We start from the raw sequence: 56,096 nt of genomic DNA on the forward strand, positions 1-56,096 counted from the left end.
TCTTGTCGCAGCCGCTCGCGCACGCGTCCTCCCAGTGCCTTCCGCCGCCGGCCAAGCGCGCCGGTAGTCTCGGTTCAGAGTAGGGCACGGGTCAAGGCACGGGAGGCGATCGGTGGGTGATTACGCAGGCGTGTTGCGCCGGGGTGAGGGCGTGCCGCCAGGCGCGACGTACCTGCCCGTCGCCCCGGGCACCACGATGTGGGGCCGGTTGCCGTGCCAGGCCGATGCGCCGGTCATGACGGTCGCACCCGGCACCACGGTGGTGGTCGACACGCTCTCTCACGAGGGGCTGCTGCCCGACCAGGGGAGCGACCCGGCCGCCTTCTTTGCTCGTCACGGAGTCAGCGCCGATGCGGTGCTCGCCGAGGGAGTCGAGTTTGCCGCCCGCGGGGGTCGGGACGCCGAGCACGACGGCCCGCACGTGGTCACCGGCCCCATCGCCGTCACGGGCGCACGTCCAGGAGACCTGCTCGCGATCGACATCCTCGACCTCACCCCGCGCGTGCCGTACGGAGTGATCTCCAATCGTCACGGCAGGGGAGCGCTGCCCGGTGAGTTGCCCGCAGGTGAGGGCAATGTCAGTGTCTTCACGCGCATCGGCCAGGATGCCGACGGCCAGTGGCGCGGCTGGCTGCCCGCTCGCGAGGGCGGCCCCGACGTCGCGGGCTTCCCGCTTGCGCCGTTCCTCGGCATCATGGGCGTCGCCACCGCGACCGACGAGCGCCTGCACTCGGTGCGCCCCGGCCCGCACGGCGGCAACCTCGATGTCAAGGAATTGGTCGCTGGCACGCGGGTGTACCTCCCGGTCCAGGTACCCGATGCGCTGGTCTACCTGGGAGATCCCCACTTCGCCCAGGGCGATGGGGAGGTCGCGCTGACCGCTCTCGAAGCCTCGCTCAGAGCCACGGTGCGCCTCGACGTGGTTCCCCAACGCGAGGCGCTACGGGCCTTCGGCGAGCTCGCCGGTCCGTTGGGGGAGTCGTCCGAGTTCCTGTTCCCCACGGGCATGCACGAGGACCTCGATGAGGCCATGCGCGCGTGCGTACGGCAGTCGCTGTCGATCCTGAACGCGAGGTACGGCATGGACGGCCACCTCGCGTATGCGTACCTGTCCGCCGCGACGGACTTTCGTATCTCACAGGTGGTGGACCTGGTTCAAGGCGTCCACGCCGCCATCCGCATCTCCGACTTTGAGGCGATCCCACGTGAGCGTTCCTGAGCACCCCGACATTGACGCACGCCGCGACCTCCAGGCCATGGTGCAGTTGCCCGAGGGCGTCGAGCCCCCGCCGCAACTGCTCGACGCCTTCTGGGCGTACGAGGCGGCCCTCATGGCCGACGATCTCGCGGCGCTCGACGCGTTCTTTGCTCGCGGCAAGGACGTCATGCGCGGCGATGCCGCTGGCCTGCTCGTGGGTCGCGACCGGATCGACCGGTTCCGCACGTCACGCGGCGGTGCCCCCGCGCGCACCGTCACCGAGATTCAGGTGCGCCCCCTCACCGAGACCCACGCGTGGGTCACCTCGATCAATGCCCCCGATCGCGGCGGGCGTGGCCTCGTCACGCAGTTGTGGGAACGCACTGGCGACAAGGACGCCACGCCCGGCGGGTGGATCATCTCCGCCGCACATGTGAGCGCGCCGGTCCCCGCGATGGACACGCGCATCTGGCGGGTCCTCGGCGCTCCGCTGCTTGCCCCGACCGGCGCGGGCGCGCTCGACGGCGTGAGCGTCGCGGTCAAGGACGTGTTCGCGATCGCGGGGCGGCGCATCGGCGCTGGGGTCCCGGCGTATGTCGCCGAATCTCCCGTCGAGCCCGTGACGGCCGATGCGGTGGCCGCTTTGCTCGCCGCAGGCGCCTCGGTGCGTGGCATCGCCCAGACCGACCAGTTCGCGTACTCGATCGCGGGACGCAACGCGGCATACGGCACCCCGCCCAACCCTGCCGCGGTGGGTGCGATCCCCGGCGGGTCAAGTTCGGGCCCCGCGAGCGCGGTCGCGAGCGGGCAGGCGGACCTTGGCCTGGGTACGGACACGGCCGGTTCGATCCGCATTCCGGCCTCGTACCAGGGGCTGTGGGGCCTGCGCCCCACGCACGGCGCGGCGTCGCTGACCGGGGTGTTGCCGCTCGCACCCGACTATGACACCCCCGGCTGGCTCGCCCGCGACGGCGTGACGGTGCTCGAGGCGGCGCGCGTCGCGCTCGTGACCGACGGCGACGGCGAGGTCGCGCAGCGTCGCGTCGAGTCGCGGCATGCGGTGGTGTGCGCAGCGCTGTTTGAGGCCGCGGAGCCCGAGGTGCGCATGGGCCTGGCAGGCGTCATTGACGCGCTCGCGGCCACGGGCGTGTTCGACTCTCTCGAGCCCATCGACCTGCCAGCCCCGCGCGACCTGTTCGAGATCTTCCGGGTCACGCAGTCGGCGCAGGCGGCGCGAGCCTGGGGTGCGTGGGTCGAGTCGCACCCGGACGCGCTGGGCGAGGACATTGCCGAGCGCTTCGCGTGGGCGGCCTCAGTGAACGAACAGGCGGAGCAGGCCGGGCTCGAGGCTCGGACGGCGGCACGCACGGCCATCGACGCGGCCCTGGGCGACAGGATCCTGCTGCTGCCCACCGCGAGTTCCGTGGCGCCCGCGCTCGACGCCGACGCCGACTCGCTTCAGCGCGTGCGTGAGGCGACCCTGTCGCTCACCGCCGTCGCGGGTATCACCGGCCGCCCGGCGCTGTCGGTGCCGCTACTCGAACTCGACGGCGGGCCTGCTGGCCTGTGCCTCGTGGGGCCGCGAGGCAGCGATCTCGCCTTGGTGGAGACAGCGCTGAGGTGGGTGGACACGCTCGCGTGACACGCGCATCGGCTCTATGAAATGCCTGCGTAACCCGTGCGGGGCATGATGTGAGCGTGAGCGTTCCCGCATCGATTCAGCCGCCGCACCGCCTGCTGATGGGGCCCGGCCCCATCACGGCCGACCCGCGAGTGTTGCGCGCCATGAGCGCGCAGCTCGTGGGGCAGTACGACCCCTGGATGACCGACACGATGAACGAGGTCATGGACCTCTACCGGGAGGTCTTCATCACCGAAAACCAGCAGACCATGCTGGTGGACGGCACCTCGCGCGCGGGCATCGAGGCGGCGCTCGTATCGTTGCTTGCCCCCGGCGACAGGGTGCTGGTGCCCATCTTCGGGAGGTTTGGCCATCTGCTCGCGGAGATCTGCCGCCGAGCCGGTGCGGAGGTGCACACCATTGAGACCGAGTGGGGGCAGGTGTTCACCGAGGAGGCCATCGAGGCCGCGCTCGTGGACGTGCAGCCCACGGTGTTGGCCGTGGTGCACGGAGACACGTCGACCACGGTCGCGCAGCCGCTCGAAGGACTCGGCGAGCTGTGCGAGCGCCACGGGGCGCTGCTGTACGTTGACGCGACTGCGACGCTCGGCGGCAACGAGTTCAGGGTCGACGAGTGGCGTATCGACGCTGCCACCGCAGGCCTGCAGAAATGCCTGGGCGGGCCGTCGGGCTCCGCGCCGGTGACCTTCTCCGATCGCGCGGCAGAGGTGATTCTCGCGCGCACCTCCGTCGAGGAGGGCATCCGGGCGCCCGGCGACCCGGTGGCCGTCGAGCCCATTCGCTCCAACTACCTCGACATGGGGCAGATCTTCCACTACTGGTCCGAGCGCAGGCTCAACCACCACACCGAGGCGACGACCATGCTCTACGGCGCGCGTGAATGCGCCCGGTTGCTGCTGCGCGAAGGCCTGGCCGACGCGTGGGAGCGCCACCGCCTCCACGGCTGCGCGATGACCGCGGGCGCCAAGGCGATGGGCCTGACGCCATTCGGTTCGCTCGCGTACCGGATGAACAACGTCGTGGGCGTGCAGATCCCCGACGGCGTGAACGGTGAGGCGGTGCGCGGTGCGCTCCTCGACGACTTTGGGATCGAGATCGGGACGTCCTTTGGGCCGCTGCACGGGCGCATCTGGCGGATCGGCACCATGGGATACAACGCCCGCCAGGACGCGGTGATGGTCACGCTCGCGGCCCTCGAGGCGGTATTGCGGCGCGCGGGGCATCGCATGGCCGCAGGCGCGGGAGTCGATGCCGCGTACGGCGTCTACGAGGACGCTTTGTGAGCGCGGCCACGGCGGATTCCGCGCAGCAGGTGCTCGAGCGCTGCGATGTGCTCGCCGGGATCTCTGCGGCCGCCGACGGCATCGAGCGCTCGTATCTGACCCCGGAGCATGCGCGCACCAACTGGACCGTGGGCGAGTGGATGGCGGCGGCGGGCCTCACGCCCTGGCAGGATGCCGCGGGCAACCTGCGCGGCACCCTCGCAGGACCCACGCAGGACGCGCCGATTCTGTTGCTCGGCTCGCACCTCGACACCGTGCCGGGCGCGGGCCGCTACGACGGGATCCTGGGCACGCTCATGGCGATCGCGGTCGTCGGACGGCTGCGGGAGCGGGGAGTGGTGCTGCCCTTCTGCCTGGAGGTGATCGGTTTCGCCGACGAGGAAGGCACGCGCTTTGGGCGCACGCTGTTGGGCTCGTGTGCCGTCGCGGGCACCTGGCAGGAGTCGTGGTGGTACCTGCGCGACGCGCACGGCGTGAGTCTGCACGACGCCTTCGTGGCCTTTGGGCTCGATCCCGCGCGAGTGGGGGAGGCCTCGCTGCGCGGGCGTGACGTGATCGGGTACTTGGAGGCGCACATCGAGCAGGGCCCGCTGTTGCAGGATGCGGACCGCGCGCTCGGGGTGGTCGAGGGCATCATGGGCGCCCGGCGCTTCGAGCTCGAGATGGTGGGAGAGGCCGGGCACGCGGGGGGCATGCCATACGGGCGCCGCCGCGACGCGCTGCTCGGCGCCTCGGAGGTAGTCAGCGCGGTCGAGACGCTCGCGCGAGACGCCGGGGCGATCGGCACGGTAGGCCGGCTGCACGCGTACCCCGGAGCGATGAACGTCATCCCCGGCCGTGTCGAGTTCTCTCTCGATCTGCGGGCGCAGACCGATGCCCTGCGCGACGAGGTGTGGGGGGAGATCGAGGAGGCCGCGCTCAAGGCTGCGGCAGCGCGCCACCTGAGCTTCGAGGTCAACGAGCTCCACGCGGCTCGCGCGACGGAGGTTGCTCCGTCGCTCGCGGCGGCCGTGGAGACCGGCATTCGCGCCACCGGAGACGCCGAGCCCCTGCGGTTGCTGTCCAAGGCCGGGCACGACGCCATGGCCATTGCGGACCTGTGCGACTACGCGATGCTGTTCATCCGCTGCAAGGACGGCATCTCCCACCATCGGGACGAGGACGTGAGAGCGGACGACGTGGCTCTCGCGCTCGACGCCTTCGAGGCCGCGGTGCTCGCCGTGGCGCACGCCCACGCCTGACGGCACTCCACCCCACCCCCACCCCCCGCCCCCTTCCCACCCCCCACCGAGGTTCGCGTAGACCTGGCCCACTTCTGGGACTTGAGTGCGCGCTGCGCGTAGACCAGGACCATGGCCCGCCGGTCTGGCACAGTGGTGCGATGGATGGCGAGACCGTGCAGGCAATCGCGGCCGAGCGTGCGCTCGAACTGCCGGGCAGCGTGCTGACTCATCCCTTTGGCGACGAGGCCGACGTCTACAAGGTCCACGGCAAGATGTTCGCGCTCCTCACGTATGTCCACGGCGAGCCGGTTGTGAACCTCAAAGCTCGCCCCGAGGACTCCTACGCCCTCCGAGAGGCCTACGCCGACATCACCCCTGGCTGGCACATGAACAAGAAGCACTGGATCTCGCTGCACGGGGGAGGGTCGCTCGACGAGGAGTTCGTGCGCGACCTCGTCACAGAGTCCTACTTGCTGGTGGTCGCGGGCCTGCCCAAGCGTGACAGGCCCGTCGACCCGGACACCTTCGGTCAGGGCTGACACGCGGGTGAGCCCCACCGGCGGGCCTCAGCGGCGCGCAGGGCGCACGCCGCGACTCAAAGTGGGCGAGGTCTACGCGAACCGGTGGCGGATGCGCCACTCGATCACGATGGACACGGTCCCGTGGACCAGCGCCACGTTGCCCGCCACAATGACCGCCGTCTGCCACCACCCGGACATCGCAACTGACCCGAGCCAGATCAGCGCCGCAGCGAACGCCAGCCACTTCACGCCTACGTACATGGTGACCTCCCCCGTCCGCACCAGTATGCGCCGATCATCACGCGTCGACATCTGCGCCGCCGCCCAGGTCCGTGCAGTCCACCTCGACTACCAGGTGGTCGCGCAGGTACTCCTTGGCGCCCGTGTCGCCGTGAAGCGTGGCCGCGAGGTCGCGCCAGTGGTCGCGGCCGATGAGCACGGGGTGGCCGGGCTCGCCGTCGAAGTGGGCGCGTGCAAGCAGGCCGCGCGGGTCGTCTGCTCCCGCCTCGAGCACGCGCTGCGCGGCCGCCGCCGACTGCTCGGGCAGGTCGACGAGGGTGACGAGCACCGCATCGGCCGACGAGGTTGCAGCCGCCGCGAGTCCCACCTTGAGGGACTCGGACTGCCCGAGCTCCCAGTCGGTCGCGATGACCGGCAGCGCGCCGCGAGGGACGAGAGCGGCCGCCTCATCTGCCGCAGCGCCCAGGACCGCGATGACCTCGCGGCACCCCGCGTCCCGCAGTGCGACGCAGGCCTGATGCAGCCACGGCGTTCCGTCCGTGTCCGTCCGCAGCGCTTTGGGGCCGCCCGCCCGCGATCCCGCACCCGCGGCCAACACCACCCCTGTGACATCCATGACCCTCACCCTACGATGGGCGCATGAGGTGTGAGCGAGACCAACTCTTGGAATGCCTGCGGGTCCCGCGGGTGGCCGATGCGCTGGCTGGCAGGGAATTTGACAGCGCCGATGCGCTGGTTGCCGCCGCATTGGACGTCGCCACCCCGCTGAGCGAGGCCGAGATCGACCAGGCGCTCGCGGCCCACCCGCGCATCGGCGAGCGCGCAGCAGGGGAGAGCGCGGAGGCGAAGTTCAGCCGCGCCGAGCAGGCCGCGAGCGACGACGCCGACGCCCAACTTGACGATGCATTGCGTGACGGCAACGAACGCTACGAGGCGCAGTTCGGCCGCGTGTTCCTGATTCGCGCGGCGGGACGGGACCGGCGCGAGATCCTCAGGGAACTCGACCGCCGGCTGCTCAACGACCCCGGCGTGGAGACCGAGGAAGTCGCCGACCAGTTGCGCGAGATCGCGGCCTTGCGGCTGCACCAGGTGTTCCAGGCAGGAGAAGGTTCATGAGCTTCGTCACCACCCACGTGCTGGACGCCGTCGACGGCACGCCCGCGGCGGGCGTGGCCGTCACGCTGTCGGTGCGCGGGGGCGAGGGCTGGGAGCCGCTCGCCTCGGGCGTCACGGACGGCGACGGGCGCGTGAGCGACCTTGGCCCCGAGCGCCTCGACGATGGCATCTACCAGGTGCGGTTCGACACCGGGATGTACTTTGCGGCTCGCGATACCCGCACCTTCTACCCGGAGGTGGTCATCGCCTTCGAGATCAGCGGGGGAGAGCACTATCACGTGCCGCTGCTGCTGAGCCCCTTCGCCTATTCGACCTACCGCGGCAGCTGAGCGCGCGGGCGCGAGCCAGCCCTTGCATCGGTCCTACTCGACCGCGAGGTCCCGGCGCCTGAATCCGGCGAAGCCGAGGAGCACGAATCCGAGCGTGAACAGCGACACCCACCACAGCCCGGTCCAGTCCGGATCCGGGAGCAGGATGTCCGGCACGTGCCACACCGGGCTGATGCCGAGCGCCCAGTCGGGCAGTTTGAACGATGGGCCCAGCAGGGTCAGGATGAACGATGCGGCCACCCCCGCCCACGCAGCGACGGCCACGCGGGGGCGGGCGCCCACCACGAGCACGGACACCGCGACGATGGTCCACGTCGCTGGCACGATGGTCATGGCCTGGAACCACACGTCGCCAAAGTCAACGCCCAGGTCCGAGCCCGACGTGAGAGTGGCGACCACGAGCCCGGCAATGGCCAGGTAGGCCACCGGTAGGGCGAGGGAGAGCGCGACGTTGGCGGCGTAGTAGCGGGGGCGGGCCACGGCGGTGGCGAGCACCGGCTCGAGGCGGTCCTCCATCTCCTCGCTGCGCACGCGCAACATGACCTGGACGCTCGGGATGGCCGCGAAGATACCGATCATCGACAGGATCATCACCACGAACGCTGCAACCAGGGCTTGTGCGCTCACGTCCCCGCCCGCGAGCGCCAATGCCATGGGGCTGTCGGCGGAGATCAGTTCCGTGATGGACGTCGCGAAGTACCCGAACACGAATCCCAACAGGACAAACGCGAGCGTCCACCCCAGCGCGAGTCCCCGGTTGAGGCGCCACGCGAGGCCCCAAGGGCTGCGGGCGCGACCGCGGTCGGGGCCAGGTCCTGGCTTGATGAGGCCCTGCCCGAAGTCCCGCCGGGTCTCAAGTGCAAAGGCGGTGGCGAGCAGTACTGCCGCGAAAGCGGCCCCGAGCGCGAGCGGCCACCAGAGGTTGTCGCCCGACGGCGAAGTCTCTTGCATCCAGCCCAACGGGTTGATCCAGATCGCCCACGCGGGGGCCTCGATCGAGTAGGCGAAGCCGCGCAGGATGAACAACACGCCGAGCGTCGAGATGGCGATGGTGTTCGACGTGCGGGCGTCGGCGCCAATCTGAGCGGCCACGGCAGCGACGCCAGCGAACATCCACGCGGTGACGGTGAAGGTCGCGGACAGCAGCAGGGTGTTGGCGACGCCGCCTCCACACAAGATCGTCAGCAGCGCGGACAGCACGCCCACCGCGAGGCCGCCGATGAGCGCCATGGCGACACCGGTCAGCAACCGCGCGGAACGGCCCAGCACGCCCGACGCGAAGAGTTCCGCCTGCCCCGAGTCCTCCTGCCCGCGGGTGGCGCGAATCACGGTGAGGATGGCGCCCATCGCCGCGAGGAATCCGCCGAGCGCGAGGACACGCCACGCGTTGAAGCCGTCGGTGGTCATGAGGTCACCAGGTGGGCCAAAGATCAGCCCGATCGCCGGGTTGGCCGCGACGGCCTGTTGAAGCCCCTCGCGGTCGGCGGGGTCGGGAAACACCCACGGGTACACCAGCACCGACGACACCGAAAGCGCCGTGACCAGCGCGGCCCACGGAGCGATGAGCAGGCGATGGTGTTCGAGCGAGACCGGCAGCAGGGTGCGCGTGCCGACGGTGGCGTTCACGGCTGCGCCTTCGCCGGCTTCGCCTCGTCATACAGGCGCAGGAACAGGCTCTCAAGGCTGGCCGGCTCCACCGTCAGACCTGTCATCCCGTAGGCGCCAAGCACCGCCATCGCCTCGCCGATGCGCGCAGGCTCGACCGTGGCGGTGAGGCGCTGCCCGGTGACGGTCACGTCGGAAAGCCCCGCGAGCGCATCGGCCGGTGGCACTTGGGCGAGCGTCACCGCGATGGACGTGCGGGTGTCCGTGCGCAGCTGATCGAGCGTGCCGGTCTGCACGATCACCCCGTCGCGGATGATGCTCAGGCGGTCGGTCAGGGTCTCCACCTCGGACATGATGTGGCTGCTGAGCAGGACGGTGACGCCGCGCTCCTTCGCCTCGTGGATGGTCTGCTGAAACACCTGTTCCATGAGCGGGTCGAGGCCGCTGGTGGGCTCGTCGAGAATCAGGAGTTCCGCGTCCGAGGCGAGCGCCGCGACCAGCGCGACCTTTTGCTTGTTGCCCTTTGAGTACTGGCGGCCGCGCTTGGTGGTGTCGAGCTCGAAGCGGTCGATGAGCTCGGTGCGGCGCGCCTCGTCGAGGCTGCCGCGCAGGCTGCCGAGCAGGTCGATCGCCTCGCCGCCGGTCATGCCGGGCCACAGCGACACATCGCCCGGGACGTAGGCCAGGCGGCGGTGCAGGGCCACGACGTCCTTCCACGGGTCGCCGCCGAGCAAACGCACTGTGCCGGAGTCGGCCTTCAGCAGCCCGAGCAGCACCCGGATGGTCGTCGACTTTCCCGCACCGTTGGGGCCAAGGAAGCCGTGGATCTCGCCTTCGGCCACCGTAAGGTCGACGCCCCCCAACGCCTGGAACTTGCCGAATGACTTCACGAGGGACTCGACCTCGATGGCAGGGGAGGGGGCGGTCATGGTCGGCCTCGTTTCAACGTTGCGGAATGCTCAGCACCATTCAACTCCCCACCTGTGGAATTGCGCAACCAGTCGCGCTAGCATGCCAGCATGGACACCCCGGAGCAGTTCCCGCGCCGTGGCCGCCGTCCAGGCGACCCGAGCACCCGAGAGTCCATCCTGGATGCCGCGCAAGCACTCTTCGCGGAGCACGGGTACGACCGCACCACGATGCGTGCCGTCGCACACCAGGCGGGCACAGACCCGGCAATGATCCGCCATTGGTTCGGCGACAAAGAAGGGATGTTCATCGCCACGGTGGTGGACCGGACCCCCGCTGCCGCGACGCTGCGTGCCATCCTCAGCAACGCTGGCCCTGGTGACGGCCGCCGCATCGTCGCCGACTACCTGTCGCTGTGGGAAGACCCGGACACCATGCCCATCCTTCTCGCGCTCGTGCGCACCGCGGTGGCCTCGGGCCGGACGCAAGCCTCGCTCATGCGACTGATCACCGCAGTGCTGACGCGCGGGCCCGAAGGGGGCGGCGCCAATGACGAGCACGTGACGCCGCCGCTAGTGCCGAACACTGCCATGGTTCTCGTGTCCTCCCATCTCATCGGTCTCGCCCTCACCCGTCACGTGCTCCAACTTCCGCCGGCCGTCGCCATCGAGCGCGAGGTGATCCTCGACCAGATGGGACCCGTGATTGACGGGTACCTGGCCGCTCGGTGAGCGGGCGCATCGGCCCTTCGTGTGGGTGGGGGGAATCACAGCGCCGATGCGCGGGTTGGCCTGACCATGACAGGAAAAGTGACGCTCCACGACGGCACGACCATCCCCCAACTGGGCTTCGGCACGTTCAAGGTGCCGCCGGAGGAGACCGCCGCCACGGTCGCCACGGCGCTTGAGGTGGGCTACCGGCACATCGACACGGCGCAGGGCTACGGCAACGAGGCGGGCGTGGGGGAAGCGATTGTGGCGTCGGGGATCGCTCGCGACGAGATCTACGTGACCTCGAAGCTGGCGAATTCGAAGCACCGTCGCGACGACGTGCTCAGCTCGTTCGACGAGACGCTCGAGAAGTTGCGCCTTGACCGCCTTGACTTGTTCCTCATCCACTGGCCGCTGCCGGGTCTGTACGACGGCGACTTCGTGTCGACCTGGAAGGCCATGCTCGAACTCGTGGAGGACGGGCGGCTGACGTCGGCTGGGGTGTCCAACTTCCAGCCCGATCACCTCGAGCAGATCATCACCGCCACTGGCGTCGCGCCGGTGGTCAACCAGATCGAGGTGCATCCGTTCTTCCGCAACGAGGGTGCGCGCGACGCGTCGCATGCGCACGGCATCGCGGTCGAGGCATGGGGTCCGCTCGCGCGCGGAGAGGCCGTCGCTGACCCCGAGGTGCAGGACATCGCCGCGACCCTGGGCCGAGCGCCGTCGCAGGTGGTGTTGCGCTGGCACCTTCAGCGTGGCGACATCGTGTTCCCCAAGTCGATGCACCGTGAGCGCATGGAAGAGAACTTCCAGATCTTTGACTTCGGGCTGTCCGAGGAGGACATGGCGCGGATCGACGCCCTCGACCGCGGGGCGATGGGGCGTCAGGGGCCGGACCCGGACACCTTCAACCCCTCCTGAGCGGTCTACGCTCGGGGGATGCCTACTCCTCACATCTCCGCGCCCGACGGCGCCTTCGCCCCCGACATCCTCCTGCCCGGCGACCCCCGGCGCGCGAAGCTCATTGCCGAGACCTTCCTCGACGATGCGTCGCTCGTGACCGACGTGCGCGGCATCCTCGGCTACACCGGCACCTACCAGGGGCGCCCCATGTCCGTCATGGCGACTGGCATGGGTATGCCGTCGGCGACCATCTACGCGACGGAGCTCATCCGGCACTACGGCGTGCGCCGCTTGGTGCGCGTGGGCACGGCCGGCGGCATCCACCCCGACCTGCAGCTCGGCGACGTGATCGCGGCGTCCGCGGCCCACACCGATTCGGCGATGACGGTCCACCGACTGCCAGGGGTGAATTACTCGCACGCGCCGTCGTTCGCACTACTGCGCGCGGCCGCCGACCACGCCGATGCCGTCGGTGCGCCCCTGCGCGTGGGGCCCGTGCTGACCTCCGATGCGTTCTACCACCCGGACCCGACCCTGGTGCCGCGCCTGGCGGCCTACGGCACTCTCGCGGTCGAGATGGAGGCCGCCGCGCTGTACGCGGTCGCGGCCGCCGAGGGCGTCGAGGCGCTCATGATCGCGACCATCTCCGACCACGTGGTGCGCGGCGACTCGCTCAGTTCCGACGACCGTGAGCGGACGTTCGAGGCGATGGTCTCGGTCGCGCTGGGGGCGCTGACGCGCTAGGGGCGCAGGCTCTCGACCCCCGCCCGCCCTTCGTTTCCCCCCCGCCCCGACAGTTTCGAACATCTCTGCGGCGACACCCCGGTCGATACGGGCATTCAGGCGCGACACGCCGTGCGCGACATCTCGGAGTGTTCGAAACTGTCAGCGGTGGGGTGCGGCGGGGTGCGGCGGGGTGCGGCGGGGTGCGGCGGGGCGGGTTGAACCTGGAGCCACGTTGCTGAGACGTACGAGGGGCGCCCGGCCAATACGGCCGGGCGCCCCTCGTACGTATAAGGCCTACGCGCGGTGTGCGCGGTAGTAGGCGATGAGCGCCTGAGTGGAAGCGTCCTGGGCGGCGAGTGCCGCATCGTCGCCCTCGATGGCGGGGGCGATCTCGAGCGCGAGCTTCTTGCCCAGCTCGACGCCCCACTGGTCGAAGGAGTTGATGCCCCAGATCACGCCCTGCGCAAAGGTGATGTGCTCGTACAGCGCGATGAGCTGGCCCAGCACGGCGGGGGTGAGGGACGGGGCGAAGATCGACGTCGTCGGCTTGTTGCCGGCGAAGGTGCGTGCCGCCACGAGGGCGCCGGTGGTGCCCTCCGCCTCGACCTCTGCGGAGGTCTTGCCGAACGCGAGAGCCTTGGTCTGCGCGAGGAAGTTGGCTAGGAACAGCGCGTGGACGTCCTGCTCGCCGTCCTTGAGGGCATAGGCCGGGTTCACGACGGCGATGAAGTCCGCCGGGATCAGCTTGGTGCCCTGGTGAATGAGCTGGTAGAACGCGTGCTGGCCGTTGGTGCCGGGCTCGCCCCAGAAGATCTCGCCGGTCTCGGTGGTGACGGGGGAGCCGTCCCAGCGCACGGACTTGCCGTTGGACTCCATGGTGAGCTGCTGCAGGTAGGCGGCGAAGCGGTGCAGCTGCTGGGCGTAGGGCAGCACGGCGTGCGACTGCGAACCCAAGAAGTTGACGTACCAAATGTTGAGCAGACCCATGAGGATGGGCACGTTCTTCTCGAGCGGGGTCTCGGCGACGTGCTGGTCGACGGCGTGGAAGCCCTCGAGGAGCTCGCCAAAGACGTCGGGGCCGAGCGCGACCGCGAGCGACAGGCCAATGGCCGAGTCGACCGAGTAGCGTCCGCCCACCCAGTCCCAAAACCCGAAGGCGTTGGTGGGGTCGATGCCGAAGTCGGCAACCTTGTCGAGCGCGGTGGAGACGGCCACGAAGTGGTGTGCGACCGCATCGGCCTTCTCGTCGTCGGTGCCGACGGAGACGCCGGCGGCGGCGAGGGACTCCCACAGCCACGTGCGAGCCAGGCGCGCGTTGGTGAGCGTCTCGAGCGTGGTGAAGGTCTTGGACGCGACGATGAACAGCGTGGTTTCGGGGTCCAGGCCCTTGACCTTCTGGCCCATGTCGGTGGGGTCGATGTTCGACACGAAGCGCGCGGAGATCCCGGCGTTCGCGTAGGGCTCGAGTGCCTCGTAGACCATCACGGGGCCCAGGTCGGAGCCGCCGATGCCGATGTTGACGATGGTCTCGACCTTCTTGCCGGTGATGCCCCGCCACTCACCGGAGCGCACACGATCGGCGAACTCGGCGACACGACCGAGGACCTCTTGGACGTCCTCGTCCACGTTCTGGCTGTCGACCACGAGGGCGGGCTCGGCGCCCGCGGGGCGACGCAGCGCGGTGTGCAGCACGGCACGGTCCTCGGTGGTGTTGATGTGCTCACCCGCGAGCATGGCCTGGTAGCGGCCCAGGACGTCGGTCTCCTGGGCGAGCTTGACGAGGCTCGCGAGGATCTCGTCGGTAACGAGGTTCTTGGACAGGTCGACGTGCAGGTCCGCGAGCGGCAGGCTCAGGCGCTCGACGCGGCCCGGGTCGGCGGCGAACCAGCCGCGCAGATCGGGGGTGAAGCCCTCCTGGTGGGAGGTGAGCTCGGCCCAGGCGGACGTGGTCGTGGCATCGATGGGTGCGTTCACAGCGTCCAGGCTAGTCGGGTATGGCTTCGGTGTCTGCGGGACCTTGGGGTGCGGGCTCGTTGCTCGCCGCCCCCCGCCCCCGCCCCCTCTTCCGTCAAATGGATCCATTTTCCTCGTGAGCGGGCGCCCCCTGCCCGAGCAGATGGATCCATTTGCTGAGTTTGGGACGCCCTCACCACCGCCAAATGGATCCACTTGACGGGAAGGGGTGGGGGCTACGGGGCTAGGGGGTGCCGAAGTGGGCGGTCACCGCGTCGGCCCACCCCGCATCGGCCAGCCCGGCCCGGTCGAGGAGGTCGCGCCAGTCGGACTCGGCGTGCTCAAGGGCGTCGGTGAACACCGTGCGCGAGCCGCGCGCCGCGATGAGCACGGCCGCGTGCACGCGCTCGGGGTCGACACTGCCGCTCACTCCCAGGCGCTCGAGGGCCCCCAGAATCTGCGGGGAGTCCGCGCCAAAGTCCTCGATCGCGCGCTCGCGGATGCGGTCGGTGACTACTGCCATGGCCGGAATCCTCTCACGCGCTACAACGGCGGAGCGACGGCCCGGCGCCCTTGCACGTAGACCTCCCGAATCGCGGGCTGTCGGAGCCCCACCAGCAGCGTGAACAGCTCCTCCAGGGTGGCCTCGTCCTCGTCGTCGGAGCGGATTCCCATGGTGAGCATGCCGTGCAGCGGCTCCCACAGGTCCTTGTCGATCAGCAGGAAGTCCGCGTCCTTGCCGGTGTCGAGATTGCCGAACGCATGCTCCATATCTAAGGCGCGCGCGCCCGCGAGGGTTGCCGCATACAGCAGTTCGGCGGGGTGCAGAGCGATGCCGGACTCGCCGTCCTCGGAGATGTGGACCTTGTAGCAGTCGCCCGCCACTCGCGAGATGAGCCATTCATCGCCCGCGCCAATGTCGGTGCCGAGCGCCACGGTCACCCCAGCATCGAGCGTGCGCCGCCACGGCATCGTCCCTGATCCCAGGAACAGTTGCGAGGTGGGGCAGTGGGCGATCGAGGTGCCCGTGTCTGCCATGCGCGCCAGCTCACTGTCCTGCGAGTGCACGCCGTGCGCGAGCACCGAGCGGCGTCCCAATAGGGAGGCGCCGCCGCGGCGTGAGCCGGGCAGGAACAGCCCGTCGTACGTGTCCAGGTAGGTGTCCACGCCGTACGTGCCGAGCACGGCGGCGATCTCGCCGTCGCCGGGGCGGTTGTTCTCGTTGAGGTGCGAGTGGAAGTACACGCCGCGCCCGCGGACCTCCTCGTACAGTTCGCCCATCGCGGCCAGCGTGGTGGGGGTCACCGACAGCGAGAAGCGTGGCACGATGCCCACCTGGATACGCGCGGTGCGTGGGTCGCCGGTGTCGACGGCGTGCCAGCGGTCGATCTCGTCGGCGACCAGGTCGATCGCTTCGCTCTCGCCGGTGATGAGGGCCGATGCGGTTGCTGGCCCCACCGTTTGCACGCCCCTGCCGGAGACCACTCGCAGGCCCGCGGCAAGGGTGTGGCGGTAGAGGGCATCTTGGGCGACGGGGAAGGCCGAGCCGAACACCATCGCGGCAGTGGAGCCCGCTGCCAATCGGCGGCGCGTGAAGTAGCGCGCCGCGCGGTCGGCGAAGTCGGGGTCGGCGTATTGACCCTCGGTGGGGAAGATGCAGTGGTCGAGCCATTCGAGCAGTTGGCCGCCGCCGTGGGCGGCCGTCGCGTACGCCTGGGGGTAGTGAATGTGGGCGTCAATGAAGCCGGGCAGCAGGTAGTCGGCGCGGGTGACGGGCGAGTCGGCCCATTGCGCTGGAAGGTCCGCGAAGGGGCCGGTCCAGGCGACGCGGCCGCTGTCGTCCACGACGAGTGCCCCGTCGGGAATCGACGCTAGGTTCGCGGCGGCGCTGCCCTGGGTGGGTGAGCCTGCGATGTGGAAGATGTGTGCGCGGTACACCCGCGCGGTGGACATGGGGTGGGACATGGGGTGCCCTTCTCCTCGGGCCGGGCGGTCAGCCCGTCCTCGCCCGTTCCTCCGGTGGGCGCCCGGGGCCGGCCGAGGCGCGCCCTGGACGTGGTCCCGGGCGCACGTGTGCCGCGCATCTCTACGGTAGCCGCTGTGCGTTTCGGCACGGTTACATGGCCGATGCGCCTGCTCGCCCGGCGATGTCAGAGGTCGGTTATAGCCTGCGAAGACAACTGAAAATCGGACAAGTCGCACCAGTCTTCGGCGTGTCCGCACAGGCTCGGGCGTGTCGTCCCCAGGCCCCACGTGTCGTGCACAGGATCTCCACAGGGGATGTGTACAAAATTGTGGACAGACACACCATCTAGTGGTGTGCATTCTGGGCGACCCCTAGATATAGTGGTGCCCGTTCGGCCTCGCTCAACACCCTCTGAAAGGAAAGTCCCCATGACGATCTCGGTTTACTCCAAGCCCCAGTGTGTTCAGTGCACGGCCACCAAGAAGGCGCTGGAGCGTGCGGAACTCGAGTTCGAGATCTTCGACGTCACCATGGACGAGGACGCCTACAAGACGGTCATGGAGCTCGGATACCTGCAGGCACCCGTCGTCATCGCCGGAGACGAGCACTGGTCTGGCTTCCAGCCCGACCGCATCGCGGCGCTGGCCGAGCGGGTCGCGTCCTAACGGAGCCTTCGTGGCTTCGCTGGTCTACTTCAGTTCGACCTCCGGCAACACCCACCGGTTCGTCGAGAAGCTAGGTGTGCCAGCGGACAGAATCCCGCTGTACCCCACCGAGGAACCCCTCACCGTGGACGAGCCCTATGTGCTGGTCCTCCCGACCTACGGCGGCGGCAACGACCGCGGAGCCGTGCCCAAGCAGGTCATCAAGTTCCTGAACGACGAGCACAATCGCTCGTTCATCCGGGGCGTGATCAGCGCGGGCAACACCAACTTTGGTGCCGCCTATTGCATTGCCGGTGACATCGTCGCCGCCAAGTGCAAGGTGCCGCACCTGTACAAGTTTGAGCTCTTTGGAACGCCGGACGACGTGGACGCCGTCCGCAATGGATTGGAATCGCTGTGGAAGCAACTGTGATCGACGCCCCCCGCACGGGCATGGACTACCACTCGCTCAACGCCATGTTGAACCTGTACGACACCGACGGCCGCATCCAGTTCGACAAGGACCGTGAGGCAGCCCGGGAGTACTTCCTTCAGCACGTCAACCAGAACACCGTGTTCTTCCACTCGCTCAAGGAGCGCCTGGACTACCTGGTGGAGAAGAAGTACTACGAGCCCGGAGTGCTCGCTCAGTACGACGACGCGTTCTTGCAGGAGATCACGGACCGCGCCTACGCCAAGAAGTTCCGCTTCCCGACCTTCTTGGGCGCGTTCAAGTACTACACCTCTTACACGCTCAAGACCTTCGACGGTCAGCGTTACCTTGAGCGCTACGAGGACCGCGTGGTGATGGTCGCCCTCACGCTCGCCGCCGGTGACAAGGACCTCGCGAACAAGCTGGTCGACGAGATCGTTTCCGGCCGCTTCCAGCCGGCCACGCCCACCTTCCTCAACGCGGGCAAGGCCCAACGCGGCGAGTTCGTCTCGTGCTTCCTGCTCCGTATCGAGGACAACATGGAGTCGATCGGCCGTTCGATCAACTCCGCACTGCAGCTGTCCAAGCGTGGCGGCGGTGTGGCCCTGTCGCTGTCGAACATCCGTGAGTCTGGTGCGCCCATCAAGCACATCGAGAACCAGTCCTCGGGCATCATCCCCGTGATGAAGCTGCTCGAAGACTCCTTCACCTACGCCAACCAGTTGGGCGCGCGTCAGGGAGCGGGAGCGGTGTACCTGTCCGCGCACCACCCCGACATCATGAAGTTCATGGACACCAAGCGTGAGAACGCTGACGAGAAGATCCGTATCAAGACGCTCTCGCTGGGCATCGTGGTGCCGGACGTCACCTTCGAGCTCGCGCGCAACAACGAAGACATGTACCTGTTCAGCCCCTACGACGTCGAGCGCGTCTACGGCGTGCCGTTCGGCGACATCTCGATCACCGAGAAGTACCACGAGATGGTCGACGACTCGCGGATCCGCAAGACCAAGATCTCGGCGCGACTGTTCTTCCAGACCGTTGCCGAGTTGCAGTTTGAGTCGGGCTACCCCTACATCGTGTTCGAGGACACGGTGAACAAGGCCAACCCGGTCAAGGGTCGCATCAACATGTCCAACCTGTGCTCCGAGATCCTGCAGGTCAATACCCCCTCGCGCTTCAACGAGGACCTGACCTACGCCGAGGTGGGCAAGGACATCTCGTGCAACCTCGGTTCGATGAACATTGCCACCTCGATGGACGGCGGCAACCTTGCCCAGACTGTCGAGATCGCCGTGCGCGGCCTCACCGCGGTGTCCACCCAGTCGTCCATCGACTCGGTACCGTCGATCCGGTTCGGTAACGACCGTGCGCACGCAATCGGCCTGGGCCAGATGAACCTCCACGGCTACCTGGGCCGCGAGCGGATCCACTACGGATCCGAGGAGGGCGTCGACTTCACGAACATCTACTTCTACACGGTGCTGTTCCACGCGATCCAGGCCTCCAACAAGATCGCGATCGAGCAGGGGACGGCTTTCGAGGGCTTCGAGGACTCGAAGTACGCCTCGGGCGAGTTCTTCGACAAGTACACCGACCAGGAGTGGGTGCCCGCGACGGAGCGAGTGGCGGAGCTGTTCGCCGATGCCGGCATCGCGATCCCCACGCAGGACGACTGGCGTGAGCTCAAGGCCTCGGTCCAGGAACACGGCATCTTCAACCAGAACCTCCAGGCCGTGCCGCCGACCGGTTCGATCTCGTACATCAACAACTCGACCTCGTCGATCCACCCGATCGCCTCGAAGATTGAGATCCGCAAGGAAGGCAAGTTGGGTCGTGTGTACTACCCGGCGCCCTTCATGAACAACGACAACCTCGAGTACTTCGCGGACGCGTACGAGATTGGCCCCGACAAGATCATCGACACGTACGCGGCCGCGACCCAGCACGTGGACCAGGGACTTTCCCTGACGCTGTTCTTCCCGGACACCGCGACCACGCGTGACATTAACCGCGCGCAGATCTACGCGTGGCGCAAGGGCATCAAGACCATCTACTACATTCGCATCCGACAGCTCGCGCTCGAGGGCACCGAGGTCGACGGCTGCGTCAGCTGCATGCTGTAGCCGCCGCAACAGGACACGTCGAAGAGGGAACAGACATGACAGAGAAGCTGACGCTCGTCAGCCACGTGGACGCCATCAACTGGAACCGTATCCAGGATGACAAGGACGTCGAGGTGTGGAACCGACTCACCGCGAACTTCTGGTTGCCTGAGAAGGTGCCGATTTCCGGTGACGTCCAGTCGTGGAGCACGCTCACGCCTGAGGAGCAGACGCTCACCATGCGCGTGTTCACGGGTCTGACCCTGCTCGACACGATCCAGGGCACGGTCGGCGCCGTGTCACTCATCCCCGATGCGCTCACGCCTCACGAGGAGGCGGTGTACACCAACATCGCGTTCATGGAGTCGGTGCACGCCAAGAGCTACTCGTCGATCTTCTCGACGCTGTGCTCGACGCCGGAGATCGACGCCGCGTTCCGCTGGTCGACCGAGAACCAGAACCTGCAGCGCAAGGCTGACATCATCCTGCGCTACTACCACGGTGATGACGCGCTCAAGCGCAAGGTGGCCTCGACCCTGCTCGAGTCGTTCTTGTTCTACTCGGGCTTCTACCTGCCCATGTACTGGTCCAGCCGAGCCAAGCTCACGAACACGGCAGACATGATCCGCCTGATCATCCGTGACGAGGCCGTGCACGGGTACTACATCGGGTACAAGTTCCAGAAGGGCTTGGAGAGGGAGACCCCCGAGCGCCGCGAGGAGCTCAAGGACTACACCTTCAACCTGCTGTATGACCTCTACGAGAACGAGGTCCAGTACACGCACGACCTCTACGACGGTCTTGGCATGGCGGAGGACGTCAAGAAGTTCCTGCACTACAACGCCAACAAGGCCCTCATGAACCTGGGTTACGAGGCGCTGTTCCCGTCGAACGTGTGCGATGTCAGCCCGGCGATCCTGTCGGCGCTGTCGCCCAACGCTGACGAGAACCACGACTTCTTCTCGGGGTCGGGCTCGTCCTACGTGATCGGCAAGCACGAGGAGACCACGGACGACGACTGGAACTTCTAGTCCGTTGCGTCACGCAGTGGCCCCGCACCGGTTCGGTGCGGGGCCACTGGTGCGTTCACTCACGTGCGCCGAGGCCTCCGCGTGGGACGATTCGCACATGACAGACGTCAAGAACGGCGAGCGCTGCGACGTGGTCGGGGGAACCCACCGCGGCAAGTCCGGCGTGGTGTCCGATGTGCGCGTCAGCGCGACCGGAGCGGTCACGGTGACAGTCACGCAAGACGACGGCGAGCGCTTCAAGACACTCGCCAAGAACCTGCGTACCCGCTAGACCAACCCGCTGTATTGCTGCCACGCGGGCCCGGCATCGGGCGCGTCGTCCCGGATCACGCTCGCCTGAATGAGCCCGTAGGGCCGGTCGTCGGCATGGAACACCTCGCCGGGGTTGTCGATCCCGAACCGGCCGAGGTCGTACAGGAAGTGGTGTTTGTTGGGGGCGGACAGGCGCACCTCGACCAGCTCCGGCACCGCCTCAAGGACGGCCTTGCCCATCTCGTACAGGGTCTGCTGGAGCGCCAGCGAGTGGTGGTGGGCAAAGGTCGTCACCAGCGCTCGACGCGCGGCGGCATAGACCGCGTCAAAGTCGAGCGCCTGCGCGTCGACGTCGCCAAAACGCCACTTCGCCACGAGCGACGTCGCCATGATGCGGTCGGTGGTGGGCTCCAGTACCGTGTACTCGTCTTCGAGGAAGCCGTGAAACTCCGAGCCCGTGGACTTGAGGATCACCAGGTCCTTGAGGCCGCCCGTGATCCAGGTCCCGCCATCGGCCTCGACGGTCACCGCGAGGGTGCGGACCTCTTGGCCCGAACGCACCCAGGTGTGGTCGTGCTCGGTGGTCTCACCCGCATCGGCGCTGCCGGGGACTGGGACGCTCACGCGCACCCAGGCGTACTCCTCGACCTCGACGCGAGCGGCACTGACCGGCTCCACGTCGTTGACAAAGTGGCGGGCGAGCGCGAGCGCGTAGCGCTCCAGTGAGTCCGTGCCCACCGTCTTGGCGAACGCGTACGCCGTCTGCTTTTGGGTGTCGGTGGGGAGCACTGCACCCTGGTCGCCCGTGAGGTGGGCGGCGTCGAAGCCGCCTCGCAGGCACGTGGAGACGTTGAGGTCGCGGATCTCGTGGCGGGGGCTGTCCCGCACGATCCTCACGATCCGGTTCTCCGCCTTGCCGTATTGGTGGTCTCCCAGCGTGATGCCCATGGTGTCCTCTCCTCAGCGGGGCGGTGACCCCACAACCGTGGTCTGTCAGGCGCTCGCGGTGGCCGGCGCCTGGGTGCCCGCGCGGACCAGCAGCCGGCCGGGCAGCGGGTCTTCGTCCACATGCGGGAACGCCTGGGCCCCGCCCACCCAGGTGCGATCAACCTGACCGGTCAGCGTGCGCCCGCCGAAGGCCGACACCGGGTGGCGGTGCTCGAGCGAGCCGGGGTCGACGGTCCACGAACGGTCAGGAGCAAAGGTCACCAGGTCCGCGCGCGCATCCTCGCGGATCACGCCCTTGTCGTCGAGCCCCAAGAACTCGGCGGGCTTGGCGGTGAGCCACGTCAATGCGGTCGCGAGCGGGATGTCGCGGTCCCGGGCTCCGCTGGCGACCGCCGCGAGCATCACCTGAAGTCCTGAGATGCCGCCCCATGCGCGCCCAAAGTCGCCATCGAGTTTGAACTCAGCGGGCGCGGGGGAGTGGTCGGAGGCGACAAAGTCGATGGTGCCGTCCATGAGCGCCTGCCACAGCAGTTCCTTGTTCGCGGCGTCGCGCACGGGAGGGCAGCACTTGAACTGGGTGGCGCCGTCGTCGATGTGGTCGGCATCAAGCAATAGGTAGTGCGGGCAGGTCTCGACGGTCAGGTTCAAGCCCTCGTCCTTGGCTCCACGAATGGCGTTCAGCGCCTTGGCGGAGCTCAGGTGCAGGATGTGCGCGCGGCCTCCCGTGGCCCGCAGCGCAGAGATCACCGAGGCGATCGCGCTGGTCTCGGACCGGTCGGGGCGTGAGGCGAGAAAGTCCTCGTAGTAGCGGCTCCCGCTGAAGGGCGGGAGGTGCTCCGGATCCTCCGCATGGACCAACACCACGCCGCCAAAGGAGGCCGTCTCCGCGAGCGCGTCACGCAACTGAGGCGCACTCAGATGTGGGAACTCGTCCACTCCGGAGGGGGACAGGAAGGCCTTGAAGCCAAAGACGCCCGCGTCGTGCAGCGGCTCGAGTGCGCCGAGGCTCGAGGGGATCGCCCCGCCCCAGAAACCCACATCGACCCCGGCCTGGGTGGCCGCCAGCGCGCGTTTGGCCTCGAGCGCCGCCACGGTCGTGGTGGGAGGGATCGAGTTCAGCGGCATGTCGATGAGGGTGGTCACGCCGCCAGCGGCGGCCGCACGGGTGGCGGTGGTGTAGCCCTCCCACTCTGCGCGGCCGGGTTCGTTGACGTGGACGTGGCCGTCGATCACGCCCGGCATCAAGACCTGGTCGACCGGCACGGAAACGTACTCACGCGCGCTCCACTCGGCGTGGCGAGGGCCGATGCGCACGATGGTGCCGTCGGCGATACCGAGGGCGGCGGGGCGCCACCGGCCGTCGATGAGCACGCGGTCCGCGCGAATCACCAGGTCGAAGTCGTTCATGAGGGGACGATACGGGCATCGTGTTGCGCGCGCGTGACATATCGGTGACAGTCGGTCGCGTTATTCCTAGACTTTGAGCATGTCCTCCCCAGTGCGGATCACGTTGGCGCAGGCGCTCGCATGGCGTCTTGATCGCCACTTCTTGACCGGCGACGGTGCTCGCGGCACGTCCGTTGAGCATGTGGTTGAGCGGCTGACCGCCGTGCCGGCGTTCTCGGGAGATCCGCAGATCGCGATCGGTGTGCGGCTCGACCAGACGGCCGATGCGGACCTGGCCGCCGCACGTCGCGACGGCCGGATTCTGAAGACGTACGCGTACCGCGGCACCACGCACCTGATGACTCCCGCCCACGCGGGGATACCGATGGCGCTGCGCGCCTCGAGTCGCATGTGGGAGCGAGCGTCGTGGCGGTCGTACTACCAACTGGAGGCGACCGATTGGCCCGATCTGCGCGCCGCCGTGCGCGAGGCTCTCGCGGACGGGCCGCTGACCAGGGACTCGCTCGTGGACGCCGTGACAGCAACGCCCCGCTTCGCGCACCTGAGGGCTGGGCTGAGCGACGACTCGCAGACGCTCCTCAAGCCCTTCGCGTGGCAGGGCGACCTGTGTTTCGCTCCGCCCGGGTATGGCGCCGTCGCCTTCCAGCGACCGGACACCCTGCCGGGGTGGCAAGGGATCCCGCCACTTGACGAGGCCGGCCCTGCCGCGATCACCGCGTATCTACAGGCCTACGGTCCCGCCGACGACGCCCGGCTCAAGTACTGGCTAGGCGAGGGGCTCGGCGTGAGTGCCAAGCGCATCGGCGCGTGGATCGCGGCCCTGGGCGAGGAAGTCGTCGAGGTCGACGTCGACGGGCAGCCGCGCCATGCACTTGCGGAGCACGCGGATGACCTCGCGGCGACGCAGACGGGTGATGACGTGGCACTCCTCGCGGGCCACGACCAGTGGGTGCTGGGCCCCGGCACGGCCGACGCCACCGTGGTACCGACCGCGCGGCGCAGCGAGATCAGCAGGGGAGCGAACCTGCTCGTCGACGGCGGGGTCGCCGCGGGCACGTGGAAAGTCACGTCGGGTGTCGTGACGGTCGACACGTTCGAGGGGGCGGCTCGGCCGGACGCGGCAGCGCTCGAGAAGGCGCTCGCCCGGCTCGGCCACGCCATGGGTGAGGACGTTCACCTGGGCTGACCACTGCCGCAATGCAGGCGAAACACCCCGCTCTTACACTGCGAGAATGCTCGACATCGCCCGCGAGGTGGAGGCTGCCCTCGCCGCTGGTCACCGTGTCGCCGTCGTCACGGTCGCGGCCGTCCATGGCTCCGCGCCCAGGGCCGTGGGCTCCGCGATGGCGGTCACGGATGACGAACGCGTGATGGGCGCAATCTCCGGCGGGTGCGTCGAATCCGAGGCCTACGAGCTCGCGCTGGCCGCCCTGCGCGGGGCGGGTGCACCCCGTTCCACGCTGGGGCTTTCCGACGCCGATGCGCTCGCGGCCGGGCTGTCATGTGGCGGTCACCTCACGGTGGTCGCCACCGTGGTCAACCCTGCAGACGCGGACGTGCGCGAACAGCTGCGCGCCGCAGCCGACGGGCGCGCGGCGGGACTCGACATCTCCCTCACCGACGGCGCGGTCGCTGCGACCCCGACGCCCGGCGGCGACACCCGCCTGGAAGGCGACACCCTGTACCTGGTGCGGCCCCGAGCGCCCCGCCTCGTCATCGTGGGGGCCGTCGACTACGCGGCCGCGCTCGCCGTCGCTGCCCGGCCGCTCGGCTATCGCGTGACGGTGGTGGACGCCCGCCCTGCCTTCGCGACCGCCGAGCGCCACCCGGCCGCGCACGAGGTGATCCGCGCCTGGCCGGGGGAGTACGTGGCCTCCACGCGCATCGGCCAGGAGGACGCCATCTGCGTGCTCACACACGAGGAGCGCTTTGACATCCCCGCGCTCATCGCGGCACTCGCGTCCCCTGCGGGCTACGTGGGGGCGATGGGGTCGCGGCGCACCGATGCACGCAGGCGCGAGCTACTGCGCCAGGCGGGCGTGGGGCAGGCCGCGCTCGCCCGGCTGCGCAGCCCCATCGGCCTCGATCTGGGCGCCGTCACCCCCGCCGAGACGGCCATCTCGATCGTGGCGGAAGTGGTCGCCGATTCGCGTGGCGCGTGGGGAGCGCCGCGCCTGAGCGAGACGGCGGGGACCATACACGCGCGCCACCCGCTTCCGGCTGCGCCCTAGTGGGACATGGGTGTCACATCAGGGCCGGTTGGTGACATTCATGTCCCACCAGGGCGCGGGGTGCCGGAGGTCAGCCGCCACACCCGCTCGCGCGTCATAGGGAGCTCGTGCGGCCGCACGCCCACGGCGCGGCGAATCGCGTTGGCGAGCGCGGGCGCCACCGGGTTGTACGGCGACTCCGACATCGACTTCGCGCCCATGGGCCCCAGCGCATCCGAGGTGTCCGCGAACAGCACGTGGGTGAACGGCACGTCCGCCATCTGCGGAACCCGGTACTGGCGGAAGGCGGCATTGGACACCGCGCCATCGGAGTCGATCAGCACCTCTTCATAGAGCGCCGACCCGATGCCTTGCGCGACGCCGCCCTCCACCTGGCCTCGGCACTGCTCGGGGTTCATGACAGTGCCAGCATCGGCCGCATGCACCGACCGCAGGATCCGCACCTCGCCCGTCTCGCGCCGCACCGCGACGCGGAACGCCTGGACGTTGTACGCCACGGATCGCTCGCGCTGATCGAGGTCGGCGCTCGCCACCGCCTGTTTGCCGCGCCGATGCGCCAGCCCCAGGCCCGCAATGACCTCGCCCCAGGTGTGGCTCGCCCCGTCCGGACCGTTCACGCCGTCGGCGCCGACGACGCATGCGGTCGGATCAGTGCCTAGGGCCTGAGCCGCACTCGCCAGGAGTGCCTCCCGCAGCGCCAGCGCCGCGCGATGAACGGCCTTGCCCGCCACCGTGATGCCCGTCGAGCCAAACGCTCCCGTGTCGTGCTCGGCCAGGTCGGTGTCACCGTGGGCGATGGTGACGCGCGAGCGAGGCACTCCCAGCGCATCGGCCGCAATCTGGGTGTGGACCGTGACCGCACCATTGCCGAACTCGGCCGTGCCGACCTCGAGGCGCACCGCCCCTGTGCCGTCGAGCGTGACGGTCGCGACGGAGCGGTGCCCTCGCGGCGGGACAGTGGCGATCATCGACGCAGCCACGCCTTCGCCCACGGCCCAGCCCGCGGGAGCGGGGACATCGTCGGGCCCGGCCAGTGCCGTGCGAGCGAGGTCAAGACACTCGTCGAGCCCAAACGAGCCGAATGCGAGGTCGTCCTCCGGCTGACCCGCGACCATGAACGGGTCGCCCGGTCGCGCCGCGTTGAGGCGGCGCATCTCGAAGGGGTCGAGGCCGAGTTGGAGCGCGAGTTCGTCGAGCGCCGACTCGATGCCGAAGATCACCTGGCCCAAGCCGTACCCGCGGAAGGCCCCCGAGGGCACGTTGTTGGTGTAGACCGACTCCGCGTCGAGCCTGGTCACGGGGCATCGGTACACGGCCAACGACTCGGAGCAGCCGTGGAGCATGACGCCGATCGCGTGGTTGCCGTAGGCGCCGGTGTCGCTCAGCACGTCCATGGCGAGCGCGGTGAGACGTCCCTCGTGGTCGGCCCCCGCGCGCACGGACACCCTGAACGGGTGGCGCACCGCGGTGCGCACGAACTCCTCTTCGCGCGTCATCTCGTAGGCGACGGGGCGCCCTGTCGCGAGGGCGGCGACGGCGGCGATGTCCTCGGTGAAGATCTCTTGCTTGCCACCAAAGCCCCCACCCACGCGGGCCGTGAACACCCTGACGCTGTCGCGCTCGCGCCCCAGAATGCGGGCGAGCTCGTCGCGCACCAAGAACGGCACCTGCGAGCTGGTGCGGACGGTGAGGCGGCCGTCGTCGGCGACCCACGCGATCGAGCCGTGGGTCTCGAGCTGGGCGTGGGTCACGCGCGAGGTGCGCCACGTGCCGCTCGTCGTGACCGCCGACGCGGCCAGCGCGGCTTCGACGTCGCCCACGCCCGTGTGAACCTGGGCCACGACGTTGCGCGAGGCGTCCGCGACACGGTCGGTGGCGGTGCGGTCGGGGTGCAGCAGCGGTGCACCAGGGGAGCGAGCCTCCTCGGGGTCGAGCACCGCTGGCAAGACCTCGTACTCGACATCGATCAGGGCCGTCGCGAGGTCCGCGACGCGCTTGGTTTCGGCGACCACCACGGCGACGCGCTGGCCCACGAACCGCATCGTGTCGTCGATGACCAAGGTGTCATCGGGGTCGTCCTCGCGGTGCTCGTGCCGCGCGGTCGAGAAGCGCACCGCCGGCACCTCCTCGTGAGTGAGCACTGCGATCACGCCCTCAAGCCCGAGCGCCCTGCTCGTGTCGATGCGCAGCACCCGCGCGTGCGCATGGGGCGAGCCCAGCACGCTCAGGTGGGCCAGACCGGCGGGGACCTCGTCGAAGGTGAAGGGCTCGCGCCCCTGCACGATTCGGCGCGCGGGAGCGGGCGATGCGGAGGTCCCCACGCCGCCCGTCTCCACGCCGCCCGTCCCCACGCCGCCCTCCCGGTTGATACCCGTCTCGACGCGATTGCCGCCCCCAGGCGCGAGCGTGATACCCGCGTCGCCCGCTGACCGGGCACAGCCGCCGCACGCCAACCCGGAGCCACACACGCCGTGCCTGATGGACTGCTCGATCGCGCGATACCCGGTGCAGCGGCACAGGTTGCCGCGCATGGTCCGCGGCAAGTCCTCCAGCTGCGTTTCGGTGAGGGCCGACGCCGTCACCGCCATGCCCGGCGTGCAGAACCCGCACTGGAACCCAAAGTGGTCCACGAGTGCCTGCTGCACGGGGTGGAGGTCGTCGTCAGGGGCGAGCCCGCCGGCAGTGGTCACGGAGCGCCCCAGCGCGCGTTGCGCAGGGGTGATGCACGAATGCACCGGCTGTCCGTCAAGCAGCACTGTGCAGGCTCCGCAGTCGCCCGAGTCGCAGCCCTTCTTGATCTCGGTCGCGCCCGCCGCGCGCAGGTAGGTGCGCAAACACTGCCCGGGCTCCGGCTCGCCCGCGACCTCGCGACCGTCGACTCTCATGCGAGCTCCTGCGCGACCTCGGCGAGCAGAGTTGCCGACACCGACCGTCGCCAGTCGGCCGAGCCCAAGGGGTCCGTGTAGTACCCGGGCGCGGCGAGCGCATCGGCCCTCACGGTCGCCACGGAAGGCACGCCTTCGTAGCGCAGCACCACGGGCACGGAGGTTGCCGCGGTGATCACCAATACGCTGGTGCCGTCCTCGTCGCGACGCCCCGTGAGTAGGGCCCCCGAGCGGCCGTGCTCGGCTAGCGCGATGCGCCGATGCGCGGTGCGCGCCGCGAGAGCATACGCGGGGATCTCGACCTGCCTGAGCACCTCGCCGTCGCCCAGGCAGGTGGTGCCGTTGCCGGTCGGGAGGGCCGTGACAGGCACTCGCAGGTCGGTCCCATCCGGCTTCCACACCACGGCCGTCGCATCGAGCGTTGCCCCCAACGCGATCATCGCACCGGCGGCGAACCCCTTGGCAATATTGCCGCCCACGCTGGCCGCTGTGCGCACTTTGAAACTCGCCAGCAATGATTGCGCACATTGCTCAAATAACGCCGCCGCCGGGGCGGGCGAAGAGGTACCCCACGCTTCAAGTGTCGCGATGGTCGTCATCGAGCCGATGCGCAGGTCGCCCTCTGACGTCAGCTCCAGTTCGTCCCACCCCAGCCCCGACAGATCAACGAGTCCGGTGACGTCAGGTTGCCGCTCGGAGTACAGCCATGTGCCACCTGCCAGGTATGTCTCCCCAGGAGCCAGGGCGAGGTCGGCGCGCGAGCGTGCCACCCGCATCGTCTGCACTGCTGCCAGGTCCACCCTCACCACTGTCCTCTCCCCGGGCCAAGCCAGCCACCGCATCGGCCGACTTGATGGCCCTCTGGGACGACCTTGCCACGCCTCAGACCGTGCCCCTCGCCATTTCTTCAACAATTAACGGCCGCGAAACACCAGGGGCGATACAGGCGAAACAACCCGACCGTAATGTCCACCGATGTGACGCCCCCGCTGAGGGGAGCTCGGCGACGACGGCGAGTCAGGCACCGCGTGCCGGGATGGCCGGCGCGTGTCACATCCACGGGAGGAGAACCCATGTCTTTGCTCGCTGAGGCCTTCGGGTCCAAAGCACGCACCTTGGCGATGGCTGCTGCAGCCACCGCCGCGGCGCTCACGCTCGCCGCTTGCTCGTCGGACCCGGAGCCAGAGGAGCCTGCGGGCACCGACTCCGCCGCGCCGACGACCGCCGCGACCGAAGAGGCGCCCGACTACGGCGACATCACGGTTCAGCTGTCCTGGATCAAGAACGAGGAGTTCGCCGGAGAGTTCTTCGCCGACTCGAAGGGCTACTTCACGGAGGCCGGCTTTGGCGCCGTGAACCTGGTGCCCGGACCGTCGACGGGTGTCGCCGAACTGGTCTCCGGCCAGGTCGACGTCGCGCTGTCGGACGCGGTGTCTATTGGTTCCGCGATCGGCAACGAGGGTGCGCCGCTGAAGATCATTGGCGCGACCTACCAGAAGAACCCCTTTACGGTGCTGTCCCTGGCAGATGGCGGCAACATCCTCACGCCCGAGGACATGGTCGGCAAGCGCATCGGCGTCCAGGCGTCCAACACCTCGCTGTTCCTCGCGCTGCTGGCCGCCAACGGCCTGACCGAGACCGACGTCGAGATCGTGCCGGTCGAGTACGACCCCACGCCGCTGGTCAACGGTGACGTCGACGGCTTTATCGCCTACCTCACCAACGAGGCGCTCATCCTCGAACACGAGGGCCACGCGACCGCGAACCTGCCTTTCGCCGACAACGGACTGCCGTTCGTGGCCGAGACCTTCACGGTGACCGACGAGGCCATCGCGAGCGACCGCGAGATGCTCAAGGCCTTCCTGGTTGCGGAGATCAAGGGCTGGACCGATGCGGTGCTCGACCCCGCAGAGGGCTCGCGCCTGGCCGTCGAGGAGTACGGCGCAGACCTGGGCCTGATCCCCGAGGTGTCGGCGCTGGGTGCCACCACGCAGGCCGAGAAGCTCGTGGTGTCCGACGAGACGGCCGCGAACGGTCTGTTCACCATCTCCGACGCGCTCCAGAGCGAGACCATCGCGTCGCTTGCCGGCGCGGGCATCACCGTGACCGCTGACCAGCTGTTCGACATGAGCCTGCTGGCAGAGGTGTACGAGGCCTACCCCGAGCTCGTGGACTACGCGGGCTGAGCGTGACGGACTGACGCCACGTGACTGCTGTGACAAAGGCCGGTGTCCAGGGCGAGACCCTGGGCACCGGCCTGCACATCGACAACCTGTCCAAGGTGTTCTCGACCCGCTCCGGCTCGGTGGTGGCGTTGCAAGACACGAGCCTGCAGACCGACCAAGGGTCGCTGCTTGCGTTGCTGGGGCCGTCCGGCTGCGGCAAGTCCACCATCCTGCGCATGCTCGCGGGGCTCGAGCAGCCCACGAGCGGCACCATTCGCGTGGACGGCCGCACCCCCGAGGATCTACGCGCCTACAACGAGTTGGGGATCGCCTTCCAGGATTCCGCCCTGCTGCCATGGCGCTCGGTGTACAAGAACATCCGCCTGCCCTTCGAGGTCGCGGGAGTGAAGGTCGACGACGACTACATCGCCGAACTCATCGCGCTCGTGGGCCTCACCGGCTTCGAGAAGGCCAAGCCCGCGCAACTGTCGGGCGGCATGCGCCAGCGCGTGTCGATCGCGAGGGCGCTCGTGCTGCGGCCCTCGGTCCTGCTGCTCGATGAGCCGTTCGGCGCGCTCGACGACATGACGCGCCAGAAACTCAACCTCGAACTCATGCGCATCCTCGCCGCCAAGCCCGCGACCACCCTGCTGGTGACGCACGGCATCACTGAGGCGATCTTTCTTGCCGACCAGGTGGCGGTGATGAGCCCACGGCCCGGACGGGTCAAGGAGATTATCGACATCGACCTGCCGCGACCGCGCACTCCTGACATCCAGCGCTCGCCGGAGTTCCACGCCTATGTGGACCACGCATCGGACCTGTTGTTCGGTGCGGGCGGCGCAGCGGCGGAGGACGACTGATGGTGAGGCCGCTGCCCACGTGGGTGTCCGCGCTCGCGGGAGCCCTCACGCTCGTGGGAGCGTGGTGGGTCATCGCCGTGGCCGCTCAGGCCAACAAGGGCGCCGCCGCGGGCATCCCGACGCCAGGCGAGGTGGTCTCGAGCTACGGCGAGTCGGGGTGGTCGTTCTACTGGAACAACTTCTCGATCACGCTCGCGGAGGCGGCGCAGGGCTACCTGTGGGGCAACGGGCTCGCCCTGGCGCTCGCGGCGCTCGTGCTCGTGGTGCCTCGCCTCGAGGGCGTCGTGATGCAGCTCGCGGTGATCTCCTACTGCATCCCCATCGTCGCGATCGGCCCGCTCCTGTTGCTGATCCTGGGCCTTCCCGAACCGGGCAAGCCCTCCGCCACCGCAGCCTTCCTCGCAGGGATGTGTGTGTTCTTCACCACGGTGGTGGGGGCGCTGCTGGGGCTCAAGTCCGCTGACGCCGCCGCGCTTGATGTGGTGAGCGTCTACGGCGGCGGGCGCTTCACTCAACTGCGCAAGGTACGCGTGGTCGCCGCGCTGCCTGCCGTGCTCAACGCCCTGCAAATCGCCGTGCCCGCGGCCTTCCTCGGCGCAATCCTCGGCGAATACATGGGCAAGGTCGAGGTGGGAGTGGGCCCCGCGATGGTCGTGGCACAGCAGTCCCTCAACGCTCCTCGCCTGTGGGCACTCGCGGTCGCCTCGGGGCTGGTTGCGCTGTGCGCATACCTCGCGATGGGCTTGCTGACGCGCATGACGGCGCCATGGGCGCGAGGTGTGGCGGCATGAGCGCCGCCGTCGTGGTGCGCGACAACGCATCGGGGGTCGAACTCGCGGCCAAGGCCGCCGCCGACACGCGGCGCGCGACCCGGCGTGCGTTGCTCAGTTCGCTCGCGACCTTCGTGGGCACGCTCGCGCTGGTACTCGTGCTGTGGCAGGGAGCGCTCATCGCGTTCGACCTGTCGCCGTTTGTCGCGAAGGGCCCGGTCGATGTGTGGCGGTTCTTGGTCACGGCGCCCGACGCCGCCGACAACCGCGCCGAGATCTCCGCCAACCTCGCGATCACCATGCGTGACGCGGTCGTGGGGTTCGTCGCGGGGCTCGTGGGCGCGACGGCGATTGCCGTGGTGTTCCAGCTGTCCAAGGGCGTCGAGGCCGCCCTCATGCCCATCGCGTTGCTGCTGCGCACCGTGCCGCTCATCGCGTTCGCGCCGGTGATCATCCTCGTGTTCGGACGTGGGTTCTGGACCACCGCGGTGATGGGCGGGATCGTGGTGCTGTTCCCCGCGCTCGTGACCATCGCGTTTGGGCTGAAGTCTGCCTCGCCGCAGATGCTCGACGTGGTCAAGGTGTACGGGGGAGGGAGCTCCACCGCGCTGCGCAAGGTTGCCTTCCCCGCCTCCCTGCCCGCGTTCTTCGCGGCCGTGCGCATGTCCGTGCCCGGCGCGATCACGGGAGCGCTGCTCGCGGAGTGGCTCGCGACCGGCGGCGGGATCGGCGGCATCATCTACGGCTACTACGCGCAGGCTCGCTTCAACGAGATGTGGGCGTCAGTGGTGGTCGTCACGGCCGTCTCGCTCGTGCTCTACAACCTCGTGGCCGTGGTCGAGAACACGGTGCTGGCCCGCATGGGCATGCATCCGTCGCGGCGCGCCTGACCCTCCCCCTTCCCATCAAATGGATCCATTTTCTCGGCAAGGGAGGGAAGGGAGGGGAGAGGGGAGGGCTAGAGGCGGGATTGCAGCACGGCCGATGCGCGGGTCACCCGCGCGGCCACGTCCGCCTCGTCGACCCTCACCAAGGCGCCATCCTCGACGACGGTGCGGCCCTGGACGATGAGGCGCGCCAGGGGAGGCATCGCGCCTAGCCCTAGTGCAGCGACGGGGTCTGCGATGCCGGCGTGCTCCACGCCGTCGATCCGCCACAGGGCGAGGTCGGCGAGCTTGCCCGGCTCAAGCGAGCCGATCTGATCGGCGCGACCCAACACCTGCGCGCCACCCATGGTGGCGATGCGCAGCGCATCCCGGCCGCTGAGCGCATCGGCCCCGTCGCGTAGGCGCGCGGCGAGGACGGCGGCGCGAACCTCGGTGCCCAACTGGCCCGATTCGTTGGACGCGGCGCCGTCGACCCCCAGGCCCACGGGGACGCCCGCGCGCAGCATGTCGCGCACGGGCGCGATGCCCGCCGCGAGGCGCCCGTTCGACGAGGGACAGTGGGCCACTCCTGTGCCGGTGGCGGCAAAGCGGTCGATATCAGCGCCGGACAGGTGCACGCAGTGCGCCATCCACACGTCGGAGCCCAGCCACCCCACGGATTCCAGGTAGTCCGTGGGCGACATGCCAAAGCGCTCGCGGCAATACGCCTCTTCCTCGACGGTCTCAGCACCGTGGGTGTGCAGGCGCACGCCGAGCGAGCGCGCCAAGTCGGCCGACTCGCGCAAGAGGTCTGCGGTCACCGAGAACGGCGAGCACGGGGCGATCGCGACTCGCACCATCGATTCGAATGACGAGTCGTCGTAGGTGGTGACGGCCTCGCCCGAGGCCGCCAGCGCATCGGCCGTGCTCTCGACCGCAAAATCCGGAGGCAGCCCGCCGTCCGAGGCGCCCAGGTCCATCGAGCCGCGAGTGGCGTGCAGGCGCACACCGAGCGTGCTCGCGGCATTGACGATCGAACCGACGATGTCGCCGCCGCCACGGGGGAACACGTAGTGGTGATCGCCCACGGTGGTGCAACCGGACCGGGCCAGCACGGCCATCGCGCCCAGTGCGCCGTCGCCCACCAGGTCCGCGTCGATACGCGACCACGCGGGATACAAGGAGACGAGCCAGTCGAACAGGATCGAGTCCTGTGCGTAGCCCCTGGTCAGCCACTGGTAGAGGTGGTGGTGAGTGTTGATGAGGCCCGGCGTGACCAGCAGCCCGGTGCCCGAAATCACCTCGGCGGCGCCGTCGATGACCTCACGCGGAGCGCGGCCAGCGCCCACCGACGCGATGCGTCCGTCGCGGAGCACCACGTGGCCCTGGGCGTGCTCGGTGCCGTGTGCATCGACCGTGACGACGTATGCGCCGTCGATGACCGTGTGGGTCATGGTGTCCTACTTTCCCGTGACCGAGAAGTGCATCCAGTCTTCGCGGCCCGTCCAGTCGCCGCCCCATCCCCAGCCGATGCTGGTGAACGCGGCGTGGACCACCGAGGCCTCGTCGATCATGCCCTCGCGCACCCAGTCGCGGTCCAGGTAGGCCTCTGACAGTTCGGGGAACAGCTCATCGTTCTTGTGGAACGGATTATGGAAGGGGTTGATGTCGACGGCCTTGCCGTAGGCGTGCTCGCTCCACACGGTAGCCCTGCCCACCACGAGCCGGCACGTGAATGCCGAGGTCACGTTGTGGTCGCCGGTGGTGGGGGAGTCGCGCTCTTCACGCGAGATCACCCGCATCTCCTCGATGGGGAACTGCGCGGCGAAGATCTTCTCAAAGGCGCCGGCGATATCCTCGGCGTAGTCCTCGTGCACGAGCATCTCGCCGGTGTGAACCTGCTGGTCAAAGCCCCAGTACGGAATCACGATGTACGCGAGGTCGTCGATGTGGACCGGGCAGTTCTTCTCCCACGACGAGCGGTCACGAATGTCGTCGGGCACGTCCATCTGAATGTCGGCGAACCAGTCATCCGTGGTCGGGTCGGGAAGCCAGTCGCGCGGCTCCAACTGGCGGTCCTCAAGTTCGCTCGGGGTGTCATCACGCACGCCCAGATTGTTGTCGCCCAACGCGAGGGGTACCTGCCCCAGCCATAGCGGCCGGTCGTACGTGGGGTCGTCAGCGGCCTGTGCGGTCACCGTGACCGCGGGCACCGGGGACGGTTCTGGGGTGGCGACGACGGTGGCCGTCGCCGTCACCGTCGCCCGGGGCTCCGAGCCCATCAGGGAGCAGCCGGTCAGCGTCAGCACGGCGAGGGTCAGGGACACGGTGAGGACGGGGCGCACCGATTCAGGATAGGGGGGCCGTGTGACACCGCGATAGGGCCGATGCGCGGGCTGGGGCTTGGCGGCACGTTGTCGGTGGTGCGTGGTGAGATAGGGACGTGAGCGAAACTCCCGTACCCCCGGCAGACGGCACCGACCCCCGCGCGCGCCACCAGCACTTGGTGCAGGAGGTCGAGGAGCATCGGGCCAGGTACTACGGGGACGATGCCCCCACCATTTCCGACTCTCAGTACGACGTGCTCGAGCAGGAACTACGCGACCTCGAAGCGGCGCATCCTGAGCTGGTCGAACCTGACTCTCCTACTCAGGTCGTAGGCGCGGCGCGGGGAGAGACCGGGTTTGCTTCGGTCCAGCACCGCGAGCGCATGATGAGCCTGGACAACGCGTTCTCGCTGGAGGACGTCTCAGCATGGCTCGCGCGCGTGGGCAAGGAGGCCGGCGAACTCGAGATTGTGTGCGAGCCCAAGATCGACGGCCTGTCGATCTCGCTGACCTATGAGGATGGCGTACTCGTACGCGGTGTCACGCGGGGCGACGGCACCACCGGTGAGGACGTGACGGCGAACGTGCTGACCATCGCCGGGCTACCGCATCGGCTCACTGGGCAGGCGCTGCCCTCGCTCGTCGAGGTGCGCGGAGAGGTCTACCTTCCGGTGGAGGCGTTTGAGCGGCTCAACGAGGCGTTGTTGGCGGAGGGCAAGGCACCGTATGCCAACCCACGCAACACGGCCGCGGGCTCGCTGCGCCAGAAGGACTCCGGCGTGACCGCCCAGCGGCCTCTCGCCGTGACGACCTACGCCCTGGGTGCCCTCGCGTGGGGGGACACTGAGCCCGACCCGCGGGTGACGCGCCAATCGGGGATCTACCGCATGCTCGCGGACTGGGGTCTGCCCGTGAGCGAGTTGTCGGCGGTGCTCAGCGGAGTGCCCGCGATCGAGGCATACCTGGCCGACCTCGAGGCCAAGCGTCACGACCTGGTCCACGAGATCGATGGTGCCGTGCTCAAGGTCGATGATCGTGCTGTCCAGGCCGAACTGGGCTCGACGTCGCGCGCGCCGCGGTGGGCGCTTGCCTACAAGTTCCCGCCTGAGGAGGTCCATACCGTCCTCGAAGACATCCGCGTGGACGTCGGACGCACGGGACGCGTGACGCCGTATGGCGTGATGACATCGGTGACGGTTGCCGGGTCGACCGTGACCTACGCGACGCTGCACAACCGGCACGAGGTCGCTCGCAAGGGTGTGCTCATCGGCGACACGGTGGTGCTGCGCAAAGCGGGGGATGTGATTCCCGAGATCGTGGGGCCCGTGGTCGCCGCACGCACCGGCGCGGAGCGCGAATGGGTCATGCCCGAAAACTGCCCGTCGTGCGGCACGCCGCTGGCGGAGCAGAAGGAAGGTGACAAGGACCTGCGCTGCCCCAACGCGCGAGCATGCCCCGCGCAGATCATCGACCGCATCGCGTTCATCGGCTCGCGCGGAGCATTCGACGTCGAGGTGCTGGGGGAGAAGGCCGCTGGTGCGTTGGTCGAATCCGGCGTGCTCGAGAACGAGGCGCGGCTGTTCGACCTGAGCGACGAGGACCTGCGTCGAGTGCCGATGTTCGTGTACGACGTCGACGAGAAGCTCACTCGCAAGCAGGCCGAGGCTGGGGTCGCGGGGCGCAAGGCCGGCGACGTCGCAGAAAACGGCCGCAAGCTGCTCGCCAACCTGGACGCGGCACGCTCACAGCCGTTGTGGCGCGTGATCGTGTCGCTGTCCATTCGCCACGTGGGGCCTACGGCCTCCCGCGCGCTCGCGACGGCATTTGAGTCGATGGACGCGATCCGTGCGGCGAGACAAGAGGAACTCGCAGCCGTCGAGGGTGTGGGACCGGTGATCGCCGAGTCCGTGCGCGCCTGGTTCGAGGTCGACTGGCACGTCGAGATCGTTGACGCGTGGGCGACCGCTGGGGTGCGCATGGCGGACGAGCGTGACGAGTCCGTTGAGCGCACTCTCGAGGGCCTCACCATCGTCGCGACGGGGTCGCTCGAGCGCTTTACCCGGGATTCCGTGAAGGAAGCGATCATCTCGCGCGGGGGCAAGGCAGCGTCGTCCGTGTCCAAAAACACGCACTATGTGGTGGTGGGAGCGGGTGCGGGGTCGAAGGCCGCGAAGGCAGAGGCGTTGGGAGTGCCCATGCTGAGCGAGGAGCAGTTCGAGCGGCTCATCGAGAGGGGCCCGGCCGCATTCGAGGGCTGAGCGCCCAAGCCGAGACGGCGCGATGCGCCTGCGTTAGGGTGAGTCAAGCCCTACGACCGTGGACACCCGAAGGAGAACCATGGCCGAGACCATTCGCAGCGTCGATCCCAGCGAGTCCAGCAGGCTCACCGAGATTGGACAGCTCACCGCGCTTGCCTATCTGGCAGACGGACTGGTGGACCAGGCACACCCCTACATTCCTCAGTTGAGGGACGCGCACGCGCGCGCCCAAGAGGCCGAACTACTGATCCTCGTTGACGGCGAGGACGGATCCGGTCCAGTGCAGGGCACCATCACCCTGGTGCCGCCGGGGTCCGGGCTGTCGGAACTGGCCAGTGGCGACGAGTACGAACTGCGCATGCTTGCGGTGTCGCCCATCGAGCGCGGCCGGGGCATTGGCGCGAAACTCACGCAGGCCGCCATGGACTTGGCGGTTGAGCGTGGAGCGGCCCGGGTGGTGCTGTCGACCATGGAGAGCATGCACGTCGCGCATCGGCTGTACGAGCGCATGGGGTTCGTGCGCCGTGAGGATCTCGACTGGATCGTTCTCGACAATGAAGATGGCACCGTCGACCGCTTGGGGCCGGACGAGGCCCAGAAGGCCGAGCGGCTCGGCACCACCATCAGGCTGCTCGGCTACTCCTGGGAGCCCTGAGCGGTTCTCGAACCCGCCCGCCCCTTCCTGACCCCTGGTTCGCGTAGGTGTCGCCCACTTCTGGGTCTGCGGCGCGCCCTACGCGTAGATGAGGGCCACAGGCGCGCGTAGCGCCGCAGCCGGCCTGCGTGCTCGTGTGCGCGGCTGACGACGCCGTGCTCGCGTGCGCGGCTGACGACGCCGCGCTCGTGGCCCTGTCCTACGCGCTGCGCGCACGTGAGCGTCAAAAGTGGGCCAGGTCTACGCGAACCCGGAAAGGGTGGGGCGTCGCGCCACTAGACTTCTGCCCATGTCATCCCTTGAACGCGCAGACGTGGCGCGCCTCGCGGCGCTAGCCCGTATCGACATGACGGACGAGGACCTGGACCGGCTGTCCGGCCAGCTCGCCGCGATCGTGGACTCGGTGGCGAAGGTCGCTGAGGTTGCAGGCCAGGACGTGCCCGCGACGAGCCACCCGATCCCCATGAGCAACGTGCACCGCGAGGACGAGGTCCGTCCTTCGCTCAGCCAGGCAGACGCCCTGTCGGGTGCGCCGGAGGCAGAAGAGGGCCGCTTCCGCGTGCCCCAGATCCTGGGAGAGGAGGCGTGATGAGCGACGTCAAGGACTGGACCCGCGCCACCGCCGCACAGATGGCCGCCGCCATGCAGGCCGGCGAGGCCACCTCGGTCGAGATCACCCAGGCCCACCTGGACCGCATCGCCGCCGTGGACGCGGACGTACACGCGTTCCTGCACGTCGACGCCGAGGGTGCGCTCGCGACCGCCCGCGAGGTCGACGAGGCCCGCGCCAACGGAGAGGACCTACCCGCACTCGCCGGTGTGCCCATCGCCGTGAAGGACATCCTGGTCACCCAGGGACTGCCGACCACGGCCGGCTCGCGCATCCTTGAGGGCTGGATTCCGCCGTATGACGCGACGGTTACCCGCAAGATCCGCGAGGCCCGCATGCCCATTCTGGGCAAGACCAACATGGACGAGTTCGCGATGGGCTCCTCGACCGAGCACTCGGGATTCGGCCCCACGCGCAACCCCTGGGACCTCGAGCGCATCCCCGGCGGCTCTGGCGGCGGTAGCGCCGCAAGCCTTGCCGCGTGGGAGGCGCCGCTCGCGATCGGCTCCGACACGGGTGGCTCGATCCGCCAGCCCGCCTCGGTGACCGGCACCGTCGGCGTCAAGCCCACCTACGGAGGCGTTTCGCGCTACGGCGCGATCGCGCTGGCCTCGTCGCTCGACCAGCTCGGCCCGTGTGCGCGCACCGTCGAGGATGCCGCCTACCTCCATGAGGTCATGGGCGGACACGACCCGATGGACGCCACGAGCCTCGACGAGCCAGTGCCCTCCTGCGTCGACGCCGCCCGCCAGGGCCGCGAGCAGGACCTGACCGGCGTGCGCATCGGCGTCATCAAGGAACTGTCGGGCGAGGGCTACCAGGCCGGCGTGGAGCAGCGCTTCACCGAGGGACTCGACAAGCTCAAGGCGCTCGGCGCCGAGATCGTCGAGGTCTCCTGCCCGTCCTTCGAGTACGCCCTCGCGGCGTACTACTTGATCCTGCCGTCGGAGGCGAGCTCCAACCTGGCGAAGTTCGATTCCGTCCGCTTTGGGCTGCGCGTCGAGAAGGCCACCGTCGAGAAGACCATGGGCGCGACCCGCGCCGAGGGCTTTGGCGACGAGGTCAAGCGCCGCATCATCCTGGGCACCTACGCTCTGAGCGCCGGCTACTACGACGCCTACTACGGCTCGGCTCAGAAGGTTCGCACGCTCATCCAGCGCGACTTCGCCGCCGCTTTCGAGCAGGCCGATGTGCTGGTCAGCCCCACGACGCCCACCACACCCTTCAAGTTGGGTGAGCGTCTGGACGACCCGCTAGCCATGTACCTCAACGACGTTGCCACCATCCCCGCCAACCTGGCGGGTATCCCCGGCATGTCGCTCCCCGCAGGCGTTGCGCCCGAGGACGGGCTTCCGACGGGCTTCCAGATTCTCGCCCCCGCGCACGAAGACGCGAGGCTGTACCGCATCGGCGCTGCGCTGGAGAAGGCGCTCGCAGAGGAATGGGGCGGCACCTTGACCGCGCAGGCCCCCGAGTTGGAGGTTTCCCAGTGACCGCCATGACCTACGAGCAGGCATGCGAGCAGTTTGACCCGGTGTTCGGCATCGAGGTCCACGTCGAGCTCAACACGAAGACCAAGATGTTCTGCGGCTGCACGAACGAGTTTGGCGCCGAGCCCAACACCCAGGTGTGCCCCGTGTGCTTGGGCCTGCCTGGCGCGATGCCGGTGACCAACCAGAAGGCGGTCGAGTCGGCCATCCGTCTGGGGCTGTCACTCGGGTGCTCGATCCGCGAGTCGTCGCGGTTCGCTCGCAAGAACTACTTCTACCCGGACCTGGCCAAGGACTACCAGATCAGCCAGTACGACGAGCCCACCTGCTACGAGGGGTCGCTCGACGTGGTGCTGGATGACGGCGAGGTCTTCACGATCGGCATCGAGCGCGCTCACATCGAGGAGGACGCCGGCAAGAACACCCACAAGGGTGGCACCGGCGGCATCCAGGGCGCGGACTACTCGCTCGTGGACTACAACCGTGGCGGCGTGCCGCTGGTCGAGATCGTCACCAAGCCCATCACCGGCGCAGGCGCCCGCACCGCCGAGGTCGCTCGTGCGTACGTGGCAACCATTCGCGACATCGTGAAGGCGCTCGGCATCTCGGACGGTCGCATGGAGCAGGGCTCGGTCCGTGCCGACGTCAACCTGTCGCTGCGCCCGCGCGCCGCGGCAGGCGAGGACCAGGACGCGGTGCCCTTTGGCAAGCGCTCCGAGACTAAGAACGTCAACTCTCTGCGCGCCATCGAGCGGGCCATTCATCACGAGGCCGCGCGCCAGGCGCAGCTGCTGCTCGCGGGCGAGCCCGTGGTGCAGGAGACGCGTCACTGGCACGAGGACACGTCGTCGACCACGCCCGGCCGTTCGAAGGAGGAGGCGGAGGATTACCGCTACTTCCCCGAGCCCGACTTGCTGCCCGTCGAGCCCAGCCGCGCGTGGGTCGAGGAGCTGCGGGGCACCATCCCCGAGCACCCCGCCAAGATGCGTGCGCGCCTCAAGGACGAGTGGGGCTTCAGTGACCTCGAGATGCGTGACGCTGTCAACGCCGATGCGCTCGACCTGATCGCGTCGACCGTCGCCGCGGGCGCCACTGCCCAGGCCGCACGCAAGTGGTGGATGGGCGAGCTGGCCCGCACCGCCAATGACCGCGAAGTCACGCTCGCTGCGCTGCCCGTGACGCCCGCCCAGGTGGCGGAGCTCCAGGGACTCGTCGACGGCGGCAAGATCAACGACAAGCTCGCCCGCCAGGCGCTTGAGGGCGTGCTCGCAGGCGAGGGTTCGCCCACCGAGGTCGTGGCTGCACGTGGTCTCGAGGTTGTCTCCGACGATTCGGCTCTCGAGGCCGCCGTCGATGAGGCGCTTGCCTCACAGCCCGACGTGCTCGCCAAGATCCAGGACGGCAAGATCCAGGCGGTCGGCGCGATCGTCGGCGCGGTCATGAAGGCCACCCGTGGACAGGCCGACGCCGGCCGCGTGCGCGAGATCATCCTGCAGCGCGCGGGGGTCGAGGGCTAGCCTCACCCGCGCACGAGCGACGGCCCCCGACCTGGTTCAGGTCGGGGGCCGCGTCGCGTTTGAGGGGGAGGTGCGTGCAGGACGGTGCCGGATCAGGACGGCGCAGGGGCAGAGCCGAGCCGCACCCGCCGGGCTAGTCGCGCTGCGCCAACTTCTCGAGCAACAGCGCCTGCGTCAGCACCATCCGCTCGACCTCGGCGGGGTCGACGGACTCGTCGGACGCGTGAATGCGCGACAGCGCCATGTCCTCGGGCCCCCACAAGACGAACTCCGCGCTGGGGCAGGCCTCGTGAAGCGTCTGCAGCAGCGGGATGGAGCCGCCGGAGCCCACCTCGGACGGGGCGGAGCCAAAGGCCTCGGCGAGTGCTTCCCGCGCGATGGACTCGGCCGGCCCGCCAGTGGGGACGCGGAACGGCGGTGCGGCCTTGATGCGCTTGACCTCCACCTGAGCGCCCCACGGAGCGTGGGTCTCGAGGTGGCGCACGAGCGCGTCGAGCTCGGCCTCGGGATTGGTCCCAGGCACGATGCGCATGGAGATCTTGGCGGCCGCCTGCGGGTGGATCACGTTGGAGGCGTTGGCCACGGACACCGTGTCGACACCGATGGCGTTGATCGAGGGCTTGGCCCACAGCCGGTCGGACACGGTTCCGGTGCCAATCAGGGACACGCCGGGCAGCAGGTCTGCGGAGGCGCGGAAGTCCTCCTCGCTCTGCACCGCACCCTCCCAGGTGCCGCCGGTGACTCCCTCGATCGCGACGTCGCCCGCGTCGTCCACCAGCGAGGACAGCAGGCGGGCGAGCGCCATCATGGCGTCGGGTGCCGCGCCGCCGAAAACGCCGGAGTGCAGGGGGTGCTCGAGGGTCGAGACGGTCACGATGCACGACACGTCTCCACGCAGTGCGGTCGTGACGACGGGCTCGCCGGAGACCAGGTTGCCCATGTCGCAGATGACGAACAGGTCGCACTGGAACAGGTCGGGGTGCGCCTCGACAAACTCCTCGAGGTTGCTTTCCGTCTCCTCCATGCCCTCGACGATGAGCCGCAGCGTCACGGGCGGAGCGCCGTCAAAGGCGCGCAGCATGCCCAGGTGCGTGGCGAGGCCGCTCTTGTCGTCGGCGGCGCCGCGTCCGTGAATGCGGCCGTCCTCCTTGACGGTGGGCGTGAAGGGCTCGGATGTCCACCCCTGCGACTCGGGTGCGGGCTGCACGTCGTAGTGCGCGTACAACAGCACGGTGGGCGCGCCGGCGGGCCCGGGCAGTTCGCCGTAGATGGGCGGGTAGCCCCAGGGCACCTCGGCGAGCTTGGCGTCGGTGAATCCGGCCTCTTGGAACAGCTCAAGCGTGCGCTGCGCCATGCGGTGCACGGGCTCCTCGGGGTGACCGGGGAAGGACACGGAGGGGATCGAGATGAGTTCCTTGAGGTCCTCGATCACGCCGGGCATGAGGGCCTTGACCTTGTCCGGCAGGGACGATGCTGTCATCGCTGGGTTCCTTTCATCGGGTGCCGTACGCGTCCGGTGCCGCACACGTGGGTTGCGCAGGTTTCTGGGTTAGAAGAACGCGCCGATCGCGGTGCCGATGACCATGGTCGTGACGGCCATGATGAGCATTGGCAAGAAGAAGCTGTGATCGACGAGCTTGGTACCCAGTTTGGTGGTTCCGGTGAGGTCGAAGTTCGCGGCGGCGATCTGGGTGCCGTTGGCCGGGAGCGTGTACACACCGCCCAGGCCACCGGCCCACATGCCGGTGACGGCGCCGGCGGGCAGTCCGGCGGCGAGGCCGATGGGCACGATGGTCCGTGTGGCAGTCGACTGGCTCGTGGTCATGGCGGCGACCACAAAGACCGCGACGGCGAACAGGAAGCGCCAGTCGGTCACCCACGAGCCGACGGTCGTGACGATGGCCTCTTCGTGCGCTTCGATGAAGGTCGAGGTCAGCCACGCGATACCGAACAGCGCGATGCCGGACACGAGGCCGGCTTTGAACACCGACTGGTCGGGAACGGTGCCGATCTTGGGCCGGCCCACGAACATGATGATCGCGCTGGCCACGAACATGACGAGGATGATGGTCGCGGTCATGTCGATCTGGGTGGTCTCGCCGCCCACGGTGTACGAGGGGCGCAGGTCGGGGAACAAGCCCAGCGCGACAATGACCAGCACGGATCCCAGGAACGCGAGGGCGGCATTGCGGCCGCGCGAGGTGTATTGGAGCGCGGAGGCGGCAGACGTCCCACCCGCATCGGGCGGCGCGAGTTGACCGGACGCGATCCGCTCTTGCACCTCGGGGTCGTCGGCGAGTTCCTTGCCCACGTGGTTCATGACCAGCGACGTGACGATAATGCCGCCGACCACCGCAGGGAAGGTGATCATGAGGATCTGCCCGAGTCCCAGGTTGTACGGCGCCACGTCGGTGAGGGTCAGCATCGCGGCCATGGCTGCTGACACGGGCGAGGCTGCGAGCGCGATACCCGTCTGGACTGTCGTCACCGTGAGCGGTCGCGAGGGTCGGATGCCGTTGCGGTACGACACGTCGTAGACCACGGGGAGCAGGGGATAGACGATATTGCCGGTGCCGGCCCCTGCACAGAAGCCGAACGCGACGAGCGGCGCGATCACGGTGATCTGGCGAGGCCGGCTCTCGATCACACGTGCCGCCATCGCGACCATCCAGTCGATGCCGCCAGCGGCCTGCATGAGCGAGGCCGCGGTCACGACCCCCAGGATGATCGCCACAGCGGCGGTAGGGGGCTCGCCGGGAGCCTCTCCAAACAGGAACACGAGCACGAACACGCCCACGCCACCCCACACGCCGACGCCGATACCGCTGGCCCGCGTACCGAGCACGATCGCCGCCAACACCACGACTGCCTCAAGAATGAAGACAAGGTCCACGCCGCCTCCCGGGTCTCGGGGCGTCGCGCGCCCACGTCATGACACTACGCGCGGCGCAGGCATCGCGCCTGGTGAAACCAGGCAACGGAGGGCCGATGCGCGAGCGGCCTCCGTAGCGACCCCGGCTAGGCGAGGGTGAGGCTCACGCGCTGCTCGCGCCCGGCCGCCACCGTGACGCTCGCGCTTCGCCCGTCGGGGCCGCTCACGCGGTACTCGCCTGCAAATCCGGTGAGGTCAAAGGTGCCGGAGTCGTCCGTACACACCTCGGTCGGCGCGAGCCACCACTCGCCCTTGATGAGCGCGTGGAGAGCCTCGTACGAGGGCTTGAGGGAACCGTCCGCACGCACCAAGCCTGCGGGCGCGCCCAGCCAGGCCCCCGCATCGGTCAGGCCCCAATAGGTGATCGATTCCACGGCTGGATGGCCCACGAGCGTGCGATAGTGCCGCACGATGTCGTCGGCCTGGCGCGCCTCGCCGTCAGGCGTGGAGGGCCAGTGATCCACCTGGTAGTCGTTGAGGTCCACGATGTGGGGCGGCATCAGGTGCCCGGAAACAAGCGTGGTCTCTGTCATCTGCAGCGGCAGGCCAAACCTCGCGAAGCGCTCGAGGATCTCGAGGGTGGCTTCCTCGCCGCGGTAGCCCTGGTGCATGTGGGTCTGGAGGCCGATGGCGTCGATCTGGATGCCGGCACTGAGGCAGTCCTCGATGAGGTGTGCGTAGTCTTCACTGAGGTCAAAGTCGTTGAGGACGAGCCGCGCGTGGGGGTCGCCGTCGCGGGCGGCGTCGAAGGCCATGCGCACCATCTCGACGCGGCCTTTGGCGCGGGCGAGCCGGGTGACGGCGTTGGCCTCGGCGGTGAAGACGGGCAGGATCACGGCCTCGTTGATCGCGTCCCACTGGTCCACGACGCCGGCGAAGTCCCTGGTCTCGCGGGAGATGCGGGCACGCATCACCGCCTCCGCTTGAGCGTCAGACAGGTCCAGGAGCCACGTGGGTGCGAGCGTGTGCCACAGCAGTGTGTGCCCCTTGACCTGCACGCCGCGTTCGGCGAACCAGCGGGCCGCCGCGAGCAGCCGCTCGGTGGCGGGTGACCCGCGCCGAGGCTCGAAATCGCGCCAATAGAACGGCAAGGTGACGGCGTTGAACAGGTCTAGATGCTGCTGCGCGAGCAGCGGAGCAGCCCTGTCGTCCTCGCCGTTGACCCAGTCGATCAGGTCGAATCCGATATTGCCGAACCCGAACGCGTGCCTCACCTGTTCGACGGTGAGGCACGCGCCGGCGACGGGAGTCCCGTCGGCATGCTCGACCCGTACGCTCGCGCCGCCCCGCCGATGCTCGAGACCGGTGAGGGTCAAGGGCGCGGCGGCGGGAACGGTCGGCTGTGTCGCGAACGCGGGGTCGGGCACGATCATGCGTGGGCGGTCTGTCCCACGGTGCTGGTGGTCAGGCGGGCCGATGCGCGGGTCACCCTGTGCACCTCGCCCGTCAGTTCGATGGTGGTCTCGGTGGCACGGGTGGCCGAGTCTCCGGTCCACAGCGCGACGGCTCCCGGCTCGACGATCCGCACCAGGTCGCGGTCGGTGAAGGCCAGGCGGGTCGTGGGTACCGTCAGCTCGACACGGGCGCTCGCGCCCGCCTCCAGGTGCACGCGCCGGTAGCCCAGGAGTTGGGCCACGGGACGCGTGATCGAGCCGTGGAGGTCGTGGCCGTAGAGCTGCACCACCTCGTCGCCGTCGACGTCGCCACTGTTGGTCACCGTCACCGAGACGACAATGCTGCCGTCGGTGGGGGTGTCAGTGGCGGCCAACTCGGTGTGGGCGAATGACGTGTAGGACAGTCCGTGACCAAACGGCGCGGTGGGAGCCGACGACAGGTTGGTCACATCGCTGTCGCCACCCAAACGCGGGTGCAGGTACGTGTACGGCTGAGCCCCCACGGAGCGCGGCAGCGACAGCGGCAGCCGGCCCGACGGGTTCACCCGACCGGCCAGCACTCCCGCGATCGCGGGACCGCCCTCCTCGCCAGGGAAGAACGCCTGCACCACGGCGGCGCAGCGTTCGATGGCCCACTCGACCGCGTACGGACGTCCCGTCGTGAGCACGAGCACCACGGGGGTGCCCGTGTCGAGGATGGCCTCGACCAGCGCTCGTTGGACGCCAGGGAGCTCGAGGCTGTCCGTGTCGCAGCCCTCGCCGGAGGTGCCGCGGCCGAACAAGCCGGCGTCGTCGCCGACGACCACCACGGCAGTGTCGGCAGCAGCGGCGGTGGCCACCGCATCGGCGAAACCGGAGCGGTCGTCGTCGTTCACGGCGCAGCCATGGGCGTAGGTCACGGGACCCGCGAGCTCACTACGCAGGGCCTCAAGCACCGTGGGTGCCTCGAACCCTAGGTCCACGCCTGGACGCTGAGCGAGCACGTGGTTGGCAAACGAGTAGCAGCCAAACAGTGCCGCGGCGCGGTCCGCGTTGGGGCCAATGACCGCGGTGGAGACCGACGCATCCGTCGCACACAAGGGCAAGGTGCCAATGTTGCTGACCAGCACCACGGACTCCTCAGCCAGGCGCCTGGCGACGTCCCTGTGATCGGGGGAGTCGAGGTCGATCCCCGTGGGCGGAGCGTCGTCGAAAGTCGCGTCGAGCAGGCCGTGACGCTCCTTCTGGGCCAAGGCCCTCGCGACGGCGCGATCCACAAGAGCGATGTCGACTCGTCCGTCCTCGACGGCGGCCTTGAGCGGGGCAAGGTACGCGTCGCCCGTGGGCAACTCGATGTCCACGCCAGCCTCGAGCGCGAGCCCGGCGGCCTCGGCGTGATCGGCCGCGATGCCGTGCAACAGGTGCAGGAAGGCCACCCCGAAGTAGTCGGCGACCACGGTGCCATCGAAGCCCCAGGAGTGGCGCAGCAGGTCCGTGAGCAGGCGAGGGTCGGCGGCCACGGGCACGCCGTCGATCTCCGTGTAGGAGTGCATGACGGAGTGGGCCTCGCCGTCGATGACGGCCATCTCGAAGGGGATGAGCATGACGTCGGCGAGCTCGCGCGGACCCATGTGCACGGGCCCAAAGTTGCGTCCCGACTGAGAGGCGGAGTAGCCCACAAAGTGCTTGAGGGTTGCATCGACACCTGCCGACTGCAGGCCCCGCACATAGGCGGTGCCGACGGCCCCCACCAGGTACGGGTCCTCGCCAATGCACTCCTCGACCCGGCCCCAGCGGGGGTCGCGCACGACATCAAGCACAGGCGCGAGGCCCTGGTGGACCCCGAGCTCGCTCATGGAGCGCCCAATGAGCGCGCCCATCTCGTGCACCAGGTCGTCATCGAAGGATGCGCCCCACGCGGGGGGAGCGGGGAACGTCGCGGCCTTCCATGCCGACAGTCCGGTGAGGCACTCCTCGTGGACGAGCGCGGGGATGCCGGGGCGAGTGCCCGTGACGAGCGCGCGCTGGCGCTTCCACAAGTAGGCCGCGCGCTCGTCGGGGTCGTGGGGGTTGGTGCCATAGACCCTGGTGAGGTGGCCGAGGCCGTGAGCCATCGCATCGTCCAACCGGCCGGTGCTTTGCAGTTCTCCTTGCAAGGGGGCGACGGAGTCGCCCTCCTCTCCCTCCCAGAAGCCCACGATCTGCGCGAGCTTCTCGTCGAGCGTGAGGTCGGCGAGGATGGCGCGCACGCGCGCGCTGATGTGCTGGTCGCGCATGGCTATCCCTTCACCGCTCCGCTGAGCCCGTCGACGATGCGCCGCTCCATCATGAGGAAGAACACGAGCGCGGGGATCATCGCGAGGAAGGTGTAGGCCATGATGCCCGCGAAGTCCGCGGCGTTCTGGCCCTGGAACTCGGTGACGCCCAGCGGCAGAGTCTTGGGCGCGTCACGACCGGTGAGCACCACGAGGGGCAGCAGGTAGGCGTTCCACGATCCGAGGAAGGCGAGCACGCCCACCGTGACCATGCCGGGCTTGGCTAGCGGGATCACCATGCGGAAGAAGAAGCCCACGCGCGTGAGCCCGTCCATGAAGGCCGCCTCCTCGAGCTCGCTCGGGAGCGCTGCGAGGAAGGGTCGCATGATGATGACGGTCACGGGCAGCGCAAACGCCACCTGCGGGATGATCAGTCCCCACATGCCCTTGAGGCCCAGGTCCTGCAACAGCAGGAACAGCGGGAAGATCGCGACCGTGAGGGGGAACATGAGGCCCGCCGTGAAGACCAGGAAGATGCCCTCGCGGCCCTTGAAGCGGTAGCGCGCCAGGGGATAGGCGGCCATGGTGCCGAAGACGACCACGCCCAGGGTGGTCGCCGAGGAAATGATCAGCGAGTTGAGCGTGTACTTCCAGAAGCCAGCCTTGGTGAGAATGTTCCAGTAGTTCTGCCAGACCCACGGGTCGGGCAGGGCGGACGGGTCCGCCGCGATCTGTCCGTTGGAGCGGAAGCCGCCAAGGCCCAGGTAGATCATGGGTCCGAGCGTGAGGCCCACGGCGATCAGGGCCACCAAGATGGTGATGGCGATGGACGAGTCGCCCATGGTGCGGCGCGGGGTCCGTGAGCGGCCCTCAGCCGATGAGGTTCGCGGGCGGGTGATGTCGACAGACATGTCAGGCCCCCTTCGAGTCGGCGGTGTCGCGGCGCATCACGAAGCCCATGTAGAGCAGGGCCGCAACCATAGAAATGACGAACATGATGATGGCGAGCGCGGAGGCGTAACCGCCGTCGTTGCGCTGCGTGCCCGTGTCGACCATGAGCGTGGCGATGGTGGCGTATTGGTCCGTCGAGCCACCGCGGTTGAGAATCCACGCCATGTCGAACAGCTGAATCGAGCCGATGATCGACAGGAACGCCCACACGCGCACCGTCGGGCCAATGAGCGGGATGTTGATACGCCACTGGACCTGCCACCAGCTCGCGCCATCGATCGAGGCTGCCTCTTGTAGTTCGGGGGAGACCCCCGACAGGCCGGCGAGGAACAGGATGATCGCGAGTCCGATGTACTTCCACGACACGATGAAGAAGAAGGTCCAGAAGCCCCACTGGGGATCCTCAAGCCACCCTTGCCCTGGGACCGGTAGCCCCAATCCCTGCACCATTTCGGTGACGGGGCCGCGCGGGTCCAGCAGCATCATCCACATGAGGCCAGCGGTGACCTCAGCCAGGACGTAGGGGGCGAAGATCACCAGGCGGACGGCAGAGCGTCCGGGGAACTTCCGATTGAGCACCAACGCCACGACCATCGCGATGGGCAGCTGCACCAGCATCGACAGGGCGATGATCTGGGCGTTGTTGCCGACCGCGTTCCAGAAGGGCTGGGCGTAGGCCTTCCAGAAGATGTCCTTGGTCTCGGGATCGGTACCACCCACGAGTGCGCGGGTGTAGTTGTCGAAGCCGATGAACTCGGCCAGCTCGAACGGCTGGCGGGAGTCCCACTTATAGAAGCTGTATCGCGCGGCCATCACCATGGGGAAGACGACGAACGCGAGGAAGATCAGGAGGGCGGGACCGACGAAGATGGCGATTTCGAGCCACTTGCGGCGGTCACGGCGGGGGCGGGTCGTGGCGGGGGTCACTGGGTCCGACCCCGTCGCCGGCGCCTGAGCGCCGACGACGGGGGCGTTGCCCGTACCCGAGGCCTCTAGTGCAGTCACCAGGGAGCCTCGCTTTCTTGATTCGGGGGGGGACGGGCGGGTGATTACTGGGTCAGGGCGGCGGCGGTCATGAGGTCCACCACGTCCTGAGAGGTGCCTGTCCCGGCGAAGATGCCGACGATGCCGTCGTTCATGGCGCCTCCGACGTTGGTGCCGAACGAGGTGTCGAGCCACAGCTGCACGTAGCCTGCGTTACCGGCGACCTGGGCGAGTTCGACCAGGACGGGGTTGCTCACGGCCTCGGCCGCTGCGGGGGCGACGGGCAGAGCGCCCGTGGCCTCGGTGTAACCAGCCTGGTTCTCGTCGCTCATGATGAACGACAGGAAGTCGGCGCACTCGGCCGGGGCGTCCACGTAGCACGAGAAGCCGTCGCCGCCACCCAGCGCGGCGGTGGGGTCACCTTCGCCGCCTTCGGTCGCGGGCATCGGGAACCAACCAAGGTCATCGTGCAGGGCGGCGAGGCCCTCGTCGGTGCCGTCAGTGAAGCCCTCGTAGACGAACACGTTCCACTGGCCCATGAGCTCCATCGCGGCCTCGCCGGTGGCCACGAGGCCAGCGGAGGAGGTGGCGCCGGTCTGCGCGACCGTGGAGATGAACTGGTCCTGGAAGGGCTCGGTGCCCAGGAACTCCTCGAGCTGGTCGCCCGCCTCAACCCAGCAGGGGTCCGAGAAGTCAAACGTCGTGCCGGCCGCCTGCATGACGTCCTGCGAGCACGAACGCAGCGCAAAGTTGTACCACCAGTGCGCCGCGGGCCAGCCGTCGGCCGCACCCACAGCGATGGGCGTGATGTCCGCATCCTTCAGAGCCTGAACGGCCTCGCCAAGCTCGGCCATCGTGGTGGGCTCAGCGGTAATGCCAGCCTGCTCGAACAGCGACTTGCGGTACCAGATGCCCTCGACGCCAAACTGGAAGGGAAGGCCGTAGGTGCTGCCCTCGTACTGCCACGGGGCGACACCGCCGCCCAGACGTTCGATGTCGTCCGCCAGCACCTCGGTCAGGTCCATGAGGTAGCCCGACTCCACCTGAGTGGCGAGCTCGCCACCGCCCCAGGCCTGGAACAGGTCGGGAGCGTCGCCCGACTGCAGAGCCAAGGGGATGCGGGTCTTCTGTAGGTCCTCGTTCTGGATCTGCTCGATCTCGATGGTGACGTGGGGGTTAGCCGCCATGTAGTCGTCGGCGAGCTTCTGCCAGTAGTCGCCCAGGTCGTTTTCGCCGTTGTCTCCTGCCACGGCGTTGTGCCACCACGTGAGGGTGACGGGTTCGTTGGAGCCTTCAGTGGTGCCGGTGGTGCCCGTATCGGTGGGCTCCGTCTCAGTGCCGTCGGTGCTGCACGCTGCAAGCATGAGGGCGGCCGATGCTGCGAATGCGACTGCTGCGCTCGCCTTGCGAATGTTCGCCATGTCCGTTCCTTTCAGTCCTCGTTGACCAGCCGAACACGGGAAGTGTTGCAGTCGCGTCTGAAGGATGTCAAACGTTTTCGATAACGATTTCGTCACGCACGGAGGGCGGCTGTAGCATGTCCGACATGGAACCAGCTCCGAGGGTGAAGATGGCCGACGTCGCCGCCAAGGCGGGCGTTTCCGTGGCCACCGTGTCCAAGGTGGTCAACGGCAGGTACGGGGTGGCGAAAGAGACGGTCTCCCTGGTGCAGGCCGTCATCGAGGAGATGGGCTACGCGGGCAACCTGTCTGCGTCAAGTCTGCGCATGCAGCAGACCAACGTGCTGGGCATCCTGGTGGCGAGCTTCGAGCCCTTCAGTGCCGAACTCATCAAGGGAGCCGCGGCAGCGGCCGAAGGCTCAGGGTACGAGCTCCTTGCCCACTCGGGAGGCGATCAGCACGGCTGGGAGCGGCGTTCTCTCGCGCGCCTGGGTGGCACGCTGATCGCGGGGGCGGTGCTCGTCACGCCCACGGTGCTCGACGCGCGCACCATCATCCCCGTGGTGGCCGTCGACCCGCACTACGGGCCCAACCGACTGCCCACCATCGACGCCGACAGTTTCACGGGCGCCGAGCAGGCGACCGACCACCTCATCTCGTTGGGGCATACCCGGATTGCCTTCCTTGGCGGCCGCTCCGAGCTCGACTCGGCGCACTTGCGCGAGGCGGGCTACCGCAATGCCATGGCCGAGGCCGGCATTCCCATCGACCCCGCGCTCGTGCGCGAGACGCGTTACGTTCCCGACCGCGCGGCCGAGGTGACCGCGGAGTTGCTGGCTCTCGACGAGCGCCCCACCGCCATCTTCGCCGCCAACGACGTGACGGCCATTCGTGCCGTTGAGGTCGCCCAGGAGCACGGACTGCGCGTTCCCGAGGACCTGTCAGTGGTGGGCTTTGACGACGTTCCTGAGGCGGCCCTCGCCACGCCCGCGCTGTCGACCGTGCGCCAGCCGATGAAGGCGATGGGTGCCGAGGCCATGCGGATGCTGCTCGACATCATTCACGGCGTTGAGCGCGAGCCGCACGTGCGCATGAGCACGGAGCTCGTGGTGCGTGGCACCTCGGCGCCGCCGCCGGCGCTCGTGCGCCGCGCCACCCCTCCCCGTCAAATGGATCCATTTTCCTCGTGAGGTGAGCGCCCTCTCCCCGTCAAATGGATCCATTTTCCTCGTGAGGGGGTGACAGACTGGGGCGATGATCACCGTCTCCGTGCCGTCCCAGGACATCGCCGATGCGCTGGGGGAGGTGGGGCCGGACGTTCGGGTGATCGTGTGGAACCCCGCTGAGGCCGATGCACCCGAGGCCGAGCGCGACCGCATCGGCCTGGCATGCCTGGCACATCGCACGGGTGGCCGCACCGTGTACGGCAGGCTTGGCGTGTTGCCGGCGCTACGCGCCATCCAGATCGCCTCGGCCGGCTATGAGCATGCGCTGCCGTTCGTGCCCGAGGGTGTCGCGCTGTGCAATGCGCAGGGGGTGCACGACACGCGGACAGCAGAGATGGCGCTGACGCTCGCACTCGCGAGCCAGCGTGGCTTGCCTCAGTTTATTGACGCGCAGCGGCGCCAGACGTGGGAGCCGTGGGAGACGGCGCCCTCTCTCGCGGACCGGCGCGTGTTGATCGTCGGGTACGGGTCCATCGGCAGCGCGATCGGGGCCCGGATGCGTGCCTGCGAAGCGCTTGTCGAGGGGGTGGGCCGGACGGCTCGGGTGGCTCCCGATGGCACGGTGGTGCATGCGGTGGCAGATCTGCCAGCGATCTTGGGGAAGTTCGAGATTGTGGTCATCGTGACCCCGCACGACGACTCGACCGACCGCATGGTCAACGAGGTGTTTCTTGCGGCGATGCCCGACGGTGCGCTGCTGGTCAACGTGGGGCGTGGGCCCGTGGTGGACACCGACGCGCTGTTGGTCGAACTCCAGGCGGGCCGGCTGCGTGCCGCACTTGACGTCACTGACCCCGAACCGCTCCCGGACGGGCACCCGCTGTGGCGTGCGCCCGGGTGCATCGTGGTGCCACACATCGCCGGCTTCGCTCAACTCACTGACCGGCGATACCTGGATCTCGTGAGGCGACAGATCCTCGCACTTGTGGCGGGCGAAGCGCCCGTCAACGTCGTGGCCTAGCGCCCTGCCGCGTTCGCGCGGCTATCATCAGGTGCGCACACGGCGCGCGAATGGCGTCGAGACGGGTATCAACCGGTGGGGCGGGGCGTCAGGAGCCGGTGAGGCGTGTGGGATCAGGGGCGCGCGGAATCCCGCCAAGCAATCCACGACTGCACGATCGCGTTGAGCTCGTCGCGTCGCTCCTCGGCCTCCGCAATCGAGACGATGCGCATCACGCGTCCGTCCGACGTCTTGCCCTCCAGGTGGGGAAAGCTCCCGGGGATTTTTGCGCCGTGGTGGAACATCACGACTGCGTGGTGTGTGGCCTTGGGGAAGAAGCTCGCGAGGTCGCCCTTGTAGACAAAGGTGGGGGTGTCCCACTTGATGATCTCTTCGATGCGGTCGTCACTGGCGAGGATGATCTGGCGGATGCGTTCGACGACCTCTTTCACCGGGTTGTCCCAGCGGCTCATCCACCGCTGAACCTCGTCGCTTGCCATGCCCCCGACCGTACCGCTACCTGCGGGCTTTCGCCTGGTGGTAGAGGTGGAGCGTCGTCTCGCGCGCCTCGCGGTGATCGATCATGGGCGCGGGATATGCCGGGGTGTCGAGTTCCGGAATCCAGCGCTGGACGTAGCGCAGGTGGGGGTCAAAGCGCTCGAGTTGGGTGCGTGGATTGAAGATGCGGAAGAACGGCGAGGCGTCGCGTCCCGTGCCCGCTACCCACTGCCAGTTCAGTTGGTTTTGGGCGTGGTCGTAGTCGAGCAGTGTTCGACGGAAGTGCTCCGCGCCGCGCTGCCACGGCACGCGCAGGTCCTTCACCAGGAAGCTCGCCACCACCATCCGCACCCGGTTGTGCATCCACCCGGTCTGGGCCAGTTGGCGCATTCCCGCATCGACCAGGGTGAATCCTGTGCGGCCTTCGCGCCAGGCGGCGAAAGCCGCGTCTGCCGCGGCGCCGTGGGCCCAGTCGTCCTCGTCCAGGACGACCGTCAACGAATGACGCTGAGCCTGCGGTGCGTGCCACAGCGTGTCCGCATGGAACTCGCGCCATGCCAGTTGCGACTGGAACACCCGGGCACCCTCATTGCGCAGCGGCGACAGCATCCCGAGCAGCGTGCGCGGATGAATCTGGCCAAAGGCGAGCTCGCGCGACAGGTGAGACGTCGCATCGAGGTCGGGCCGGTCGCGCTCAGCGGCGTAGCGCTCGACGTCGTGCGCGACAAAGTCCTCGGCGGCCTCGAGCAGGCGAGCCTCGCGGAACTCGACTTGGGGGTACACGGGGTCAGTGGCATCGCAGTGGGCGGCGTGCAGGTCGAGATCGACATCGTTGTCGGCGGGCGCGAGCCGCGCGAGCCGGTCTGGAGAGGCGGGGATGGCGGGTGCACGCCACCCGTGCGCGCGCCACGACTCCAGGAAGGGCGTGAACACGCGGTAGGGGGTCCCGTCGGACTTGAGTACACGCCCGGGTGCGACGGCGTAGGGCGAGCCGACAAACTCCACGTGCCTGCCGTCGGCCTCGAGGGCGGCCGCGACGGCGCCCTGCTCGGCAACCCCAGCGGGACTGAACTCTTGGGCGGCGAACACGACTCGCGCATCGACCTGACGTGCCGCCGCTAGTACCACCTGCGCGGCCTCGCCTCGCCGCACGGCTAAGGCCCCGCCGGTGTCCTCGCGCAGGGACCACAGCGAGCGCGCAAGGTGAGCGCTACGCCGCCCGGACCACCAGTGCAAGGCGGGCGTCCACGCGAAGACAGCCGCCGCATCGGCCGTTCTCTGGGCCTCGAGAAGGGCGGGATTGTCATGGAGACGCAGGTCGCGCCGAGCCCACCACAGTGACGTCATGGCAGGCACAACGCGAAACGGCCGCCCGGGTGTTCCCGGACGGCCGCCTCGTGACGCGTGTGTGGTGCTTTAGGCGTTCGCGCCCACGGCTGCGTGCGACTCGATGTGCGCGACGGCGGCGTTGACGAAGGTGGTCAGGACGGCGACCTGGGCCTCGTCCTGGAGCGAGCCATCGGGGCCGAACGCGTCCGCGCGGTAGTGGAAGAACGTCTCCGGCTGGCCCAGCGTGGGGGCGGAGAAGTGCGCGAGGATCGAACGCAGGTGCGACTGCGCGAGCGCGGTGCCGATGGGGCTGATCGAGGCGCCCATGACGGCGACGGGTTTGTTCGTGAAGGAGTTCTGGCCCCACGGACGCGATGCCCAGTCGAGGGCGTTCTTGAGGGCGCCAGGGATGGAACGCGAGTAC

At 68.6% G+C, this 56,096-nt stretch carries 52 protein-coding genes (2 of these 52 cut by a window edge); 28 read left to right on the plus strand and 24 right to left on the minus strand.

Going from position 1 to position 56,096, the window contains the following annotated elements:
* Positions 1 to 23: the 5' end (the start) of a YoaK family protein gene (locus tag ACK5NO_RS00410; protein ID WP_416810684.1), read on the minus strand. Its footprint begins 679 nt before the window's first position; only the first 23 of its 702 coding nucleotides appear in the window; it begins with the start codon at positions 21 to 23; the stop codon falls past the left edge of the window.
* 89 nt (positions 24 to 112) lie between these two features.
* On the opposite strand from ACK5NO_RS00410, the gene ACK5NO_RS00415 reads away from it, so the two are divergent.
* The 5 genes from ACK5NO_RS00415 to ACK5NO_RS00435 all read left to right on the plus strand — a co-directional run bounded on the left by ACK5NO_RS00415 (position 113) and on the right by ACK5NO_RS00435 (position 5,885).
* On the plus strand, positions 113 to 1,219 hold the full coding sequence (locus ACK5NO_RS00415; protein WP_416810685.1) for an acetamidase/formamidase family protein: 1,107 nt from the start codon (positions 113 to 115) through the stop codon (positions 1,217 to 1,219).
* Positions 1,206 to 2,840, plus strand: a complete 1,635-nt coding sequence (locus ACK5NO_RS00420; protein ID WP_416810686.1) for an AtzH-like domain-containing protein — start codon at positions 1,206 to 1,208, stop codon at positions 2,838 to 2,840. Before ACK5NO_RS00415 ends, ACK5NO_RS00420 begins: the two co-directional genes overlap by 14 nt.
* Before the next feature lie 56 nt (positions 2,841 to 2,896).
* Positions 2,897 to 4,123, plus strand: a complete 1,227-nt coding sequence (locus tag ACK5NO_RS00425) for a pyridoxal-phosphate-dependent aminotransferase family protein (protein ID WP_416810687.1) — start codon at positions 2,897 to 2,899, stop codon at positions 4,121 to 4,123.
* Positions 4,120 to 5,364, plus strand: a complete 1,245-nt coding sequence (locus ACK5NO_RS00430; RefSeq protein WP_416810688.1) for an allantoate amidohydrolase — start codon at positions 4,120 to 4,122, stop codon at positions 5,362 to 5,364. The genes ACK5NO_RS00425 and ACK5NO_RS00430 overlap by 4 nt, the downstream gene beginning before the upstream one ends.
* A 140-nt stretch (positions 5,365 to 5,504) precedes the next feature.
* The gene (locus ACK5NO_RS00435; protein WP_416810689.1) at positions 5,505 to 5,885 is read left to right on the plus strand and encodes an MmcQ/YjbR family DNA-binding protein; all 381 of its coding nucleotides are present in this window, start codon (positions 5,505 to 5,507) and stop codon (positions 5,883 to 5,885) included.
* Between the two features lie 72 nt (positions 5,886 to 5,957).
* Here ACK5NO_RS00435 and ACK5NO_RS00440 read toward each other — a convergent pair whose 3' ends face one another.
* Both ACK5NO_RS00440 and ACK5NO_RS00445 read right to left on the minus strand, forming a co-directional pair.
* A complete protein-coding gene (locus ACK5NO_RS00440) occupies positions 5,958 to 6,128 on the minus strand; it encodes a hypothetical protein (RefSeq protein ID WP_416810690.1) in 171 nt (56 codons plus the stop codon).
* Between the two features lie 37 nt (positions 6,129 to 6,165).
* Positions 6,166 to 6,723, minus strand: a complete 558-nt coding sequence (locus ACK5NO_RS00445; protein ID WP_416810691.1) for a nucleotidyltransferase family protein — start codon at positions 6,721 to 6,723, stop codon at positions 6,166 to 6,168.
* A gap of 23 nt (positions 6,724 to 6,746) precedes the next feature.
* On the opposite strand from ACK5NO_RS00445, the gene uraD reads away from it, so the two are divergent.
* Positions 6,747 to 7,223: a 2-oxo-4-hydroxy-4-carboxy-5-ureidoimidazoline decarboxylase gene (gene uraD / locus ACK5NO_RS00450; protein WP_416810692.1), complete on the plus strand. Its 477-nt coding sequence runs from the start codon at positions 6,747 to 6,749 to the stop codon at positions 7,221 to 7,223.
* The gene (gene uraH, locus ACK5NO_RS00455) at positions 7,220 to 7,552 is read left to right on the plus strand and encodes a hydroxyisourate hydrolase (RefSeq protein ID WP_416810693.1); all 333 of its coding nucleotides are present in this window, start codon (positions 7,220 to 7,222) and stop codon (positions 7,550 to 7,552) included. Before uraD ends, uraH begins: the two co-directional genes overlap by 4 nt.
* A 33-nt stretch (positions 7,553 to 7,585) precedes the next feature.
* Here the strand turns inward: uraH and ACK5NO_RS00460 are convergent, their stop codons facing one another.
* The gene (locus ACK5NO_RS00460) at positions 7,586 to 9,178 is read right to left on the minus strand and encodes an ABC transporter permease (RefSeq protein WP_416810694.1); all 1,593 of its coding nucleotides are present in this window, start codon (positions 9,176 to 9,178) and stop codon (positions 7,586 to 7,588) included.
* A complete protein-coding gene (locus tag ACK5NO_RS00465) occupies positions 9,175 to 10,086 on the minus strand; it encodes an ATP-binding cassette domain-containing protein (RefSeq protein WP_416810695.1) in 912 nt (303 codons plus the stop codon). Before ACK5NO_RS00465 ends, ACK5NO_RS00460 begins: the two co-directional genes overlap by 4 nt.
* A gap of 90 nt (positions 10,087 to 10,176) precedes the next feature.
* Here ACK5NO_RS00465 and ACK5NO_RS00470 point away from each other — a divergent pair, with 90 nt between their 5' ends.
* From ACK5NO_RS00470 to deoD, 3 genes are all read left to right on the plus strand, one after another.
* A complete protein-coding gene (locus tag ACK5NO_RS00470) occupies positions 10,177 to 10,797 on the plus strand; it encodes a TetR/AcrR family transcriptional regulator (protein WP_416810696.1) in 621 nt (206 codons plus the stop codon).
* 66 nt (positions 10,798 to 10,863) lie between these two features.
* On the plus strand, positions 10,864 to 11,700 hold the full coding sequence (locus tag ACK5NO_RS00475) for an aldo/keto reductase (RefSeq protein WP_416810697.1): 837 nt from the start codon (positions 10,864 to 10,866) through the stop codon (positions 11,698 to 11,700).
* Positions 11,701 to 11,718: 18 nt separating this feature from the next.
* Positions 11,719 to 12,426, plus strand: coding sequence for a purine-nucleoside phosphorylase (gene deoD, locus ACK5NO_RS00480; protein WP_416810698.1), 708 nt, complete (start codon positions 11,719 to 11,721; stop codon positions 12,424 to 12,426).
* Positions 12,427 to 12,702: 276 nt separating this feature from the next.
* Here the strand turns inward: deoD and pgi are convergent, their stop codons facing one another.
* The 3 genes from pgi to ACK5NO_RS00495 form a co-directional block, all read right to left on the minus strand.
* Positions 12,703 to 14,382 (minus strand): glucose-6-phosphate isomerase, encoded by a 1,680-nt coding sequence (pgi, locus tag ACK5NO_RS00485; protein WP_416810699.1) that lies wholly within the window; start codon positions 14,380 to 14,382, stop codon positions 12,703 to 12,705.
* 223 nt (positions 14,383 to 14,605) lie between these two features.
* Positions 14,606 to 14,884, minus strand: a complete 279-nt coding sequence (locus ACK5NO_RS00490) for a hypothetical protein (protein ID WP_416810700.1) — start codon at positions 14,882 to 14,884, stop codon at positions 14,606 to 14,608.
* A 20-nt stretch (positions 14,885 to 14,904) separates the two neighbouring features.
* A complete protein-coding gene (locus tag ACK5NO_RS00495) occupies positions 14,905 to 16,326 on the minus strand; it encodes an amidohydrolase family protein (RefSeq protein WP_416810701.1) in 1,422 nt (473 codons plus the stop codon).
* 429 nt (positions 16,327 to 16,755) lie between these two features.
* Between ACK5NO_RS00495 and nrdH the strand changes: the two genes are divergently transcribed.
* The 5 genes from nrdH to ACK5NO_RS00520 all read left to right on the plus strand — a co-directional run bounded on the left by nrdH (position 16,756) and on the right by ACK5NO_RS00520 (position 20,811).
* Positions 16,756 to 16,992, plus strand: a complete 237-nt coding sequence (nrdH, locus tag ACK5NO_RS00500) for a glutaredoxin-like protein NrdH (RefSeq protein ID WP_416810702.1) — start codon at positions 16,756 to 16,758, stop codon at positions 16,990 to 16,992.
* 10 nt (positions 16,993 to 17,002) lie between these two features.
* Positions 17,003 to 17,404: a class Ib ribonucleoside-diphosphate reductase assembly flavoprotein NrdI gene (gene nrdI / locus ACK5NO_RS00505; protein WP_416810703.1), complete on the plus strand. Its 402-nt coding sequence runs from the start codon at positions 17,003 to 17,005 to the stop codon at positions 17,402 to 17,404.
* Positions 17,405 to 17,424: 20 nt separating this feature from the next.
* Positions 17,425 to 19,530 (plus strand): class 1b ribonucleoside-diphosphate reductase subunit alpha, encoded by a 2,106-nt coding sequence (gene nrdE, locus ACK5NO_RS00510; protein ID WP_416810741.1) that lies wholly within the window; start codon positions 17,425 to 17,427, stop codon positions 19,528 to 19,530.
* Between the two features lie 35 nt (positions 19,531 to 19,565).
* Positions 19,566 to 20,540, plus strand: coding sequence for a class 1b ribonucleoside-diphosphate reductase subunit beta (gene nrdF / locus ACK5NO_RS00515; RefSeq protein WP_416810704.1), 975 nt, complete (start codon positions 19,566 to 19,568; stop codon positions 20,538 to 20,540).
* Positions 20,541 to 20,637: 97 nt separating this feature from the next.
* The gene (locus ACK5NO_RS00520; protein WP_416810705.1) at positions 20,638 to 20,811 is read left to right on the plus strand and encodes a hypothetical protein; all 174 of its coding nucleotides are present in this window, start codon (positions 20,638 to 20,640) and stop codon (positions 20,809 to 20,811) included.
* On the opposite strand, the gene pucL is transcribed toward ACK5NO_RS00520, so the two are convergent.
* Both pucL and allB read right to left on the minus strand, forming a co-directional pair.
* Entirely contained in the window at positions 20,808 to 21,740 is a 933-nt protein-coding gene (pucL, locus tag ACK5NO_RS00525; RefSeq protein ID WP_416810706.1) for a factor-independent urate hydroxylase, read from the minus strand. The genes ACK5NO_RS00520 and pucL overlap by 4 nt on opposite strands.
* A gap of 45 nt (positions 21,741 to 21,785) precedes the next feature.
* Positions 21,786 to 23,147 carry an allantoinase AllB gene (allB, locus tag ACK5NO_RS00530; RefSeq protein WP_416810707.1) on the minus strand — a complete coding sequence of 454 codons (1,362 nt, stop codon included), beginning with the start codon at positions 23,145 to 23,147 and terminating at the stop codon, positions 21,786 to 21,788.
* A gap of 79 nt (positions 23,148 to 23,226) precedes the next feature.
* On the opposite strand from allB, the gene ACK5NO_RS00535 reads away from it, so the two are divergent.
* A complete protein-coding gene (locus tag ACK5NO_RS00535) occupies positions 23,227 to 24,333 on the plus strand; it encodes a DNA glycosylase AlkZ-like family protein (protein ID WP_416810708.1) in 1,107 nt (368 codons plus the stop codon).
* A 46-nt stretch (positions 24,334 to 24,379) separates the two neighbouring features.
* On the plus strand, positions 24,380 to 25,378 hold the full coding sequence (locus ACK5NO_RS00540) for an XdhC family protein (RefSeq protein ID WP_416810709.1): 999 nt from the start codon (positions 24,380 to 24,382) through the stop codon (positions 25,376 to 25,378).
* 38 nt (positions 25,379 to 25,416) lie between these two features.
* On the opposite strand, the gene ACK5NO_RS00545 is transcribed toward ACK5NO_RS00540, so the two are convergent.
* Together ACK5NO_RS00545 and ACK5NO_RS00550 are read right to left on the minus strand one after the other, a co-directional pair.
* Positions 25,417 to 28,263, minus strand: coding sequence for a molybdopterin-dependent oxidoreductase (locus tag ACK5NO_RS00545; RefSeq protein WP_416810710.1), 2,847 nt, complete (start codon positions 28,261 to 28,263; stop codon positions 25,417 to 25,419).
* Complete coding sequence (locus tag ACK5NO_RS00550; RefSeq protein WP_416810711.1) at positions 28,260 to 29,063, minus strand: FAD binding domain-containing protein; 804 nt, start codon at positions 29,061 to 29,063, stop codon at positions 28,260 to 28,262. Before ACK5NO_RS00550 ends, ACK5NO_RS00545 begins: the two co-directional genes overlap by 4 nt.
* Positions 29,064 to 29,336: 273 nt before the next feature.
* Here ACK5NO_RS00550 and ACK5NO_RS00555 point away from each other — a divergent pair, with 273 nt between their 5' ends.
* From ACK5NO_RS00555 to ACK5NO_RS00570, 4 genes are read left to right on the plus strand one after another with little or no spacing between them, the layout of a single operon-like run.
* Positions 29,337 to 30,449, plus strand: coding sequence for an ABC transporter substrate-binding protein (locus tag ACK5NO_RS00555; protein ID WP_416810712.1), 1,113 nt, complete (start codon positions 29,337 to 29,339; stop codon positions 30,447 to 30,449).
* 20 nt (positions 30,450 to 30,469) lie between these two features.
* Positions 30,470 to 31,291, plus strand: a complete 822-nt coding sequence (locus ACK5NO_RS00560) for an ABC transporter ATP-binding protein (RefSeq protein WP_416810713.1) — start codon at positions 30,470 to 30,472, stop codon at positions 31,289 to 31,291.
* Positions 31,291 to 32,082 (plus strand): ABC transporter permease, encoded by a 792-nt coding sequence (locus ACK5NO_RS00565; RefSeq protein ID WP_416810714.1) that lies wholly within the window; start codon positions 31,291 to 31,293, stop codon positions 32,080 to 32,082. Before ACK5NO_RS00560 ends, ACK5NO_RS00565 begins: the two co-directional genes overlap by 1 nt.
* Positions 32,079 to 32,951 (plus strand): ABC transporter permease, encoded by an 873-nt coding sequence (locus tag ACK5NO_RS00570; protein ID WP_416810715.1) that lies wholly within the window; start codon positions 32,079 to 32,081, stop codon positions 32,949 to 32,951. Before ACK5NO_RS00565 ends, ACK5NO_RS00570 begins: the two co-directional genes overlap by 4 nt.
* 68 nt (positions 32,952 to 33,019) lie before the next feature.
* On the opposite strand, the gene ACK5NO_RS00575 is transcribed toward ACK5NO_RS00570, so the two are convergent.
* Together ACK5NO_RS00575 and ACK5NO_RS00580 are read right to left on the minus strand one after the other, a co-directional pair.
* Complete coding sequence (locus tag ACK5NO_RS00575) at positions 33,020 to 34,381, minus strand: 8-oxoguanine deaminase (protein WP_416810716.1); 1,362 nt, start codon at positions 34,379 to 34,381, stop codon at positions 33,020 to 33,022.
* A 6-nt stretch (positions 34,382 to 34,387) separates the two neighbouring features.
* Positions 34,388 to 35,272: a M15 family metallopeptidase gene (locus tag ACK5NO_RS00580; RefSeq protein WP_416810717.1), complete on the minus strand. Its 885-nt coding sequence runs from the start codon at positions 35,270 to 35,272 to the stop codon at positions 34,388 to 34,390.
* A gap of 98 nt (positions 35,273 to 35,370) precedes the next feature.
* Between ACK5NO_RS00580 and ligA the strand changes: the two genes are divergently transcribed.
* The 5 genes from ligA (at position 35,371) to gatB (ending at position 41,784) form a co-directional block, all read left to right on the plus strand.
* On the plus strand, positions 35,371 to 37,512 hold the full coding sequence (gene ligA / locus ACK5NO_RS00585) for an NAD-dependent DNA ligase LigA (RefSeq protein WP_416810718.1): 2,142 nt from the start codon (positions 35,371 to 35,373) through the stop codon (positions 37,510 to 37,512).
* A 79-nt stretch (positions 37,513 to 37,591) separates the two neighbouring features.
* Positions 37,592 to 38,167 carry a GNAT family N-acetyltransferase gene (locus ACK5NO_RS00590; protein WP_416810719.1) on the plus strand — a complete coding sequence of 192 codons (576 nt, stop codon included), beginning with the start codon at positions 37,592 to 37,594 and terminating at the stop codon, positions 38,165 to 38,167.
* 289 nt (positions 38,168 to 38,456) lie between these two features.
* The gene (gene gatC / locus ACK5NO_RS00595; protein WP_416810720.1) at positions 38,457 to 38,756 is read left to right on the plus strand and encodes an Asp-tRNA(Asn)/Glu-tRNA(Gln) amidotransferase subunit GatC; all 300 of its coding nucleotides are present in this window, start codon (positions 38,457 to 38,459) and stop codon (positions 38,754 to 38,756) included.
* Entirely contained in the window at positions 38,756 to 40,270 is a 1,515-nt protein-coding gene (gene gatA / locus ACK5NO_RS00600; protein ID WP_416810721.1) for an Asp-tRNA(Asn)/Glu-tRNA(Gln) amidotransferase subunit GatA, read from the plus strand. Before gatC ends, gatA begins: the two co-directional genes overlap by 1 nt.
* Positions 40,271 to 40,275: 5 nt before the next feature.
* The gene (gene gatB / locus ACK5NO_RS00605) at positions 40,276 to 41,784 is read left to right on the plus strand and encodes an Asp-tRNA(Asn)/Glu-tRNA(Gln) amidotransferase subunit GatB (protein ID WP_416810742.1); all 1,509 of its coding nucleotides are present in this window, start codon (positions 40,276 to 40,278) and stop codon (positions 41,782 to 41,784) included.
* A gap of 133 nt (positions 41,785 to 41,917) precedes the next feature.
* Here gatB and ACK5NO_RS00610 read toward each other — a convergent pair whose 3' ends face one another.
* The 7 genes from ACK5NO_RS00610 to ACK5NO_RS00640 all read right to left on the minus strand — a co-directional run bounded on the left by ACK5NO_RS00610 (position 41,918) and on the right by ACK5NO_RS00640 (position 51,700).
* Positions 41,918 to 43,264 carry a M20/M25/M40 family metallo-hydrolase gene (locus ACK5NO_RS00610; RefSeq protein WP_416810722.1) on the minus strand — a complete coding sequence of 449 codons (1,347 nt, stop codon included), beginning with the start codon at positions 43,262 to 43,264 and terminating at the stop codon, positions 41,918 to 41,920.
* A gap of 69 nt (positions 43,265 to 43,333) precedes the next feature.
* A complete protein-coding gene (locus ACK5NO_RS00615) occupies positions 43,334 to 44,677 on the minus strand; it encodes an anaerobic C4-dicarboxylate transporter family protein (protein WP_416810723.1) in 1,344 nt (447 codons plus the stop codon).
* Positions 44,678 to 44,802: 125 nt separating this feature from the next.
* Complete coding sequence (locus ACK5NO_RS00620) at positions 44,803 to 46,089, minus strand: endo-1,4-beta-xylanase (RefSeq protein WP_416810724.1); 1,287 nt, start codon at positions 46,087 to 46,089, stop codon at positions 44,803 to 44,805.
* Positions 46,086 to 48,365 carry a glycoside hydrolase family 3 N-terminal domain-containing protein gene (locus ACK5NO_RS00625; protein WP_416810725.1) on the minus strand — a complete coding sequence of 760 codons (2,280 nt, stop codon included), beginning with the start codon at positions 48,363 to 48,365 and terminating at the stop codon, positions 46,086 to 46,088. The genes ACK5NO_RS00620 and ACK5NO_RS00625 overlap by 4 nt, the downstream gene beginning before the upstream one ends.
* Positions 48,366 to 48,367: 2 nt before the next feature.
* Positions 48,368 to 49,255, minus strand: a complete 888-nt coding sequence (locus ACK5NO_RS00630) for a carbohydrate ABC transporter permease (RefSeq protein WP_416810726.1) — start codon at positions 49,253 to 49,255, stop codon at positions 48,368 to 48,370.
* 1 nt (position 49,256) lies between these two features.
* Positions 49,257 to 50,300 carry a carbohydrate ABC transporter permease gene (locus ACK5NO_RS00635; RefSeq protein ID WP_416810727.1) on the minus strand — a complete coding sequence of 348 codons (1,044 nt, stop codon included), beginning with the start codon at positions 50,298 to 50,300 and terminating at the stop codon, positions 49,257 to 49,259.
* A gap of 44 nt (positions 50,301 to 50,344) precedes the next feature.
* Positions 50,345 to 51,700, minus strand: coding sequence for an ABC transporter substrate-binding protein (locus tag ACK5NO_RS00640; RefSeq protein ID WP_416810728.1), 1,356 nt, complete (start codon positions 51,698 to 51,700; stop codon positions 50,345 to 50,347).
* Between the two features lie 125 nt (positions 51,701 to 51,825).
* Here ACK5NO_RS00640 and ACK5NO_RS00645 point away from each other — a divergent pair, with 125 nt between their 5' ends.
* Positions 51,826 to 52,869: a LacI family DNA-binding transcriptional regulator gene (locus tag ACK5NO_RS00645; protein WP_416810729.1), complete on the plus strand. Its 1,044-nt coding sequence runs from the start codon at positions 51,826 to 51,828 to the stop codon at positions 52,867 to 52,869.
* Between the two features lie 64 nt (positions 52,870 to 52,933).
* Positions 52,934 to 53,866: a 2-hydroxyacid dehydrogenase gene (locus tag ACK5NO_RS00650; protein ID WP_416810730.1), complete on the plus strand. Its 933-nt coding sequence runs from the start codon at positions 52,934 to 52,936 to the stop codon at positions 53,864 to 53,866.
* Positions 53,867 to 53,979: 113 nt separating this feature from the next.
* Here the strand turns inward: ACK5NO_RS00650 and ACK5NO_RS00655 are convergent, their stop codons facing one another.
* The 3 genes from ACK5NO_RS00655 to ACK5NO_RS00665 form a co-directional block, all read right to left on the minus strand.
* Positions 53,980 to 54,345, minus strand: coding sequence for a DUF1801 domain-containing protein (locus ACK5NO_RS00655; protein ID WP_416810731.1), 366 nt, complete (start codon positions 54,343 to 54,345; stop codon positions 53,980 to 53,982).
* A 16-nt stretch (positions 54,346 to 54,361) separates the two neighbouring features.
* Positions 54,362 to 55,690 carry a cryptochrome/photolyase family protein gene (locus ACK5NO_RS00660; RefSeq protein ID WP_416810732.1) on the minus strand — a complete coding sequence of 443 codons (1,329 nt, stop codon included), beginning with the start codon at positions 55,688 to 55,690 and terminating at the stop codon, positions 54,362 to 54,364.
* 69 nt (positions 55,691 to 55,759) lie between these two features.
* Positions 55,760 to 56,096 carry the 3' portion of an NADPH-dependent FMN reductase gene (locus tag ACK5NO_RS00665; RefSeq protein ID WP_416810733.1) on the minus strand. The gene runs 227 nt beyond the window's last position, so only the last 337 of its 564 coding nucleotides appear in the window; its start codon lies beyond the right edge, outside the window; it ends in the stop codon at positions 55,760 to 55,762.

The organism is Demequina sp. (genome assembly GCF_047975725.1).
In the GTDB taxonomy this organism is placed as follows: Bacteria; Actinomycetota; Actinomycetes; order Actinomycetales; family Demequinaceae; genus Demequina.

Excerpts from the sequence above, each read along its gene's own strand:
- deoD (WP_416810698.1), top strand. The coding sequence starts at position 11,719 with ATGCCTACTCCTCACATCTCCGCGCCCGACGGCGCCTTCGCCCCCGAC.
- ACK5NO_RS00470 (WP_416810696.1), top strand. The coding sequence starts at position 10,177 with ATGGACACCCCGGAGCAGTTCCCGCGCCGTGGCCGCCGTCCAGGCGAC.
- ACK5NO_RS00645 (WP_416810729.1), top strand. The coding sequence starts at position 51,826 with ATGGAACCAGCTCCGAGGGTGAAGATGGCCGACGTCGCCGCCAAGGCG.
- ACK5NO_RS00495 (WP_416810701.1), bottom strand. The coding sequence starts at position 16,326 with ATGTCCCACCCCATGTCCACCGCGCGGGTGTACCGCGCACACATCTTC.
- ACK5NO_RS00590 (WP_416810719.1), top strand. The coding sequence starts at position 37,592 with ATGGCCGAGACCATTCGCAGCGTCGATCCCAGCGAGTCCAGCAGGCTC.
- allB (WP_416810707.1), bottom strand. The coding sequence starts at position 23,147 with ATGAACGACTTCGACCTGGTGATTCGCGCGGACCGCGTGCTCATCGAC.
- pucL (WP_416810706.1), bottom strand. The coding sequence starts at position 21,740 with ATGGGCATCACGCTGGGAGACCACCAATACGGCAAGGCGGAGAACCGG.
- ACK5NO_RS00630 (WP_416810726.1), bottom strand. The coding sequence starts at position 49,255 with ATGTCTGTCGACATCACCCGCCCGCGAACCTCATCGGCTGAGGGCCGC.
- ACK5NO_RS00555 (WP_416810712.1), top strand. The coding sequence starts at position 29,337 with ATGTCTTTGCTCGCTGAGGCCTTCGGGTCCAAAGCACGCACCTTGGCG.
- ACK5NO_RS00435 (WP_416810689.1), top strand. The coding sequence starts at position 5,505 with ATGGATGGCGAGACCGTGCAGGCAATCGCGGCCGAGCGTGCGCTCGAA.
- gatB (WP_416810742.1), top strand. The coding sequence starts at position 40,276 with ATGACCTACGAGCAGGCATGCGAGCAGTTTGACCCGGTGTTCGGCATC.
- ACK5NO_RS00660 (WP_416810732.1), bottom strand. The coding sequence starts at position 55,690 with ATGACGTCACTGTGGTGGGCTCGGCGCGACCTGCGTCTCCATGACAAT.
- ACK5NO_RS00545 (WP_416810710.1), bottom strand. The coding sequence starts at position 28,263 with ATGAGAGTCGACGGTCGCGAGGTCGCGGGCGAGCCGGAGCCCGGGCAG.
- ACK5NO_RS00490 (WP_416810700.1), bottom strand. The coding sequence starts at position 14,884 with ATGGCAGTAGTCACCGACCGCATCCGCGAGCGCGCGATCGAGGACTTT.
- ACK5NO_RS00465 (WP_416810695.1), bottom strand. The coding sequence starts at position 10,086 with ATGACCGCCCCCTCCCCTGCCATCGAGGTCGAGTCCCTCGTGAAGTCA.
- ACK5NO_RS00475 (WP_416810697.1), top strand. The coding sequence starts at position 10,864 with ATGACAGGAAAAGTGACGCTCCACGACGGCACGACCATCCCCCAACTG.
- ACK5NO_RS00625 (WP_416810725.1), bottom strand. The coding sequence starts at position 48,365 with ATGCGCGACCAGCACATCAGCGCGCGCGTGCGCGCCATCCTCGCCGAC.
- ACK5NO_RS00445 (WP_416810691.1), bottom strand. The coding sequence starts at position 6,723 with ATGGATGTCACAGGGGTGGTGTTGGCCGCGGGTGCGGGATCGCGGGCG.
- nrdF (WP_416810704.1), top strand. The coding sequence starts at position 19,566 with ATGACAGAGAAGCTGACGCTCGTCAGCCACGTGGACGCCATCAACTGG.
- nrdH (WP_416810702.1), top strand. The coding sequence starts at position 16,756 with ATGACGATCTCGGTTTACTCCAAGCCCCAGTGTGTTCAGTGCACGGCC.
- ACK5NO_RS00610 (WP_416810722.1), bottom strand. The coding sequence starts at position 43,264 with ATGACAGCATCGTCCCTGCCGGACAAGGTCAAGGCCCTCATGCCCGGC.
- ACK5NO_RS00650 (WP_416810730.1), top strand. The coding sequence starts at position 52,934 with ATGATCACCGTCTCCGTGCCGTCCCAGGACATCGCCGATGCGCTGGGG.
- uraD (WP_416810692.1), top strand. The coding sequence starts at position 6,747 with ATGAGGTGTGAGCGAGACCAACTCTTGGAATGCCTGCGGGTCCCGCGG.
- ACK5NO_RS00565 (WP_416810714.1), top strand. The coding sequence starts at position 31,291 with ATGGTGAGGCCGCTGCCCACGTGGGTGTCCGCGCTCGCGGGAGCCCTC.
- ACK5NO_RS00540 (WP_416810709.1), top strand. The coding sequence starts at position 24,380 with ATGCTCGACATCGCCCGCGAGGTGGAGGCTGCCCTCGCCGCTGGTCAC.
- ACK5NO_RS00655 (WP_416810731.1), bottom strand. The coding sequence starts at position 54,345 with ATGGCAAGCGACGAGGTTCAGCGGTGGATGAGCCGCTGGGACAACCCG.
- uraH (WP_416810693.1), top strand. The coding sequence starts at position 7,220 with ATGAGCTTCGTCACCACCCACGTGCTGGACGCCGTCGACGGCACGCCC.
- ACK5NO_RS00440 (WP_416810690.1), bottom strand. The coding sequence starts at position 6,128 with ATGTACGTAGGCGTGAAGTGGCTGGCGTTCGCTGCGGCGCTGATCTGG.
- nrdE (WP_416810741.1), top strand. The coding sequence starts at position 17,425 with ATGGACTACCACTCGCTCAACGCCATGTTGAACCTGTACGACACCGAC.
- gatC (WP_416810720.1), top strand. The coding sequence starts at position 38,457 with ATGTCATCCCTTGAACGCGCAGACGTGGCGCGCCTCGCGGCGCTAGCC.
- ACK5NO_RS00640 (WP_416810728.1), bottom strand. The coding sequence starts at position 51,700 with ATGGCGAACATTCGCAAGGCGAGCGCAGCAGTCGCATTCGCAGCATCG.
- gatA (WP_416810721.1), top strand. The coding sequence starts at position 38,756 with ATGAGCGACGTCAAGGACTGGACCCGCGCCACCGCCGCACAGATGGCC.
- ACK5NO_RS00620 (WP_416810724.1), bottom strand. The coding sequence starts at position 46,089 with ATGATCGTGCCCGACCCCGCGTTCGCGACACAGCCGACCGTTCCCGCC.
- ACK5NO_RS00520 (WP_416810705.1), top strand. The coding sequence starts at position 20,638 with ATGACAGACGTCAAGAACGGCGAGCGCTGCGACGTGGTCGGGGGAACC.
- ACK5NO_RS00570 (WP_416810715.1), top strand. The coding sequence starts at position 32,079 with ATGAGCGCCGCCGTCGTGGTGCGCGACAACGCATCGGGGGTCGAACTC.
- ACK5NO_RS00535 (WP_416810708.1), top strand. The coding sequence starts at position 23,227 with ATGTCCTCCCCAGTGCGGATCACGTTGGCGCAGGCGCTCGCATGGCGT.
- ACK5NO_RS00575 (WP_416810716.1), bottom strand. The coding sequence starts at position 34,381 with ATGACCCACACGGTCATCGACGGCGCATACGTCGTCACGGTCGATGCA.